Source organism: Collinsella aerofaciens (assembly GCF_040926265.1).
Taxonomy (GTDB): Bacteria; Actinomycetota; Coriobacteriia; order Coriobacteriales; family Coriobacteriaceae; genus Collinsella; species Collinsella aerofaciens_BB.
Map to the genome: position 1 here is coordinate 1 of NZ_JBCOIL010000020.1, position 50,939 is coordinate 50,939.

Sequence of the window (50,939 nt, forward strand, 5' to 3'; positions counted from 1 at the left end):
GCCTCTCGGCGGCCTTGCGAAAAACAAATCCAAGTTAGACCATTTCAAATGGTTCGATGTCTGCCCGGATGCGACACAGCTTGTGTGTCCATCCTCGCAGTATCCGGTTCTCAAGGTGCACGCCTGCGCTGCTCATCCGGTTGCACCGGGCCGCGCGGCAAGGAGATATATTGCCAGACCGGAGGGCCCCCGCGGGCGGGAATCGCGCACTCCATATTTTGTTCACAAATGAATAGGTCCCTCAGTCGCATCACTGAGGTTAAAACTGAAGCATTGGCTTCTGATATTGGCGATGACCAGCTGTTTTATGTGTATTGAGACATCGGTCATCTCTGGAGCGCTACTTTACTCCAAAGGCATCAGTTATTTGTTTCCCATCGGTAAAAGGCGGGTTTTGTTCGCCAAGCGTTCTTATATATAGCTAGATACGGGTTCGAACCCGTGCACCGGCAACAAAAAAGCGACCAACCGGAGTTGGTCGCTTTCTATTCCATGGTGGGCCGTCAGGGGTTCAGCCTGCTTCGCAGGCGGCCGCTGCGGCGCTTTCGCGCCTTGCGCGCTGCGCTGGCAAACGCTCACGCGTTTACTCAGCTCCGCGCTCCGACGGGTTCGAACCCATGAAAGGACGACAAAAAAGACGGCCAACCGAAGTTGACCGTCTCAACAATCTTTGGGTGGGCCGTCAGGGGTTCGAACCCTGGACCTTGGGATTAAAAGTCCCCTGCTCTGCCAGCTGAGCTAACGGCCCGCGGGTGGCATTGTACCACGGTCTGGGACTATTCCCAACTCCATTGGCCGTTCTGGAAAATCACAACTTCACGTCCATCAGGCGTAATGCCCGTAATATCGATGTCGTCCGTGCCGATCATAAAATCAACGTGCGTGCTCGAGACGTTAACACCATGCTCCAGGAGCTCCTCCTTGGACATGTCATACCCACCCTCGATACATTCGGGGAAACCGACACCTAGCGCGAGATGGCAGCTAGCGTTCTCGTCATAGAGCGTATCGTAGAACAGAACACCACTTTCGCGGATCGGCGTGTTCTTGGAAATGAGCGCGACCTCTCCCAGGTGAGCAGCGCCCTCGTCAGTATCGATGATACTTGCGAGCGTTGCCTTGCCCACGCGGGCGTCGTAGCCCACCACGCGGCCGCCCTCGAACTTAATCCAAAAATCGTCGACTTTATTGCCGTGGTGGATGAGCGGCATGGCCGAGTACACGATACCGTCGGCGCGCATGCGATCGGGCGAAGTGAAGACTTCCTCGGTGGGAATGTTGGGGAAGAAGGGGTGCCCATCGGGCGTCTTGCCCTTGCCGCCGGCCCACTCGTGACCCTTCGTCATGCCAATCGTCAGATCGGTTCCATTTGCCGCGGTGTAATGCAGGCGGTCGAAACGATTGTCGTTCAGGAAACGCAGGTTCTTTTCGAATGCGGCGTCATGGAGTTCCCAGTCGCTCTCTGGGTCCTGGCCATCGGCGCGAGCGGTGTGCAGAATCGCATTCCACAGCTTATAGATTGCAACCTCATCGGCGTCTCCCGGGAACACCTCGCGCGCCCAAGCCACGACCGGAGCGCCGGCGATGCACCACGGATTGATGTTGTAATCCAGTCCACGGCGGAAAACTTTGCACTGCGTGTTCTTTGCCTTAGAAGCTGCAGCGGGCTTAGCGGGATCGATGCCCTTAAGGGCGGCGGGGTCCGCACCCTCGATAAAGATAAAGCAGGCACCGTCCTGGGCCAGGGAATCCAGCTGCAGGCGCTTCCACTCGGGCGTCTGCTCAAAATAGCTTTTCTCGACATGCTCGTACGTGAGCCTCGTCACGGCATCATCGGCCCAGATGACCGTCACGTGGCCGGCGCCGGCAGCATAGGCCTCCGCGACCACCACGCGCGCAAACGGCGCGCACTCAACCGGAGACTGAACGACGACTTCCTGGCCGGGCTTAACGTTTACGCCCTTGCGGACAACCAGGCGCGCATAGTTTTTAATCTTGGGCTCCAGGGACTTCATACCCTCCAGGGCCTCTTCGACCGTCAGGGCAGCTCGAATCATGTGCCACTCCATCTATCTATAGAACAGTAAAAAGGCGCGCCGCAAAAACGACGCGCCTTATATCTTAGCGATAAGTATGTATGCAAACGCTACTTCTTCTTGGAGTCCTTCTTGTCCTCCTCGGCAGCCGCGCGCTCAATAAGAGCGTTGAGCTTGTTCTCGGACATGCCCTCGGCCTGCGCGCGGTACATGTTGCGCAAGGGACGAATACGAGCGAAGTCATAGATAAAGTCGCCCAAAATGATGACGTAGGACAAAACAATGCCGACCATCTGGACAGGGCTGGACACCATGCCAGCGGGAGCGAAGTACAGCGAGGCCCAAATTGCCACGACGAGCACCATGCCAATGGCGAGCACAATCCACCAGATGCGACGGCGCTTGGTGTAGTCCTCGTCCTGCTTGAGGAGGATATTCGACACCGTATAGATGCGGTCCTCCTTGGCGCGCTGCTTAGCCTTGCGGGCGCGCTTCTCCTCTTTAGAGAGGCCCTCGAGGCTCTCGCCCTTCTCGAGCTCTTTGCGGCGTGCCTTAGACGAAGCCGGCACGACGCGAACGGAGCTCGCTGCTTGGCGGGCGGGCTTAGCAGATGCGGCAGACTTGCGCGCAACCCCGGTAACTTCGTGGGATTGCGTGCGCTTGTTCGTGGCGCTACGGGTACTCACTTATGCGTTCTCCTTCATGCTTGTGAACTGGGAGCCCGTGATGATCTGGAAGGCCTCGCGATAGCGCTCGGACGTGCCATCGATGACCTCGGCGGGCAGGTGCGGGGTCTCCCCCGTCATATCCCAGTTGGCCTTGAGCCAATTGCGGACGAATTGCTTGTCGTAGCTAGGCTGGATCTTGCCCTCCTCGTAGCTGGCAGCAGGCCAGAAACGGCTGGAGTCGGGCGTGAGGCACTCGTCGATCAGCGTGACCTTGCCATCAATAACACCAAACTCGAACTTGGTGTCGGCAATGATGATGCCACGGGTCGCGGCGTACTCGGCAGCGGCCTTGTAGATCTTGAGGGAAAGGTCACGAATCTGCGTGGCGATGTCCTCGCCCACGATCTCGCAGCAACGCTCGAACGAGATGTTCTCGTCGTGGTCACCGATCTCGGCCTTCGTGGACGGCGTGAACAACGGCTCGGGAAGCTTGGAAGCCTCGGTCAGGCCCTCAGGCAGCTGGATGCCGCAGACGGTGCCGTTCTCGTCGTAGGTCTTCTTGCCCGAACCGGTCAGATAGCCGCGGACGATGCACTCGATAGGAATCGTCTGGGCCTTCTTAACCAGCATGGCGCGGCCAGCGAGGTAGTCACGATACTCAGCAAACTCCTCGGGGAAATCCGCCGGGTCGATGGAAACGAGATGGTTGGGGACGATGTCGGCAAACTTATCGAACCAGAATGCCGAGATGCGATTGAGCACCTCTCCCTTAAACGGAATCTCGTCGGGAAGAATGAAGTCGAACGCAGAAATGCGGTCGGTGGCGACCATCAGCAGGTTTTCACCGGCATCGTAAATATCACGAACCTTGCCACGGGAATCCGGACGACGCTCCATCGTTGTCACGTGAGTCACTCCTTACCTAAATACGACAGAAATGCGGGTTCTTTCCCGCATGTTTTCGCAAACTCGGAGCGGCAGGGACGCGGCCCCTCCTTCACCGAATAGCGAAAAGCTAGTGCTCCATTGTAGTAGATGCCGCGTCCGCCGTGTGCTCGCGGGGCAGATGAATTGTAAAAGTCGTACCCTTTCCAAGCTCCGACTCCACGGATATGTAGCCATGGTGACGCTCGACGATCTGCTTGGTCACGGCGAGGCCGACGCCCAGGCCGCCAGCTTCGCGGGCGCGGCTGGCATCGGCGCGCCAAAACCGCCCGAAAATGCGCGACAGATCGTCCTTGGCAATACCGATACCGGTATCAGAAACGGCAATGCTGACGTGCCTGCGGTCACTGAGCACCGACACCACGACCCAACCGCCCTCGGGGGTGTAGCGCATGGCGTTGCTCATGAGGTTGATAACACATTGCGTGATCATGTCGGGATCGGCCTCGACGACATCGTCGTGCCCTTGGGTTTCATCTGCAAAGCGAAGACGAAGGTCACGGTCGGCAAACAGACGCTCCTGGCCGTTCACAATCGATCGCACGAACGGAACCATGTCCACCGGTTCTAGATTGAGCGGAACCGTGCTGTTTTCCATACGCGATAGGTCGAGCATCTGCTGCACCAGACGAGCCAGGCGACGCGTCTCGGAAGCAACGGTCTCCAAATGCTCATCGTCGGTGGGATACACACCGTCTTGCATGGCCTCGACCGTTGCCAGCATGGCCATGAGCGGCGTGCGCAGCTCGTGGGCAACATCAGAGGTCAGGCGCTTTTCGTGCTTCATATCCTTTTCGAGTGAGGTGGCCATCTCGTCGAAGGTCTCTCCCAGCTGATCGATCTCGTCATCGCCGCGCAGCCCCGTGCGAGCCGACAGGTCGCCGTCACGGATTTGCTTTGCGGTACTGGTGATGCGATGAATCGGTTTGGTGAGCATGCGCGACACGAGCGATCCGATAACGACCGAAATGCAGATTGCAACAACCGCGGCGAGGGCCATGGCGTTAAAGGTCTTCTCCCTAAACGCAGAGTCCGCCTTGGTGAGCAGAGCGTCGGAGCCGATGGCCCACAGCTTTACCTGTCCGACATGCTCGCCGGAAGACGTTACAATCTCGACGTTAGCAACGCTATCGGAGTCGGTTGGAGCAGACGAGACCGGGCTATGCGATGCCCTCTTGCCGCTCGTGTCGTCGGTCGTAGCCTGGTTTTCGCGTACATCGGCGGTGGCGCTTGCCGAGGGCCAGGAATCGTCATAAACGATCACACCCTTTTTATTGACGACCTGCATGCCCAGATCGTCGGAAACCAAACTCGACGTTGCGACCGTGCGCAGTTCTCCCGCGGTCCAAGAGCCGTTTTCCTCATATGAGGTCGCCAACTTCTCGGCAGCGGAATTTGCGATTTCGACGATATTGGAGCGTGTGTAATCCGAAAAGACCGTGCCCCACACAACAGAGACAACGCCCACCAGCACCAATACCGTCATGAGCGATGTCAGAGCAAAAGCAAGTGCCATGCGCGAGGGATAGCTCATCGTTGGCCGTGAATCGGAACGAGGCGTGTTCCAACTAGCCTTGGAACCCGCCTCGCTCTCCTGCTTGTGCTTTTGTCCGATTTCAAAGCGCGCAGGTGTCATATGTGATTTCCCTATTTCTCGTCCGACTTATCGGTCTTGGCCGGAGCCTCGAAGCGATAGCCGACACCATGGACGGTGTAGAGCCACTTGGGCTTCTTGGGATCATCGCCCAGCTTGGCGCGAAGATTCTTCACGTGGCTATCGATGGTGCGCTCATAGCCCTCAAAGTCATACCCGAGCACTTTCTCGACCAGCTCCATGCGGTTATACACACGGCCGGGATGGCGGGCAAGCGTGGTGAGCAGCTTGAACTCGGAAGCCGTCAGATCGACTTCCTTGCCCTCGACCAAGATCTTGTGGCCCGAGATATCGATGACCAGATCGCCGAAGTCGAGTACCTCGACGGCGGGCTCGTCGGCCTGATGGGCACGGCGGAACAGAGCGCGAACGCGGGCGACGAGCTCGCGCGGCGAGAACGGCTTAATCAGATAGTCGTCGGCGCCGAGCTCAAGACCGATAATACGGTCCTCGATCTCGCCCTTAGCCGTCAGCATGATGATGGGGACATCCGAGGTATCGCGAATGGTGCGGCAAACGCGCTCGCCGGGGATCTTGGGGAGCATAAGGTCGAGCACGACCAGGTCGAACTGATGCTTCTCGAACTCCTCGATCGCGGACTGGCCATCGCCGACGCCCACAACCCAGTAGCCTTCGCGCTCGAGATAGGCAGCGACGGCGTCACGGATTGCCTTCTCATCCTCGACCAGCAGAATCTTTTTTGCATCTGAAGCCATAACACGGCCCCCCTGTCTCAATTAGCTAAGAACAAGCCCATTTTAACGCACCTGAGCCCGCCAGATGCCGCTATGACGCGGCAGCTCGGCGGGCGGTACTCACAATTACAACGCGTTTATTCCCCTGTTGGCGCCTTTTTAACCCCTCTAAGCTTAAAGAGAGAATAGGCGTGCAGTGACCGTCTCTGGTATACCCTGGCTGTTGCGCACCGTGGCGTACGTAAGGAATGAGTCCGATTTTCCCGCCGTAGCTGGATAATCGCCATACTCCAAAGCGCGGTCGGGCGACAGCAGCGAGCCATAGGTCTTGGCAGAGGTGTCGATCAGGAAATGCGACGCCTGTACCTTAACAAGGTATTTATTCTTCTTGCCAGCCGCACATGCGAGCGGCTCGCGTGACAGGAAGAGGTACGGCCCTCCCTCATTACCGATATACGTGCCCATATTGCCCAGGCTGCCCACGCCACTATAGGCCGCCTCGATAGAAAACACGAAGGTATCGCCCATATATACGGCCTCGAAAGGCGAAACTGACGAAGGGAGGACCAACTGGGCACGCTTGGTGTTGTTGCCGTCGGTCAGATCGATTGCCGTTATGCCGTAGTAGACGCCCTCGTCGTTGCGGACACGCGGCGAGATGGTCAAAATGCCGTCGCTCGCGCGCGGGGCCGATGCAAAGCGGCCCGTCGATTTCCAAATTACCTCGGCCTTGGATTCATCAAGCGAGCGACGATAGCAAAACGAATCACTACTCGTTTTATTGCCGCCTGCCGAAGGCATTTTATACCAGATGACCGATGACCCGAACGCCGTAAACAGGGGCGGATCATAGTCCTTGCCACCTCGATCGAGCTCAACCACGTCGCCAGAGAGCGAAGCGCCCGACAGATTTTGAGCGTAGAGCTTCCACGATGAATTGGCAAAGTTCATCTCAACCCACGCGAATACGCCGTCGCCGGCACGGACATCGTAGAATGCATATCCCGTGCCCTCGATAGGATCCTCGATTAATGTGGTAAGCGAGCCATCACCCAGGTTGAGCACACCGAGTGTGTTGGCGTGCAGCGCCGATGCGGGCGCCATCATCGCCGCGGCGTAATCGCCGTCGCAGTAGTACAGCAGCGTACCCAGAGGCAGCGTCCACGACGCCGCCGGCTCAAGATCGATGTCGACTGCCTCGTACTCATCCGTAATCGAGATGATCTTGGAATCGTCCTTGATAACCTGCGGCTCGCCAGCGGCATCATCACTCGTGCCCGTTTTTTTCGAGCAACCGGCCAGTACGGCAGCAGCACCGGTAGCGGCGCCACCCAGCACAAAACCTCGACGCGTTATTCCATTCTTAAAGCGATCAGCGATGCTCATTAGGCGATCTCTGCGCGAGCGGCCTCGATAGCGCGCGTAAGCTGATCGGCGCAAGAGGTCTTTTTCATACCGCAGGTATTACCGGCGAGAACCTCGATTACGCGATCGGCGGGAGCGCCCTCGACCAGCCTGGAGATGGCCTTGAGGTTGCCATCGCAGCCGCCAGTAAACTCGACGCCCAGCACCTTGCTGCCATCGTCAGAGAGATTGAGGTGAATATTGCGAGAGCATACACCCTGAGGCTTGTAGTCAAAACTAATCATTGAGATCCCCTCTCAGAAAGAAATTTCAGACGTCTATTATCCCCGCCTGGACCGACTTATTATCGCAAGCACCGATTCAACATCCTACGATGCTTGGACTGGCGGGGGCAAGATTAGCAGTCCGCACCCTGTACGTGGACCATGCGCTTCTCCCGATACATATTGTGGTCGGCGACGCGATATACATCGGCCAGCGTATTTCCAGCCGTCTCGACGGTCGCCACGCCAATCGATGCGCTGACCGTCAGGGTCTCATCGCTTACCGCGGCAAGACCGAGACGAAGATCCTGTTCCAGCCCGAGCGCAGACTCGTTGTCAGTATGGGGGCAAACCAGCAAAAACTCGTCGCCGCCAACGCGCATCGGCAGGTAATCCGCACCAGCCACCCGCCGCAGCACGGACGCCGTCCGTCGCAGCAGTTCATCCCCCATCTCGTGACCATAAATGTCGTTGGTCCGCTTGAGATAATTACAGTCCACCATAATCACGCTCACTGGCAAGTCCTCGTTTACCAGGCTATCTCCACGCGATTCCAGATAGTTGCGGTTGCGAAGCCCCGTCAGTTTATCTTGGTATGACAGCTCCTCGGCATGCTTGACCATCGATATGTTGTGCGTCGCCACGACGACCGAATCCAGGCGGCCTTGCTCATCGCGATGCTGGGGGACAACCTGTAGCGAGTACCAAGTGCCTCGACAATCTCGCACCTCGGCAGCCAAGTACGGTACGCCCTCCATGCGTTCACGAAGCGTACTTATATCTACGAGCCCCACGACCGCTTCGCGGCTTTCGGGGCTCACGATATCCCGGCAGACCGTGTCCATAAAGTCATATGCCTCGCTATGCTCGGCAAACATCTTCGCTATCGCCGGCGACATATTGATTCCCTCGATCTCGAGGGTGTCAAGATGCAAAAGGAAGGTCGAATCGTAGATGGCGCTTATGGCATTGATAATGCCGAGCTGTTTATCCTTTTCGACCAAATTGCGGTGGTCAGCGATATTTCGAGCCAACAGTACCACGACCCAAAACGCAAGGCACACCAAGACGCCGACGGCGACAAATGAAATCCTGTCAGACATGACCTCAGATTTGGGATATAGCGCAAACAGGCGGTAGTCCTTATATGCCGCACGCACGGCATATAAGGTGGTCCCCCGATATTCGATACGTGTTACGCCCTCGTCTTTCCAGTCAATTCCGCTATCGGCGAGAAGCCGGGCAAGGGTTATATCGACGGTCGAATCGTTTGAAGAAACGATTTGCGCATCGCGCATCACAAGCACTGTTGGACTCTGATGGAACGTGTTGTTCACAAGGACGTCGGCGATTGTGTATGAATAGTCATCGGCGGGCTCAGCCGCAAGGGATCGATACCCCAACGCTACCCCATCACCGTATGGAACGGCACTCACGGCAAAGTCGACACCGCGGCGCTCGACAGCGGTCGAGTAGGAAACTTTGGACCCTCGATACATCGATGCGATCGACGAACAGGCCAGCTCCTCTCGCCACAGCATGAGTGGATCGCGGCCGTCGATATCGTAATGGGCGACCATATGACCATCGGCGTCCATGACCAACATTCCCGAAAGGCTCTCGGTATGGACATATTCCTCGACCAGATCGTCGTTGACTTCAAATCGATCAGGCGGCAAGAACGTCGCAAACGACTCGAGCGCCGCATCCAAATTGTGCGTCGCCTCAGTTTTTCTTCCCTGTTCATATCGGTCATATTTTTCGCAGGCATTTTTTAAAAACACCATGGTTTCCTGGCCGAACCCAAGCGTTTTATCAAGGCAGCGATGCGTGCCGACTATATAGAGCAGACTCAGTAGGGCAACGCTGGCCACGATGCCGATGGCCACTGCGGCTAAACTCTTTCGGCGAAAGCGGCGCTCGTCATTTGTCATGATTCCGCTCCTTGCCCGCCTGTCGTCGCTCCTGCCTTGTAATTGTCCACAATGTGCTCTATCGTGCCGTCTCGATCCATGTCGAACAGCGCGGTATCGAGGTTTTTGACGTACTCCCCCTCATAGCTATCATCAAACGCGACGCCCAGGTCAACCGTCATAACGTTGTCGGCGAACACACGATAAACGCCAGGATACTGGGCAACGAGTCGATCAAGCGACTGAACGTCCGCCATCCAACAGTCGACATACCCTTTGGCGAGGGCGGCTTTGCAGAGTTCGGCAGAACCATACGATTTGATTTGCACGTCCGGCGAGATTTCCAGATCCCCTGCGAGCAATCGGCGTTCGCTCACCGAGCCCGCAATCACCGCAATGGTCTTGCTTCCATCGAGATGCGCCAAGGACGTGATGCCACTCGTTTTCTTGGCGGCGACCGAAACCGTCAGGGTCAAATACGGCTCAGTCCAATAATACTTATCCTCGCGATAACAGGGAGAATAGTCGCACCACAGGCAATCGATATCGCCATTTTTGAGTAGGCGATCGCGGTCATTCCAAGATATGTCGATAAATTGCGGCTTGATCCCCGCACGCTTGCAGGCCTCGCGGGCGATGTCGATATCGATACCGGCGTAATCGCCCGTGGTATCGACATACACATAGGGGTCGTTATCCGTAACGCCGATTTTGAGCACCGGGAGGTCTTTGTCGGCTTCATTCGGGGAGGAAGAACTGCTTCGAACGGTATACGTCAGGACGCCCGCACAGACGGCAACAAGGAGTATGAGCGTAAACGAGACGATGGCGGCTCGCTTGATGCGTCCGGGCACGCGCCCCCCTTCATCGAAACAGCAGTCGGATTTCATTTTATACCCGGGGCTGATGCGGCAATAAAAAAGCGCCTCACCCAAGATGGGCAAGGCGCCAATGGTCGAAATGCAACCGCAAGCGGTCGAATTAGGTTAACCCTACTCGAAGCTCAGCTGCTCCAGGCGGTCGAAGACCGTATCGATGCGGGTGACGAGCGGGGTACCCTAACGCTCGAAACGTTTACGCATAAGAGCGAAAGCGATCAGCGCAACGCCGGCAACGGCCATAATAAAGGCGACAGCAAGGGCCTGGTCGCCCGTATTGGCAAGCGCGCCCTTAGTAGCCTTAACAGACTTTTTGGTCACCTTAGTCGTCGTCTGCTGACTAGGCTGGGACGGCGTCACGGGCTGCGTAGGCTGAACCGGCTCACCATTGGCCTCCTCGCCCGTCACCACGTACGTCGAGAAGTGGCTCGTGCGGAAGCAGAGGTAGTCGCCCTCGGTCCACGTATCCATAGCCTGAGTGGAACCATCCTCGGCAACGTAGAGCACCTTGAGGTTGGTGAGCGCCTTCATGGCGGCAGTCATCTTGACACGGACGATGAAGGACATGCCTTCGTAGTCCTCGATAACCTCGCCGTCCTTGAGAAGCTTGATATCGAGCTTATCGGCAACCTTGGTAGCCCCCTGCTCAAGGCCGGAAATCGTAGCATTGGCGGCATCGGTAAGATCCGTCGGTTCCTCGACCACAAGAGAGATGCTGTTGTTCTGGGCAATGCCGGCAGCGACATTGTTCTCGGCGCTTACGCTAACGTCCGTTCCGTTGCTACCCGCAACGCCTGCAATGGTCTTTGCCGCTACGGTAACGGCGCAGGTCGCGGTTTTGTCGCCACAGGTGGCGGTAATCGTGGCGGTACCGGCCTTAAGCGGCGTCACGACGCCGTCTTTGACCGTGGCGATCGACGAGTCGCTGGAGGTCCAGCTCACCGTCGTATCGTCTGCATCGGCAGGACTCACCGTTGCGGAGAGCTTTGTGGAGGCATCACCGACGGTAAAGGACAGGCTCGTCTTGTTGAGTTCAGCCTTTTGGGCGGGATTGGTCACGGTCACCGAAACGGTCTGGGAGAGCGACCCTGCAGTGATGACAAATGAACCAGAACCGGTCTTGAGGGCGGTAACGGTGTAGGAGCCATCACCGTTGTCGACAACCTTAAACGCCTTCGAAGCGCCCGTGTCATCCAGAGCAAGATTGGTCTCGTCGACCTCACCCGCAAGGGTTCCAGCAAGAGAAACCTTCACGGTGCCCTCTTCGCCCTTCTTGAGGCCGAGGACGCTCTGGTCGACCGTAAGGTTCGTTGCGGGATTAGAGACGGTCACCGCGCAATCCTGAGAATAGGTGCCGTCTTCAGTCGAAACGGTGATGGTTGCGGCGCCCTTGGAGACAGCCGCCACCTTTCCGGTTTGATCGACTGTAGCGACACTTTCGTTGCTGGACTTCCAGACAATCGTCTGGTTAGCCTCCGCGGGAACGACCGCCGCCTTAAGCTGCTCGGTTGCAGCGCCCACAAGCACGACCTTCTGCTTATCGAGCGTGATGCCCGTAGCAGGCTGAATAACCGTCACCTTGCACGTGGCGCTATGCTCTCCGTCCTCAGTGGTGACGGTAATCGTAGCAACACCTGCCTTGACCGGGGTCACGACGCCGTCTGCAACCGTGGCGACCGTAGGATCGCTCGACGACCAGGACAAGTTCTTGTTCGTTGCATTATCGGGCTCAACCGCTGCGGTCAACGTCGAGGGCTCACCGCCCACAGCAAGCTTAAGGTTTGAAGCGCTGAGCTTGACGCCCGACACCTTTACAACCGGAGTGGTTACCGTAATCGCATCCGTGGTTGCAGAGACCCCATCAACCGTTGCCGTGATCGTGGCATCACCGTCACCGACAGCGGTAACAAGACCGTTAGCGTCGACGGTAAGGACGCTCTCGTTGGAAGAGGACCAAACAACTTGGCTGGCCTTGTCATCAGGGGAGACCTTTGCCTTCAGCTGCTGAGTCGTGCCTTTATCCATGGAGGTTGAGTAGCTGTCCGCAATGGAAACCGCAGTCTTTACAGGCTCCTCGCCAGGCTTGACAACATGAACGGTCATCGTGTCGCAGAGACGACCACCCAAGTACATTGAAACCGTTGCATCGCCGTAACTATGAGGCACTAAATACCCCAAGTAACTGCCACCACTAAACATCGGTCCTTTTACCTCGAGGACATCCGGATTATCTGAAGTGAAAGAATACTTTGCGCCGGCATAGGAGTCCATCAATTCCTCAGCGCTTTTACTCAGCACGCCCTTTGGATATTCAAACCCCCTGTCACATTCCAGCCAAAGCCAATCTTTGGATATACTATCTGAACTGACCTCACAGGGAAATGTATAATCACTCGACACAAACTTAGCCTTCGAAAGGCTAACTTCCGCAGGGTCGACAACCTCTATCTCAAAGGGATGGTCATTGCCAAGGCCATCACGAGCATGAGCCTTAACGGTGCCAGGCTTTATTGCCTTAAACGAGTTTTCACCATCGATAAGCTCAACGACATCGTTGCTTTCCAGAGAATAGGTTACAGCGCCAAAGTCCGCACCCCAATGTGCGCGCTGGCATGCCTTCAGTACTTCATTTGGAGAAACGTTGAGAATGGCAGTCAGATAATAGCTGTCCCCAACCAGCATCTTTTGCTTTTTGTTCCCACGCTCATTGAATCCGGGCTCCTGATTCTCGGTTACAACATCACATAGCTTCTTCGTCTCAACTTCACCGTTGCAATAGTCGACAAGAACCTTGGCCTCTTTAGCATCTTTCGACAACGCCTCGAGTTGCAAAGAAGCGCTTAGCTCGGAAGTTCCATATGATGAATAATTCGAATTCACCCTTGCCTGGACTTTGGAATCCTTTGAGGGGTCTTCCTTAATAACAAAACATGTGGCCGCACGGCTCTCGTCCACGGGACGAACGTCAACTCTCCCCTCTAGTAATGCATAATGCGTGTTCCCGCATTTTTGCGGACAATCATCCGTGTAACCCAGCGTTGCGGTGTTTGTTGTCGCACCAGATTGGTCGTAAGAAACGAAACTGACCTTAATTGGATTGACTTTAGCCACACTTTTAATCTTAAGAGAACCGTTTAAACTCTCGTCGGTCTTGCTCTTCAGGGTTATAGTCGTTGTGCCAACTTTGGTGGGGCTAATTGTCAATACCCAACTATGTGACTCATAACTTACCTTAGCGATATCCTCGTCAGACGATGTGATATCGATATCGCTAGGGTCAATGTGCGCCCATTCGTGATTTTTATTAAAAAAGGAAAGCCTTCCTTTCACCGTCTGTCCAACAGCGACATCAAATTCTGACCACACATCGCCTGTAGACGAATCGTATGGGAGAAACGATGCACCCATGGAACCGTCCTGCGACTCCAGCATGACAGCATCCGCATGCGGAGCGGCCACCGTCAGCCCAAACGTTGCCGCCGTTAAAGCAACACAGATGCCTGTGGCTATCCTCCAAAACCCTTTTCTCATTCCCCTAAGTCCAATCTCTCGTGAAAAAACGCAGCATTCTCCCACACCTTAAAATTGGCTTAAGGATACCCCCCCCCCGACAGTTACCGGCAAGGTAATGTTTGTCAGATGTCTCAAATTATCGGCAAGCAGCACAGTTGACGCGCATATATCGCTGACGTCCAGCTTTCTAGGTGCGCTCATGCACAAGCCCCGCTGGCAGAGCGAGCTGCGAGCGGGGCTTGTGTTGGAAAGTCGCACTCGAACGAGGGCCGCGGAGAATTGATCGATTTGACTACCTCCCCGATCGGTCAATTAGAACTCGAGCTGCTCCAGGCGGTCGAAGACCGTGTCGATGCGGGTGAGGAAGTCCCACGGATCAAAGATCTCGTCGAGTTTTTCCTGGCTGACGGTGCAGCGCGGATCGGCCTCGAGACGCTCCTTAAAGGTGAGGCCAGAGACACAATCCTGCACCTCGTGCCAGGTGGCCATGGCATTTTCCTGCACGATAGCGTAGGCGTCCTCGCGGGTGATGCCCGTGTCGACGAGGGCAAGCAGCACCTTAGAGGAGAAGATGAGGCCGCGGGTCTTGTTGAGGTTGGCCATCATGCGGGCCGGATACAGCTGCAGGCCGTCGATAACGCGAATGAGGCACTGGAACATGTGGTCGAGCGCGATGAAGCTATCGGCCTGGGCGACACGCTCGGCGGAAGAGTGCGAAATGTCGCGCTCGTGCCACAGGGCAACGTTGTCAAAGGCGACCTGAGCGTTGGACTTCACGACGCGCGACAGGCCGCAGACCTTCTCCATGGTGATGGGGTTGCGCTTGTGCGGCATGGCGGAGCTGCCCTTTTGACCCTTGCGGAACGGCTCCTCGGCCTCGAGCGTATCGGTCTTCTGCAGGTTGCGGACCTCGGTCGCGATGCGCTCGCAGGTGGCCGCTGTAGTGGCAAGCACGCCGGCAAGGTAGGCGTGGTGATCGCGGCTGATGACCTGCGTGGACAGGGGATCGTGGACCAGGCCCAGGTGCTCGCAGACGTACTCCTCGACGAACGGCTCGATGGAGCTGTACGTGCCGACAGCGCCCGAGATAGCACCGAAGGCAACATTCTTGCGGGCGTCCTCAAGACGATCCAGATCGCGCTTGAGCTCCCAGGCCCAAGAGCCAAACTTCATGCCGAAGGTCATCGGCTCGGCATGGATGCCATGAGTACGGCCGGCGCAGAGCGTGTTGCGCTCCTCAAAGGCGCGACGCTTGCAGATCTCGCCGAGTTTTTTGACGTCCTCGATGATCAGGTCGCAGGCCTGGGTGAGCTGGTAGCACAGGGCCGTGTCGCCCAGATCGGAGCTGGTCATGCCATAGTGAACCCAGCGGCTGGGCTTGGGGTCGCCCTCGGGAACATCGGCATCGATGTACTCCTTCATGTTGGTCAGGAAGGCAATGACGTCGTGGCGCGTGACTTCCTCGATCTCATCGACCTTCGCCTTCTCAAAGTTGGCATGGTCGCGGATCCACTGGGCCTCGTCTTTGGAAATACCGATCTTGCCGAGCTCCGCCTGGGCCTCGCAGGCCAAGACCTCGATCTCCTGCCAAATGGCGTACTTGTTCTCGAGGGAGAAAATGTGTCCCATCTCCGGGCGGGTATAGCGATCGATCATAGCGGCTCCTTTTTGGTTATTGGCACGTTGGTCGTAACCCATCCATTGTACCGTGCGCAGGTGCAAGTATGGGCAGCAGGCATTAACCTAACATTTTGGAATTGGAGCGAGCAACGGGACATCCGCGTATTTGCTTCGCAAATCCGCACCGGCTGCGGTCGATCCCCTCGGATTCACGGTGACGATGGGGAAGACTTTGTTGAATTGACCGTCCCGAGGTCTTCTGTGCTCCATGGAGCGGACAACGGGACGTCCGCGTATTTGCTTCGCAAATCCGCACCGGCTTCAGGCGCCTGTCGGCGCCTTCGCCTGCTCGCTACAAACGCTTCGCGTTTGCTTAACGCTCGCACCCTGGCGGGTTCGAGTCCCGGCGCTTGGTAGTAAAAAGCACGGCAACGTAACGCTGCCGTGCTTGTGCTTTTTACTGGAGCGGGCAACGGGACTCGAACCCGCGAGTGTCAGCTTGGGAAGCTGATGCCTTACCACTTGGCGATGCCCGCATATGTGGGGGATAGTATAACGCGGTTGTCTTGTTCGATACAAGGGTGGCGATGCTTGTTTTAGCTATGGAGATTCGTTTGAAAATCGCGTCAATTGTGGAGATGAGGACCTTTGACCTCCTGTTCTCCTTATCTTCTACCTGCGCTTTTGCTTGATTGTTGTATTTGAGCTCAATTTGTCAGGAATTGGGCAAGCTTTTGGTCAGGCTCCGGTACTTACCCGCATGAACCTCGGGGGTAGCCTCATCCTACGCGTCGCAGCCTCCCCGTGCGGCGCATGAGGGATAAGGAGCAGCCATGTCCAACGCACCCACGCACTCTGTCCACAGCGCAATCGCAACGGGTCCGCTGCTCCTGCTCCTCTTCCTGCTTTTCGGCTGCCTGGCACCGGGAGCCGCATTTGCCGTCGATGGCTACGACCAGCTCGGCTTCCGCACTATTAGCGATGATTGTGGGCCCTTCTTCATCGGCAAGTATGAAGCTCAAGACACCTCGATTGCCTACTGCATGAACCAGGAGCGCCCCGGCCCCACCAAACCGGGCGGCCCATGGCTCAACTTTGATCAAGGCTGGGTGTGGCTCGACGACGAGTTCGCGGCAATCGTTTGTCACGGATATCCCACCACCACGTCGTTTGGCGGTTACCATCTTTCACCCGATCGCGCCCGCGCCGCCACCCAGCTTGCCGTATGGATGCTCAACGGCACTACCCATGTCGACGGCACCTACTCCTACACGACCGCTCAGGGTAAAACCAAGAGCGGACACTTTACCGCCGACAATGAAGTCGTGGCGGCTGCGCGGTGGCTCCACGACAGCGCAAAATCAGGAAGCATCGAAGCCGCTCCGCACCGCGCGCGACGCTATCTAGGGGCCGTATCGGGCGGCAGCAAACGTCAAGACATGCTCTATGTACTGCCGGCGGTCTCTGTTTCCTTCCAAAAGCAGTCTGCTAACACCGTTATTACCAGCGGAAACAATACCTATCAGTTTACCGGGGCAACATTCGATATTTTTGAGAGCGCCAGCGGCGCGCGTGTCGGCACCATCAAGATGGACAGCAACGGTCGAGCGCAAGCAACACTTCTGCCCAACACGGCATACTACCTAGTTGAAACGAAGGCGCCGGCCGGCTATGTCCCCCGCCACGATCGTATTGCCTTTACCACGGGGAATGACGGCGGGCGGGTCGCCATTGATGAACAGCCCGGCACCATCAATCTGCGTATCGTAAAACTCGATGCCGCGACGAATGCCGGCCCCCAGGTGGGATCTTCACTCGCAGGAGCAGAGTTCACGTGTGTGTCGCAATCAACCCCTGGATGGGCACAAATCCTCACGACCGACGAAAGCGGTCGGGCCACCCTCGCCGATGTCCCCTTAGGAACCTTTACCATCTACGAATCAAAAACCCCCGAGGGCTACCTGCCATCCAACGACAGCTGGACCTATACCGTTGGAGCCGACCAGCTCGGCGATTCAGGCGTGGTCGAGATCGAATCTCGCGTTTCCGATATCCCCATTGCGTTTAACCTTGAGATTTCCAAATTCAAGGATTACGGCAATAGCGACCAATCCGGCCTGGAGCAGCCGGCGGAAGGTGTTGTCTTTGAGGTTGTCAGCAACAGCTCTCAGCAGGTTGTTGGCACACTGACCACAAACGTCTATGGCTTTGCCTCCACCAAAGATCAGCCCGAAGCATGGTTCGGCGCAGGCAAGCGACCCGCCGGTGTCCACGGAGCCGTCCCATACGACCGTGCCGGCTACACGGTTCGCGAGGTTCCGGAAACCGTCCCCGAGGGTTTTAAACGTGCAGGGGAATGGACCGTCGGGGCCAATCAGATTTCCAACGGCGCCGAGCTTCAATATATCGTGGACAACCATGCTCTGTCGACGCATCTCCAGATTGTAAAACGCGATGCCCAAACAGGCGCTTCTGTTCCACTAGCCGGATTCACCTTCCAACTACTCGACAGCAATCACGAATCTGTCTCACAAACTTGCTGGTATCCAACACATAACGTAATGGACACCTTTACGACTGACGCGACCGGGACCGTCACACTGCCCGAATCGCTCGTGCCGGGCACCTATTATGTACGCGAAACCTCGGCCAAAGAGCCCTATCTTGTCGGCGAGGAGATCGAGGTAAACATACCCGCCGACATGAACCTAACGCCCGTTGCAATCGCCTCGTATTATGACCACGCCGCGACCGGAAACATCAGGATCGTTAAAACCGATGCCATAGACGGCAGCAGCCTCGCGGGCGCCGTCTTTGAGATCCGTGCCTCGAGTGATATCGTGCGCCCCGACGGTAGCATTGCCGCGCTCGACGGTGAGACTGTCGCTACCATCACGACGGATGAAACTGGAGAAGCACGCGCGGACAACCTCCCGCTGGGACTTGGCACCGCACGCTACGAGGTTGTCGAGACTCAAGCGCCGGCAGGCTTCTTGCGCGATCGGACAACCCATATTGTCGACCTTACTTATGCCGACCAGAAAACACCCGTTGTAGAAGCACGGCTTAACGTATCCGACGATTACACCAAGGTTGATATCTCCAAGGTCGATGCAAGCGGTGAGCAGGAAGTGGAAGGCGCACAACTCACCTTATATGGTCCCGATAAAACCGAAATAGACTCCTGGACCTCATCCGACAAGCCACACCGCGTCGAACATCTTGCACCCGGCACCTACTCGTTGCGCGAAATGATGTCTCCGCGGACCTATGACCTTGCCGAGGAAATAACGTTTGAAATAAAGGATACGGGAGAAGTCCAATCCGTCGCGATGAAGGATGCGCCCATCGAGATCAAGGGACAGGTCGACAAGCGTCAGGAACTTGTCCAACCTATCGAAAAGGGCCTGTTGGCTAACGGCGATGGTAAAAATCGCGCCGCGACGCAAACTAATACGGATGGACTTTTCTCCTATACCATCGACGCTCGAAACGATTCCGCTACTTGGGTTGATGAGTTTACGATTACCGATGATCTTGAGTGCGCCAAAGACGGCACGGCGAGATTCATCTCAATCGAAACCCCCGTCGCCATCGGCGACCTCAACGGTCTGTGCAACGTGTGGTATCGCACGACGCCGTTGGACTCGACAGACGTCGATGAGCCGGCGAACGCGACACTTGACGATGGACACGAAAATCCTTGGCTTGAGTCCGACGAAGTAAAAGAGAGCCTTGGTGAGGACTGCCGCCTCGTCGATTACGACGGCTGGCGCCTCTGGAAGGCGGATGTCTCGACCACGGAATCCACCACACTCGAGGCGGAAGAGCTCGACCTTGCATCCAATACCGTCGTAACAGGCATTCGAATTGAATACGGTGCGGTAGCCGCCGACTTTACGACTCGAAGCGATGCGGATTCTTGGACCCGCGATGATCTCAAAGATGAGCACGACGACCTTGACGATGCCAAAGCAATCCTTGGCACAGACGCTCGGGGCGCAGTCGTACACATGCAGGCAACGTCGGCTTATACGCCCCAAACCGCACTCACCAACAGCGCGCGCGTCGATCTTTGCCGCAACGGTGGCGGCGATAAACTTGAGTCACATGACGAGGACAGCGTCATTCAACGCTGTACCCTACCGCAGGACCTACCGGCAACAGGATCAGTTCCCATCGCCGCTTGCATCACCGCGCTCCTGACCTCGGGTGCCGCAGCCCTATGGTTCGCTCGCCTTAGGTCGATCCCAAAGAAGCGCTAGCGCGATGAAAAAGCGGGCGAGCCAGTCCCCTGGCTCGCCCGCTTTCAATCATTTAAATCGCCGCATCTACTCTGCAGACGAAGATCCACCATCAACGATTGCCTGCTCGGACTCAGGAATCCCATCGGCACCCGTACTCTGTTCTTGCTCCACCTCTTCGCTGATTGCGGAGGCGGGGGTCGAGCCCTTTGCACCCACGATGTAGGCAGCCCCAAATCCTAACGCAATGGCAATCAAGGTCAAAATCACGTAGACAGGCCAATGGCGCTTAATATACGAAAACACGTTGACTCCTTAGAGCTCCGTCTACGAACGGCGGATAACCTCGGTAACGACCTCGGATACCGTGGCAATGTTCGTCGGGTTGACATTGTGGGGCAGGTCGTCCTCGGTACGAGCGCAAGCCAGACGCGTGCCGTCCACGCCGGCGATGGTAAGGGCTCGGCGGCTCGCCTCGAGCGCAGCATAGGCATCGGTCTTGGCATAGGGCATCTCGAGCGCGCCACAATCGACATGGAACGACTTGCAGACCTTGCTGACCAGGTTCATGATGCGGCGATCGCCCTTGAGCAGTTGTTGTTCGCCCTCGACCGTCACCACCGAAAGCCTACCGGCGCCGACGGATTCAAGATTGATAAAGAATACGCCGCGGAGCTTATCGCGATGCGAAGCCAAGAAGGCCTTCATGCCAGCGCCATCACAATCCGAGGCGCCCGTTGCCACAAACCAGATATCGTGACCGAGCAGCTCATCATCGCCCATAGAGGCGACAGCCAAGAGCATATCTTCGGAAGAAGCGCCATCGGAAGACGTAGCGCCACCCTTCCAGCCATCGTTATCGTCCTCGAAGTTATCCCACGAACCGATACCGCGACCGGACTTCTTGGCATCGTAATCGTCTTCGACGCCCAGCCAGTCACTCATGCTGTCCTGCTCGTTTTTCTTTTTACGGCCGAACAGACCACCCAGGCCGCGCTTACGAGACTTAGGTGCCGCCGGGGCGGGAGCCGAAATGGTCTCGATCGGCTGTGCGCCCGACGCAACGGGCATAGGAGGCGCAACGGGTGCCGATGTGGGTTCGGGGCCCTGGGCAGTAGCAAAGGGATCATTGACCTGTGCGGAGGGGTCGGGAAGGTCGAACAGCGACGTGCGAGACGCAACGTTTGCCTGCTTCATAGACGGCAGCGACGGATCGGGGACCGAAGCCAGCGGAGACGAGGAAGGTGCAGACGTCGATGTCGACGCCGGATCGGGAACATTCATCTGCGGGCGCGGCGATGCCTGGGAGGAAATCTGGGCCATAAGGGAATCGACCGTTTCGTCCTGGGTGGGAGCGACATTGGCAACCGTGGCACCGGAACCACTCGGGGTCGGCATGGTGAAAATCTGCGTGGAATAAGGCCTCGACTCATCCGTCTCGGGAGTCTCGGAAACCGCAGGCACTTCCTCCTGCTCGACCTCGGTCGAATCATCTTGCTCGGCTGCCGCGTATTGCTCTTCGTCAGAGTTGGCCTCGACGGGCTCGTCCTCGGCGGCATCTTGGATTTCGGCAGCATCAACAGGCTCGTCATCGTCTGCCGCGTCGCCCTGCTCATCGGAAACAGGAAGGGGCTCGGCAATCGCGGTGCCCTGTTTTTCAAACGTTATCGTGGAATCGAACTGTGCGGCATCAAACGACATGGTGCTATCGACGTGCTGCTGAGCCTCGAAAGACGTCGTCGCTTCAACAACATCCGCGGACGCCGGTTGCTGGGACTCAAAGGACGTTGTAGCTTCGGCGGCTTCGACGGGCGCGGACTGCATAGCCTCGTTCTGCTCGAACTCTTGCGCCGCGAGCTCACGTGCCGCCTCGGTTGCCTGCTGCTGAGCGATAGCCTCCTGCTCGGCAGCCTCGCGTGCGGCAGCGCGCTTCTCCTCGAAATCGTCGACAAATTTCTTGCCCTTTGCAAACGCACCCTTAAAGAAGTTGGAAGCGCTGGCGCCAATCGACGAGAACGCGGATGCAATGTCGGCATGCGGCGTTGCCGCGGGAATCTCGGCCGAGAAATCAGTATCGCTCTCGTAAGACACGCGCCTCGGTTGTTCAACGTAATCGTCGTCAGACTCGTCCGCAACGTCTTGCGCCGGTGCGGCGGGAGCCAAAATGTCCAGTCCTGCCGCGGGATCGAACGCGGACACCGCCTCGGGATCGGCAACGGCAGCGGTAACCGCGGCAGACTCATCATCCGCAGCGACAACGGGCGCAGGCGCAGCCACGACGGGGGCAGGCTCGGGCTCAAACGTTGGCTCCTCGCCCTCCTCGTAATCGAGCGTGCAGGACTCGGGAAGCATTCCGAGCGCACGGATGGCATCCGAACCAAAGCGGATGTTGCCGGCGGCGTTGCGATAGAGCTTGGGCTCGGGCTCGGCAGACTCCTCCGCCGGCTCGGCAGCGGGAACCTCGTCATTGAACTCTTCGGCTTGGGCAGCCTGATTCTGATCCTCAGGCACGATAGCGCCGATCAGCGTCTCGTCGGCAGACGCACCCTCAAAGCCCTCGATTTGCTCGTCGAAAGCCTCACCCTGTTCGGGCTCGGTCTGAGCGTCGGGAGCAATCGGCTGACCGAATTCGTCCTCGGCGTAGGTAGGCTCTTCATACTCGATGGTGTTGCCGTAGTCGTTTTGCTGCTGGGCCGCGGCATATTCCGCCGCTGCGCGCGCCATTTCCTCGGCACGACGCTTCTGCTCCCCAAAATAGGTATCGAACGGAACATCGTCGGGAAACTCGTTTTCGCCCTGGAAGGGAGCAACGTTGTCCATAACGCCGAGCATAGCGGCGACAGAAGACTTGTTGCACACCGCGCCAGACGTATAGGGAAGAATGTGGCGGTTAGAGATGATGTTTACCGCGTTGGCGAGTGCAACGAGGGAAGCGAGGATCGCGACAATCAACAGCAGAACCTTGAGCGCGCCGGGGAGCGGCAGAATACGCAGGATGGCAACGGCAGCGGGGGCAACCGTGGCAACGGGCAACAGCTTGGCGATGAGTGCACGATACGAAGCATAAGGCTCGCGGGCGAGCAGCTCAGCACGGGGAGAGTCGTAGTGTGCGACAACGACCACCGGGCGGTTACGCGGGGACGCGAGCGGGCCCGAGGCCTTGTGGTAGGCGATGACATTTTGGCTCACGCCCGTCTTGCCCAGGCGCGAAACCACGGGGTGGCCCGTGCGCTCGAGCACGTAAAGAACGGCGCCGACAATGGCCAGCAAGGTGCCGACCAAGCCGATACCGCCGCCGATGCCCATCAGCAGGGCGCCGGCAAACGCAAGAATACCGGTAACGGCAAATGCCAACCTACTGGGCGCCGGGGCATTGAACTCCTGAACCTCGGGGTCAAAGCCGTGGTTGCGGAAGATCTGAGCGATATCTTCGGCAGCCAAGCGCTCTTCTTCGCTGCATGCCGGCGTAATGCCGGTGTTCTGCAGCAGGTGGTTAATATAGTTCTGGGTGTTCGCCATGTGCGCTCCACATCCATAATCCGACAAATAGGCCCAATGCATGCACATTAGAACCGTATATAGTCGAAAGTATACCCCGAGCGAGCGCAAACGACCGAATTCGGGCCATCTTAACGCCCCGAGCGGACAAGGATATAGCCTAATCTCCATATCGGACTAAAATCATGGCAGCAAACCACCTTCTCATGCGAGGACTCTATGACGGCAAGCGACACGACCGAGACAATTAAAAAGGGAAATTCGGAGCCCAGTTTCGATAAAACGGCTCAGCGCATCCTCAATCTTTTCTTTGTGCTCAATAGCTCCCCCGAACCGCTGACGACCGAGCAGATCGTCTTGGATTCTGACCTGGGATATGGCTCGGGCAATATCGACTCGGATAAGCGCAAGTTTCGACGCGATCGTGACAAGCTGCTCGAACGCGGCATCTTAATCAAGGAGGTTCGCCCCACCGGCGCGCAGGAGACCGAGGAAAGCTCGTGGACAATCGACCGCGAGCACACGTTTGCGGCAGGCGGCCTCATTACCGCAGACGACGCCGATATCCTGCTCAACGCCATCGACCAGACACTAGCGGCCGGCTCATCCACTTTTGCCGCACCGCTTGCCGATATTCGCTCCAAGATTGCCTATCTCACCGGCAGGACGACGGTAGACGAGGCGCCGATCAGCCGCTCTCCCACCGTCGATGCGGTTTGGAGCGCCTTTGCCGAGCGATGCGCGCTGCGATTTTTATATCAGAACGGACGCGGCGAGCAGAGAGAACGTACCGTCTGCGTCTACGGCATGTTCGAGCGCGAGGGCGTGGCTTACTTCTGCGGCCTCGACAACGTCACCGACGACATCAGGACATTCCGCTGCGACCGTATCGTTCGCGCTTGGCGTCCTTCGAAGGCCTACGTCATCCCCGCGGACTTCAACCTCAGCGACTACCTGTTCTTTGAATTCGATTTTGCCGACCGACCGCCCGTTGCAGCCACGTTCTCATTCGCCCCTCAGACGCAGATCGATATGATCAACGGTCTCACGCGTGGGCGAGGTGAGCTCGTACACACCGATGTGGGATGGACCTGGACCGTTGACGTGCGCGATCTTGAAGCCGGCGCCTCATTTTGCATGGCCCACGCCATGGACGGCATGAGGCCCGTGGCCCCCAAATCGCTCAAACAGGCGTGGAACCACCTCATTGAAAGGACGGTGCACGAGTATGCCCGTGCGTAAACTCACCAGCGAGCAGAGACTCTCGCGCGCCATCGACATCATGGAGGCCCTCTACGCCGCCGGCGAGAGCGGCATGACACGGACCGAGATTTGCAGTCGCTTTGACATCACGGGGGTATCGCTCGACGAGATTCTCGAGATCGTCTCGACGCTCGCGGACCGAGAATCGGGCGCGCGCATCATCTGCGAATGCCGCGGCGAGCGTGTGGTCCTCACCGGTGACGCCGGGCGTGTGCTACCGCTGCGCTTGAGTGCCGCCGAGGGCGCTGTGCTCAACCATGAACTTGAATCGTTGGGGATCGAGCCGCATACGGCAGCTCGGATTCGACATGCCCTTCTACCCGAAGAGCTCGGCTATAACCAGCGCGTCTTTGACACCGTCAACCACGGGTCGCACTGGCAGCAGCTGAGCTGCGCCATTCAGGACGGTGTTCGCTGCCGCATCTCGTATCGCTCGATGGACGATGCACAGCCACGTGAGCGTCTGGTCGACCCCTTGCGCATTACGGCAAACGGCGACCAAACATACCTGATTGCCTGGGACATCGCGGTCGATGAGCAGCGCACCTATCGCATGGATAAAATCGAGGGACTCGCCTTGACGGAAGACTCCGTCGTGCCTCATGCACCGGACGTCACATCCCTCCACGATTCCCTTGCTCGGACGCAGCGTAGCGCAAAGCTCTTGATGCCATTCGATATGGCGGAGCATCTGGACTGGGCCGGCATCACCCTAATCGAGCGCAGCGGGGCAGACATGGCAACGGTAACCGTGCATTATGGCTCCAAGCGTTGGCTACTGAGCCAGGTAATCGCAGCGGGCGGAGCCATCCGCATCTTGGATGACCCCGCCCTGTCAAAGCGTCTGTGCGATATGGCAAAGACCCTCGTCTGTCCGCTTTAGCGCCGCCGCTCGTGGCGTGCACGCCACAGTTGCAGATAGTGCCCGATCTGCGCCGATTCGATGCGCTGGTAGGAGCTCGTAGGCAGCGACGTTAAGAACTTCTTTCCGTAGCCCTTCGTCACCAGGCGCGGGTCGGCCAGAATCAGCACGCCGCAATCGGTCGACGAGCGGATAAGGCGGCCGGCCGCCTGCTTGACCTCGAGCACCGCCTCGGGCAGCGAATAGCGCGCCCAAGCGCGGTCTTCGCGCAGGTTGCGCTCGCACGAGAGCGGGTCCGTGGGACTCGAGAACGGCAGCTTGGGAATGATGACGCAGCGCAGCGTCTCGCCGCTGGCGTCGAATCCCTCCCAAAAGGCCTTAAGAGCAAAAAGCGACGAGGTCGGCTCGTTGATAAACCGGTCGCGCAGGCGACGAGGAGATGAGTTGCGCTGCTGGCAGTTGAGCTCCAGACCCGCACGGGCCATCTTGGGCTCAACGCGGGCGTACAGGTCTTCCATGTCGCGCCGATTGGTGAACAGCGTGAGCACCGATCCGCCCATGGCAAGATGGGCGTCGACCAGCACGCGCTCGAGCGCCGTAAGATAGCTCTCACGATCGCGCGGATCGGGGATATCGCCCGCAACGACTACGGCCATGTTCGAATCGAAGTCGTAGCTCGAATCCAAGTGCAGCGATGAGGATGTCGAAGCACCGATGCGATCGAGGCCGACCGCGTGGTTAAAGTGTTCAAAGCTTTTGGACACCGTCATGGTCGCCGAGGCAAAGATAGCCGTGTGAACCTCGGGCAGCCACTCGGTTGCCAAGGCCTCACCAATGTCGATGCGCTCTGCGGTCATCGACTCTCCGCCGGCACGCAACCTGCGATTGACCTGCAGCGAATACACGTAGTGTTCATCGGCGCCATCAATGATGAGTTTGAGGTTCTCGGCCAGCTCGTGCAGGCGGCGCGAGATATCACCCAGGTCAACAACAACCTCGGGCTTGTCGGCGGCGACGGCTTGCACCAGCGCGTCGACGCTCTTGTCAGCTTGTTCCAATGCGTCGATGGCAGTGTAGGCCGACGGTAAGAAATCATGCCAGTCGTCAGATTCGCGCAGCTCGGGGCCAATCCATAGATTGGCATTGTCATAACCCCCACGCGCACGGCGGCCGAGCTCGCGAACGCCATCGAACACGTCGGCGATTGCCATGCTCGCGCGCGCAACCGTCGACGTCGCCTTGGCAGTAAGGCCCAGATAGAGCGTAGAGCCCTCGGAGGTTGCCAAATCACGGGAAACCTGGCTTAGCGCGCCGGTGCTCGAGCCACCCAGGCGCTCAAACAGAACGTGTGATTCGTCCGCCGACACCACGCGCGCCCACTGGCGGCGCGCCTCGCGCTCGATGGAATGGGCCTCGTCGATTACCCAATGACGAATCGGAGGTAAAATCCTGCCCTCGGCCGCGACATTGCGGAACAGCAGGGAATGGTTGGTGACCACCACATCGGCATGCGCCGCACGACGGCGAGCGCCGTGGACCAAACATTTATCAGGGAAAAACGGGCAGAGGCGACGAGCACACTCGCGCGAGGCCGTCGTAAAGTCGGGACGGTTGACGCTGCGCCACCGAATGCCGAGCGAGTCGAGGTCGCCATCGGCTGATTGGCAGACGTACGCCATAATGACCGCGACCGCCGTGAGCGTGTCCGCCGGATCGCGCTTGGTGGTAATCTCGACCTGGCCGCGGCTCATGCGCTCAAGCTTGCGCAGGCACGGATAGTGGTCATACCCCTTGAGAGCGCAAAATGACAGACCACCGTCCGGTTGCTCGGCAAGTTTTGGCAGCTCATGGTACATGAGCTGGTCGGCGAGATTGTTCGATTTGGTCGCAATACCAACCGTGATGTTGTTACGGCGTGCTGCCTCGGCAAAAGGCACCAGATAGGCCATCGATTTGCCGACGCCTGTGCCCGCCTCAATTACACGATGAGTGCCCGTGACCAGCGCATCGCGGACCTCGAGCGCCATCGCGATCTGCTCATCACGCGGCTCGTAGGTGGGGTACATGCGATTGACCAGGCCGCCTGGCGCATAGTCTGCCTCAATCTCCTCACGACTCGGCATCTTGAGGACCGGCAGTTCGTCGGCGTCCACCCGATCGTCGGCGCGATCGGCCTTGAGGACATCAGCACGAGCGGCGCTGAGAGAGAAGATAGAACCAGGGTTCTGCCCTGCCAAGAATGAGAAGATAGGACGATAGGACCAAGGCACATCCGGATGCATGTCGGCTAGGCGCGCCATGAGGCCCTGGGGCAAGTCGGTGAGCGCCACGAGCAACACGCGCCATACGCCACACAGGGCGTCGACGTCGGCATTGGCACGGTGTGATACCGAGTCACAGCCAAACAGATCGGCCATAAAAGACAGCTTGTGCGAGGCCAGGCGCGGAAGCGCGATGCGCGACAGCGCCAGCGAATCGATCCAGATATCGCTCACGTTGACGCCGCCTTTGACCGACTCGATAAACGAGCGATCGAACGTGGCGTTATGTGCGATCACCGGGCAACCACCGACAAAATCGGCGAGAGCGGCGACGGCCTCAGCGGCCGACGGGGCATCTGCCACATCGGCATTTGTAATGCTCGTGAGCTCGGTAATCTCGGCGGGAATTAGCTGCTTGGGATGCACGAAGGTATCGAAGCGGTCGACGATCTCGCGGCCCGAAAGACGGGCCGCCGAGATCTCGATCAGCTCGTTGTCCTGCACCGAAAGACCTGTGGTCTCGGTATCGAGGACAATCACATCTTCCTCGATAAGGCCGAAGGACTGCGTTTTGGCGCGTTCGGCAAGCGTGGCATAGGAGTCGATGACAAACTGCGGCGTTCCTGACGAAACCGCGTCCTCGATTAGCATGCAATGCCCGCTCGACGAAGACCCATACGGATCAGGCTGTCACAGACCTGCGGGAACGTCATGTCGTCGGTGTGGCGGATCTCATCCGGATACAGCGACGTATCGGTCATGCCGGGAATGGTATTGGTCTCGAGGATAACGGGGCCGTCCTCGCTCACGATAAAATCGCTGCGCGAGATACCCAGGCAACCGAGGGCCTTGTGAGCGGCGCAGGCAAGCTCCTGAGCGCGAGCATAATTCTCGGGTGAAATCTGCGCCGGAATGCGATGGATGTCCGTAGGGTCGACATACTTCACGTCCAGATCGTAGAACTCGCAGTCCTCGGGCTTACGAATCTCGACAATCGGCAGAGCGCGCACGTCATCTTCGCCGTATACGCCGACGGTGATCTCGGTACCCTCGATGCACTTCTCGACCAGCACTTTGTCGCCGTACTCAAACGCCTTGGCGATTGCCGCGGGCAGCTCGGAGGGCTCATGGACCAGGGAAATGCCATAGCTGGAACCGTTGACGGCCGGCTTCACAAAGCAGCGCTCGCCACAGACCTCGACGATATGATCGATATCGACTTCATCGCCCACCTCGAGCGCGAGGCCGGGGGCAATGGGGATGCCCGCCTTGGCGTACAAGAGCTTAGAGACCTCCTTGTCGGCACCGCAGGCGCTGGCAAGCACGCCCGAGGCCGTGTAGGGGATACCCAGGGTCTCCATGGCGCCCTGCATGGCGCCATCCTCGCCGCCGGCACCGTGCATGGCGATAAACGCCACGTCAAAGCCGCCGGTCGCCATGGTTACCATAAAATCATCGGCAGCCGTGTCGAGCAGCTCCATCGAAGTGTAGCCGGCCTCCTTCAAGGCAACCACGACGTTCTTTCCCGAATTGAGCGAGATCTCGCGCTCAGCGGAATGACCGCCCGCCAAGACCGCTACGTGCATGTTCTCTAGGCTTTTACCCGGCATGGGCAGACTCCTCCTCTATAATTTCTGCAGCTGATACCATATTGTAGCGATACCCTCTACGTTTCCCCAAAATCGAAAGGCTTCCATGAATCCCAGGACTAAATCTCAGGACATTCGCGACTTGAGCCAAAACGATATTCGCGAGCTCGTGGCCGAGCTTGGCCAGCCCGCCTTCCGCGCGAAGCAGCTCATCGAATGGGTCTTTGAGAAGAACGTTTGTTCGTTTGACGATATGACAAACCTTCCTAAGGCTTTCCGCGAGCAGCTTAAAGAGGCTTTTGCCTTTGACACGCCAACTGAACTCACCAAGCAGGTTTCCAAAGATGGCTCTCGCAAGTATCTGCTCGAGTACCACGACGGCGTTTCCGTCGAGTCTGTCGGCATGCCCCGTCGCAACAAGCTTTCCGTCTGCGTTTCCACCCAGGCAGGCTGTGGCATGGGCTGCGCCTTTTGCGCTACCGGTCTCAACGGCCTCAAGCGCTCTCTGACCGCTCAAGAGATCGTCGACCAGGTACTTCATGTATCCAACGACTTTGGCGAGCGTGCCACGAGCGTTGTCTTCATGGGCCAGGGCGAGCCGTTTGCCAACTACGACGAGGTTCTCAAGGCGTTGCGAATCCTCAACGACCCCGATGGCATCGGTATCGGCGCTCGTCACCTCACCGTCTCTACCAGCGGCGTTATTCCCGGTATTCGCAAATTTGCCGACATCCCCGAGCAGTTCACGCTTGCCGTTTCTCTGCATTCCGCCATCCAGTCGACGCGCAATAAGCTCATGCCCGGCGTTAAGAAGTACACGCTGCTTCGCCTTCACGAAGCGCTTCAGCTCTACACCGAGAAGACCGGCCGCCGCCCGACCTATGAGTATGCCATGATCGAAGGCGTCAACGATACGAATCGCGAAATGCAGGCGCTCTGCGACTTCTGCGAGGGAACGCTGTGCCACGTTAACCTCATTCAGCTTAACGACATCGAGGGTAGCCCGCTCAAGCCGTCGCCGATTCATAAGGTTGAGGATCTTCAGCGTCGTCTTGAGTCCCGTGGCATCGAGACCACGATTCGTAACTCCCGTGGTAACGATATTGACGCCGCTTGCGGACAGCTGAAGCAGCGCTTCAAAGTTCAGAAGAACGCATAGGGGAGTCGCATCGCAAAACGTTTCATGTGAAACATCGAACGACCCCGGTTACAGAATATGCAACCGGGGTCGTTTCATTTATTGACCTTAATTTTGAATCAGCTGCTACCTGTCCCATTTTTACGGCCAAAATAAGGGGTCCTTGTCTCATGAATCAGACAAGGACCCCTCAAAATATGCTGAGTAATTGTTAGGTACCTAATAGCCTACATTTTCCCATTGGTTGCTGACCCAACCTTGATTAATCTTGGGATTCTTCGTTACCTGAGCAGTATGCATGGCAACATCTTCTGTCATAACATCCATTTTCTTTTTGGAAGTATCGACGATATCTTGCGCGCTACGAAGCAAACGACCTCGAAGTTCATCGTCTGTAGCGATCCTATAGCCAGCAAAGGCACCAGCCGCGACAGTCGTCACCAATGCAATCGCTGTTGAAATCTTATTCCTCATCTTGGCCTCCTTGATCAAACTGAATCATTTCGCCAAGAATACGAGAGAGCTCTTCCTCGTCTTTAAACTCAATCTCAATCTTATTCTTTCCACGCGAGCTCTTCACACGCACGTTGGTATTAAAAACCTGACGAAGCACGCGGGCAGCCTTTTTAAAAGACTGAGGCGTTGCAGGCCTCGGCGTCTTAGGTGTCTCTCCGGCAGAAAACAACGGAGCAAGATTTTCTGTCGCTCTTACGGAAAGGCCCTCTGTAACAACTTTCTCTGCAAGTCGAATACGCGCGTCCTCATAGGGAACTGCAAGAATCGCACGTGCATGACCAGCAGTAAGTTTGCCCTCAAAAATCATCTGCTGAACTACTTCGGGGAGATCGAGAAGACGCAGCGAGTTTGTAATTGCAGAGCGTGACTTGCTTACTGCCTTCGACAATGCCTCCTGGGTCATCCCGCTGGCATCGATGAGTTGGCGATAGCCCTTAGCCTCTTCGACGGGATTCAGATCAGAACGCTGAAGGTTTTCGATAAGAGCAAGAGCCAGCATCTCTTCATCATTTACCTCTTTAATGATGACTGGCAATTCTTCAAGGCCAGCAAGCTTTGACGCCTGGTAACGACGCTCACCAGCGATGATCTCATAGCCGTTTCCATGTTTGCGAACCAAAAGCGGCTGCAAAACGCCATGTTCTTGGATTGACTCGCTCAACTCGCGAAGTTCAGTTTCGTTAAAGTGAATTCGCGGCTGATTAGGGTTGGGAACGATATCCTCAATAGGTAGTTTTGTTTCAGATGCGGCATTTGAAGCCGATGCAGCCGAACCGCCGGTCTCATACTCGGCCTCTGAGACCAAAGCATTGAGTCCACGTCCCAATCCGCCACGTTTCTTTACACTAGGCACGCTTGATCACCTCTTTTGCAAGGTTCATATATGCTTTTGCACCCTTATTTTGAGGTGCATAGGTAATTACCGGTTCTCCAAAAGACGGAGCTTCGGAGATTTTAACCGTACGGGGGATTAGCGTCTTAAACGCCTTATCACCAAAGTACGATTGAACCTCCTCAACAACCTGATTCGATAGAGAAGTACGCGAGTCATACATGGTCATAAGCACACCATAGGTGTCTAAGCCCTTGTTCAGCCGTGATTTGACCATCTTCATTGACTCAAGCAGCTTCGTAACGCCCTCGAGTGCGTAATATTCGCACTGGATCGGAATCAAAACGCTGTCTGCTGCGGTCAAAGCGTTGATAGTAAGCAGGCCGAGCGAAGGAGGACAGTCAATGAAAATAAAGTCAAACTCGTCCTGAATCGGCTCAAGCAAATCTTTGAGGCGGGTTTCACGAGCAATTGCGCTTACGAGCTCAATTTCCGCGCCTGCAAGTTGAATTGTAGCCGGAATAACGAATACCTTTTTACAATTTGTATCAAGTACAAGCGATTCTGCCGGCACATCATTCAACAATGCATCATAGATGCAGTGATCAAGGTCTTCTTTTTCAATTCCGAATCCACTGGTGCTGTTTCCCTGCGGATCAAAATCGACAATCAGTGTCTTACGACCCTGCTCACCCAGTGCTGCTGCAAGGTTTACAGCCGTCGTTGACTTACCGACGCCGCCTTTTTGATTGATGATTGCAATGATACGCGTGTCTTTTGCGCTCTTAGAACGCTTAACGTCGCGAAATCCCACGGTCCCTCCTGGTGTGTATTAAAGCTGTCAAACGGAGGATGTTTCACGTGAAACATTCCGAATCGATATCAACCGCCATGTTTCACGTGAAACACTGCAAGTTGTTAGTATCCATTATGTTTCACGTGAAACATCTAGGCAAGCGGATTCTTCTTTGCCACGCCATTTGCACGAGGCAATGAGACAGATGCTGGATGACTCTTCTTAAGAACAATGAACTCCCTGTGACCCAAGCCTTCAGGCAAATCAATTGCGTCATTCAGAAGCAAAGTGAAGCCGCAAATCTTAGCTGCTGACATGCCGGAAGCAAGCTCCTCATCCGAAGGATTGCCCTTGGTTATAACAAATAGCCCTCCATCCTTGAGGTACGGAGCCGCATACTCAACAAGAATCGGTAGAGGGGCCAGTGCGCGGGCGGTTACAACAGAGAACTGCTTCTTATGGCTTCGAGCATATTCTTCAAGACGATCATGAACCGCATGAGCGTGTTTCAATCCAAGAGCATGGACAAAGGAATTAACCGCATCAACCTTCTTGCCAACAGAGTCAATATAAGTAGCTTTACGATGCGTGGTTATGGTTAATGGAATACCAGGGAAGCCCGCACCTGTTCCCATATCGAGCAAAGCTCCCTCAGGAGCCTTGTTGATATAGGGGAGCAAAACAAGTGAGTCGAGGATATGAAGTACTGCAGCATCTTCTACGTTAAGAATACGGGTGAGATTGGTTGTCTTATTTGTTTCTAGAACCAAATCCAAATGCTGAATACATTTCCTCAGCTCAACATCAGTTACGCTCAAGGAATACTCTTTGCAATAGAAAGCTAGACGACTCAACATCTCGTCAGCCTGCTGATCAGTAAGTACTAACAACGAAAGCTCCTTTCTGACAAAAATCAGTGTATCGAGAAATTTTGACAAAAAAAGGGGACGTGGAAACCACGTCCCCTTAGCATAAACTCGAGTAGATTATCGAGCAACAATCACCACATGGCGATCAGGGTCAGAACCCTCAGAATGAGTATCGACGGCATCATTGCCACGAAGTGCAATGTGAACCAGTCGACGCTCGTAGGCATTCATGGGCGGAAGCGAAACACTCTTATGAGTGCGAATGGCACGCTCGGCAGCAGACTGAGCCATGGAGGCAACCTTGTCCTGACGGCGGCTCTTGTATCCCTCGACGTCCACTACAACCGGATACCTAAAGCCAAGTTTGCGGCTCACCAGCAAAGAGAACATAACCTGAAGGGCATCAAGGGTGCGACCATGACGGCCAATGAGAACAGCAAGGTCGGGAGCCGTTACATCCAAAATCAGCTCACCCTCGTCGCCCTCATACTCATCGATAGGAGAGTTGGCGGCATCGAAGTGCGAAAGGATGGAACGCAGGATGGAAATCGCAACATCGGCAATGGTGTCGAGCTCCTCATCGGTCAGCTCTTCACCAGCCTTGTAGCGCTGTGCAATCTCGGGATAATCGCCCGCGACCTGCGGGGCAACCTCCTCAAGCATATCCTCGATGATCTCTTCAGACATAACGTACTCCAAAAGTTAGGTACCTAAATAAGATTGATATCCCACTACTTCTTCTTGTGCGGGCGCGGCTTCTTCTCTCGACGAGTGACCTCAACCTGCAGCGGAGCGTTCTTAAGACGCTCCTCCTCATCGGCCTTCGCTTTGTCGATGACCTTCTGCGTCACAAAAATCTGCTGGATAACCTGCCAAGCAGACGAGACGTCGTAGTACAGCAGAACACCAACGGGAAGGCTCCAGCCCATCCAAAGCATCATGACCGTCATGACAACGGCCATCATACGCATGCTCTGAGCCTGCTGGCCGGTCTGGTTGCGCGACATATAGAGCTGCGGAATCAGGGTCAGGACGGCGAACAGGATCAGGCAAACCAGCGCAGGCAGTGCAACCATAAAGCCATCGGCAAAGGAAGCGCTCGGCGTGGTGGTCAGGTCGGGCAGGATGTTGAAGAACGAGAACGTGCCGTCGTTAAAGTACTGCGGCAGGTTGCGCAGCAATGTAAACAGGGCGAACAGGATAGGCATCTGAATCAGCAGCGGCAGACAGCCAGCCATGGGGTTGAACTTGTTCTCGCTGTAGAACTTCTGCATCTCCTCGGCCTGACGCTGGGGATCGTCGGCATAGCGCTCCTGGATCTCGAGCATCTTGGGCTGCAGCACCTGCATGCGAGCCGTCGACTTGGTCGACTTGAGCATGAGCGGCGTCAGCAGCAGACGGATGATGACCACCAGGATGATGATGGACAGGCCCCAGTCGACCGCAAAGGTCTGGATGAGCTTGAGCAGCTCGAAAAGGATGTTAACGATCCAATCCCACATGTAAGTTTTCCTCCGATAGCGAGTGCCCGCTAGGGCACAGGGTCATAACCGCCGACGTGCAGGGGATTGCAGCGAGCGATGCGCCTCACGGCAAGCCAGCAGCCTCTCAAAACACCGTGCTTCTCAATCGCCTGGATGGCGTATTGCGAGCACGTTGGGTAATAAATGCAGGCGTCAGGCAATAAGGGCGAAATAACCTGTTGATATATGCGAATAGGAGCGATGGCAACACGTCGCAAAACGTGATTGCTCATCGCTCCTCCCCGGCAACGCCGGCGCGCTTCATAAGCGAACGCAACGCCTTGTCCATCTCCTGCGGCGAGGAAACCCTCGTCTTGGGAGTTGCAAACAAGATGATGTCATAACCCGCAACGGGAAATCCGCAGCTGCGGGCGGCCTCGCGCATCACACGCTTAGATCGGTTGCGCACGACGGCACAACCGAGTCGCTTAGCACCAACGAAGGCGACCCTTCCGGAGTCGCCTTCGCCAACCGATTCACATATGGTCATTCGAATCAGAGGGTGATTGAAACGACGCCCCTGACTGAACACATGCTCGAAATCTTGCCGAGACTTAATAGTCTTCATGCGAGATGTGTGTATCGCTGCTAGACAGTGAGACGCTTGCGGCCCTTGGCGCGACGACGGGCGAGCACGGCACGACCACCCTTAGTGGCCATACGGGCACGGAAGCCATGGGTCTTGGCACGCTTACGCTTATTAGGCTGATACGTACGCTTCATCTTAAGTTCCTCCTGCTGCATTTCGAGTGTCCGCGGGGACGCGGACGCAGATATAGACACGTGAGCTTGAAGATTGTAGGGAAATCAATGTTCAAATGTCAAGAAATCAAAGGTAAAAGGTTGCGCAGTTCACACGGTTCCCCCATAAGCACAACCGAAATTTGCTCCTCATGGCAACCTTTCACGATATTTCATCGAGTTTTCAACAGGTCATGTTGGCAATGTTGAGAACTTTTCGCCCGTTTTCCAAAGTTTTCAACAAGTTTTGAAAAGTTGTCGAAAGATGAGAAACGTTGCACGGTGAGCTACTATTTGTTCGAAACCTTTTGAAAGATTGTGAGCGGCATGTCTGACGACTTTTACACCATGGTCGATTCCGGAGACCCGGCACCCGACAACGAGCACATCACCGGCGTGCGCGAAGAGCGTGCGGAAGGCGAGCAGACGACCACGCAGGCGCCAAAAGCCATGTACGCCGCGCGCATCGCCGTCTATGACGACATGCTGTCGACACCGCGGGTGATCGTCATTGATCCGCAAGATGTCCGCACGTATTTGGAAGAGACGGCCAACACCGTCTACCAGTGCATGAAAGAACAAGGTGGCCATATCTCGCTCATGGTCATCCGCGAGATTGTCGAAAACTTTATCCACGCACACTTTGCCGAGCCCATCATCTCGATTCTGGACGGCGGAGACACCATCCGCTTTGCTGACCAAGGACCCGGCATCGACGACAAGGAACGTGCTTTCGACTTTGGCGTTACCAGCGCAAACAGCAAGATGAAGCGCTATATCCGTGGAACCGGAGCAGGGTTTCCCATGGTGCAGGAGTATTTGGAAAACGCCGGCGGTGCCGTATCCATCGAGGACAACATGGGCAACGGCACCGTGGTTACGGTAAGCCTGAACCCTAAACGCGTGCAGGAAATCGAGCGTGCCGGCGGACGCGGCGCTGCCGTGCGGCCCGAGACGAAGCAGCCCACATATCCCCTGCCGGGAGCTTTTGCGCAGCAGCCCGTGGCAACGCAGCAGATGCAGCCCCCCGTGGGACAGATGCAGCAGCCCGGAATGCTTCCCACACAAGAACCCCAGGCGGCATCTATGTCGATGCCGCCAAGCATGCCAGAGGCCATGCCGCTGGCTGATCAGGATGCAGCAGCAATGCAGCAGGCGACGGGGACGCCGGGTGGCCAGCAAATGGGCTATCAGCCGTACCAACAGGGATATCCATATCAGCAGATGCCGCCACTGGGGTATGGCCAGCAGTTCCCGCAGCAGTACCAGCAGGGATATCAGCAGCCGTACCAGCAGATGCCGCAGCAGCAGTACAACCCCTGGGCCCAGCAGATGCCTCCGCAGCCTTACCAACAGTGGCCTCAAAGTTTTCAACAGCAAATGCCACCGATGCAGAGTTCTCAACAACCAGCAGCTCAAATGATGTATCCTAATGCAGCAAATCAGCATGCGCAGCCACAACCGGACGTGTTCGTAAGCGATCGCGGCAACGCCGCGCTGGGCTATCTGGCGCAAAATCAAGCGTGCGGCGCAACCGATCTGGCGAGGGCGTTTGGAAACTCGGCCCCCACTTGGTCACGCACGCTCAATGACTTGGCGCAGGCCGGCTTGGTCATCAAGCATGGCCAGAAATACCATCTGACCGAACTCGGCGCCGCTCGCGTGCGAGCTCAGAGCTAAAGAACGGGAGAGACAGTGGACGAGGAAGCAGGCATCATCCTGGGGGATGCCATCGCCTTTTGTCAGCGCGACGGCCAAGATGCACGCCTCATCAACATGCTGGGGCAATCGCGCGCCATAAGCCTGACCGAAGATACGCTCACGATCGAGGCCCCCTCGCGCTTTGCCATCGCGCAGCTCAAAAAGCATCAGCCGACTATTGAGGCCTATCTGGAAGAAATCGCCTTTGCACCGATTGCGCTCGACATCGTGGCACCGCAAGGCGCCGCGATGGAATCCGCTGCCGCGACGGCGCCCGCCACGGCTCCCGCTGCTTCCCCGGCGGTGCCGGCCTCCGCAGGCGACGTGCCGGCAATCGAGCACCAGCACAGCGATGTTTCCCGTGAAACCATGGCACCGTTGCCGACCGCGGCGGCGACGTCAACGAATGCACCCGTCACACACATGCCCATCGCTCACGACGCGGCGGCGGGCGCGGATTCGGGCATTGCAATCAAGAACACGCTCTCGGCCGACGATTTTCGTCGCATGATGAACCAGATGAAGGGCGGAGCGCCGACCAAATCCACGCAAGCTGCGACCCCCGCCTCATCCATGCCAGCACCGACCGTGCCGGCCGAGCAGAATACGGATGGAGCCCCACTCGCCGCGAACTCAAAATTCACCTTTGAGAACTTTGTCTACGGCCCCGAGAACAGCCATGCCTATCGCTCGGCACTCAAGTTTGCCGCCCTCGCGGACGAGCGCGGCACGTGCACATCACTGTTCATCTACGGCAAATCGGGCCTGGGCAAGACGCACCTGCTGCTTGCCATCAAAAACGAGCTCGCCGAGAAGTCGCCCGAGATCAAGGTCAAGTATGCCAACTCCCAGGCGTATCTGGACGACCTGATGACCGAGTTCGACCGTCAAAAGAAGAGCAACGCTCCCATCATGCAGGCGTACCACGGCGTGGACGTGCTCATCATCGATGACATCCAAAACATCATCGGCAAGCGCGCGAGCGTGGACTACTTTTTCCAGCTCATGGACGAGTTCATCCGCAACAACAAGAAGGTCGTCATCGCGGCAGACCGTGCCCCCAAGGACCTGAGCATGGACGAGCGTCTGACCAGCCGCTTCAACGCCGGCATGCTCTGCCTGGTCGCAGAGCCCAGCTACGAGATGAAATACAAGATCTTGCAGCGCTATTACGAGAACACCATCGTCGCCGCTCCCGAGGTAGGCGACGACTCGCTGTTGGCGGCCTATGGGGGCGACGGCGGACACCTGACCGACGAGCACTTTAAACACATGGCCGAGGTCTCGGGCACCAACATCCGCGAACTCGAGAGCTTTTGCGAGCGCTGCGCCGGCGAGGCGGGCGACCGTGAGCGCGAGGGCGGGGAGCTCACCTTTGACGATATCGACGCCATCGCCAGCCAGTACTTCGACACATCGGCCAAAAAGATCAACGTCCAGACGGTTCAGTCCGTCATCGAAGAGCAGTACGGCGTGACGCACGAGGAGCTCATCGGCCCGCGTCGCAACGCCAATATCGCCAAAGCACGCCATATCGCTATCTACCTGGCCATCGAGATGTGCGAGATGACGACCACGGCGGTGGGCGCCGAATTTGGCAACCGCAACCACTCGACCGTCAGCACGAGTTACAAAAAGGTCCAGAAGATGATCCAGGAAGATCGCACCGTCACCGAAGACCTCAAGTCGCTGCGCGATAAAATTACACTGCGCTCGTAGGGAAATAGAGACACCTGTTGAAAACTTGTCGAAACCACGGGCATAAGGTGTCTAAAACCCAACCCGCGATGATGAAAAGTTTTGCGCAGGTTTTGAACGTGGAAAACCACCCCTGTTGCACACAGGTTGCTGTCGATTCTCTTTCTGGGTCTGACCTGCGTCTTTGTGAGTAATCAACAGTTTCGTCAGCGCTATTACTATTATTAAGATATTTATATCTATAGAAAGGTATTAAAAGATGAAGTTTACCGTCAGCCAGAGCTCGCTTACACAAGCCATCGGCGTCGTTATGAAGGGTGTCGCTTCGGCATCCACCCTTCCCATCCTGTCGGGCGTGCTCGTTAAGGCCCAAGACGGCATCTTGGAATTCCAGACCTCTAACTACACCATCTCGATCCGCCATCGTATCGCGGCGCATGTCGAAGAAGAGGGCGAGATGGTTATCCCTTGTAAGATGCTCTCCAATATCACCAAGACCCTCCCCGATGCCCCGGTCACCTTTGAGCTGTCCGAGCGCCAGGTGCTGATTGGTTGTGAGAAGAGCTCTTTCCGCCTGAACACGCTCGATGCCAATGACTTCCCCGAGTTTCCGGCCTATGCCATCGAGAGCGCCGTGGAACTGCCGACCGATATCTTGTCCGAAATGGTCGGCCGCGTGTGGCGCGTCACCTCGACTGACAAGGCCCGCCCCATCCTGGGTGGCGTGCACATGAAGGTCGAGAACAACACCGTGCGCCTGGTGGCGACCGATTCCTTCCGCTTGGCCGTGTGCGATACGCAGGTCGAGACCTCGACCCTCGAGGGCTCCTTTGAACTCAACGTTCCGGCCGACGCCTTTAACGACGCGCTGAACATCATGGCCAGCCAGGCGACCATCATGATCGGGGCTACCGACACCCAGGTCGTCTTTGAGGCCGGCAACACCACCTACGTGTCGCGCCGCATCGAGGGCGTGTACCCCAACTACAAGCAGCTCATCCCCGATTCGTGCGTGACGAGCGTCAAGATCGACGTCGCCGCCTTTAACGCCGCGCTCAAGCGCGTGGCCGTTATCGCGAGCGCCAACCCCGCCGTCAAGTTCGAGATCGATGTCGAGAACGGGCAGATGGGCCTGTCTTCCATTTCCAATGACCAGGACCTTGCGCAGGAGACGATCGATGTCGAGGCCGAGGGCGAGTCGGGCACCATCGCCTTCAACTACCACTATATCTTCGGCTGCCTCAATGCCCTGTCCAAGGAGAAGGAGATCACGCTGGAGCTCAAGAGCTACTCGCAGGCGGGCATCTTCAAGTCCTACGACAAGATCAACTACCTGTACCTGGTCATGCCGGTCCGCATCTAGCAGCCGCCCTATGACCATATTCGCCCGCGATCTTTCCGTCGTACACTACCGCAGCTTCGATAGCTATCGCCTTGCCCTAGACGAGGGCGTGACGATACTTGCGGGACCCAACGCGGCGGGAAAGACCAATCTCATAGAGGCGCTGCAGCTGCTGACGAGCGGCGCCTCGTTTAGGCATCCGACCGCAGCCGAGCTCGTCCATGATGGCGTGGGCTCGTGCAGGGTCGAGCTGAGGCTCGAGGGCGACGGCCGCGTGCTTGATATGGGATTGAGCGCGGGGGACGGTAAGCGCTCGTTTAGCCGCAACGGCAAGAGATGCTCCGCCGCCGGTGTGCGCGGGGTTCTGCCGAGCGTGCTGTTTTGTCCCGACCATCTGGACATGGTTAAGCGAGGCGCCAGTGTGCGCCGCGCCGCCCTCGATGACTTTGGCATGCAACTGAGCGCACGCTATGCCGATCTTGCGAATACCTATGGGCGTTGCGTGACCCAGCGTAATGCCTTGCTCAAGGAGACCTGGTGCTGCCGCGAGATGCTCGGCGCGTGGAACGATTCGATTGCCCGCGCGGGCTCGGCCCTGCTCGTGCACCGGTTGGCCCTACTCGACCGGCTGGCGGGCCATGTGCGCGCTGCCTACGGGCAAGTGGCGTCCGGTGAGGCCGCCAACGTGTCCTATGCGTCCACGCTGGGGGATTTGCCCCAGGTCGAGGATCGCGAAGAGCTGAAGGGCTGGGCGTACGAGCGCATGCTGGCTGCCCTCGATGAGCACGCCGACGAGGAAATTCGCCGCGGCGTGACGCTGGTGGGACCGCATCGCGACGAGATTGAGTTTACCGTGGCGGGTCGCTCCGCCCGTTCGTTTGCCAGCCAAGGACAGCAGCGAACGTTGGTGCTGTCCTGGAAGGTGGCGGAGGTAGCCGTGGCTCGCGATGTCCTGGGCACCGCCCCACTGCTGCTTTTGGACGACGTGATGAGCGAACTCGACGGCGAGCGCCGCGGTGCTTTTCTGCGGCTGATCGGCGATGATATCCAGACGGTCATAACCACGACCAACCTTGGGTACTTTACCGATGACCTGCTTGATCGAGCCAAGGTGGTGAGCATGGGTGAGACGTGCTAATTACGAGCGCGAGAGCGAAACGGTCGCCTTCAGTGGCTTTTTGAACGCAGAGCGTCAACGCATCCTGGCGGCCGCGACACCTGAGCGCCGTGCGCAGATGGAGGCTGCCGAGGAGTCGCGCGCGGTCTATCGCGCGTGGAACGCGGTGTGCTCGGGCACGCGCGAGGGGCGGCATGTGACGGGCCTGCGCTACCTGCCCGAGTCCAATGAGCTGCTGATATATCTCGACTCGCCCTCGTGGACGCAGGAAATGACGCTGTTGCGCGAGATCATCCGCGCGCGCATGGAGCGCGCCGGTGCGCATGTGGATGGCCTGGTGTTCAAAACCACCGCGCCCGGTCACACGCCGCCCGCCGCCAAGGAGCGCCTGCGCCCGGCGACGACCGAGCACCCGCCGGCCCCGCACGCCGACCTAAGTGAGGCCGAGCGCACCGAGATTGAGCGCCAAGTGGCGCCCATCGAAGACCAAAAACTGCGCGAGGCCCTCGAGAATGCCATGAGAGCCAGTGCCGAGTGGGCCAAGGGCGTGCAAAGCAAAAAAGAGCCTTAAATCGCATCTGGTGGCCTTGTAGAGCCAAATACCCTCATTCCCGAGGGTATTTTTTTACGATAAACTAGTAAGGCTGTACACATTTTCTTGACTGAAGGAGGACGTGTGGCAAACGAAAACGATTACGATGGCGGCGAGATTAAGATTCTCGAAGGTCTCGAGGCCGTTCGTAAGCGCCCGGGCATGTATATCGGCTCGACGAGCGCCAGCGGTCTGCATCACCTGGTGTGGGAGATCGTTGACAACTCCGTCGACGAGGCCATGGCCGGTTTCTGCACCGAGATCCAGGTGACGGTCCACGCCGACAACTCCATCACGGTCGTCGACAACGGGCGCGGCATCCCCGTCGACGAGCACCCTGTTAAAAAGATTCCGACGCTCGAGGTCGTCATGACGATCTTGCACGCCGGCGGTAAGTTCGATAACTCGGCCTATAAGGTCTCGGGCGGCCTGCACGGCGTGGGCATCTCCGTCGTCAACGCACTGTCCAAGCGCGTGGTCGTTCAGGTTCGTCGCGATGGCAACACCTACGAGATGGAGTTCTCGCGCGGCAAGACCGTCAAGAAGATGGAGGTCGTGGGCACCTCGGATTCGACGGGCACCACCGTCACCTTCTGGCCCGACGACGAGATCTTCGAGACCTGCATCTACGATTTCGATACGCTGCACAACCGTCTGCAGGAGACGGCGTTCCTCAATAAGAACCTCAAGATCGTGCTGACCGACGAACGCGAGGCGACTCCCCACGTGGAGGAGTTTTGCTACGAGGGCGGCATCATCGACTTCGTCAAGTTCCTCAATGAGGGCAAGGACGTCCCCGAGGCCTTTAAGGAGCCTATCTACATCGAGGGCAAATCGGACCCGGACGCACCTGTGGCCAAGATGGGCGAGGTTGAGGTTTCCCTGCAGTGGAATAGCGGCTACGGCGAGAACGTCATGTCGTTTGCCAACGACATCTACACCCCCGAGGGCGGCATGCACCTTGAGGGCTTCCGCACCGCGCTCACCCGCGTGATCAACGATTACGCGCGCAAGCAGAACCTGCTCAAGGAAAAAGACGCCAACCTGACCGGCGACGATGTGCGCGAGGGCCTTTCGGCCGTTATCTCGGTCAAGCTGCCCGATCCGCAGTTTGAGGGCCAGACCAAGGCCAAGCTCGGCAGCTCCTATATGCGCGCGCTGACGCTCAAGATCGTGACCGACGGCCTTGCCGATTACCTCGAGGAGCATCCTAAGCCCGCCCGCGAGATTGTCAAGAAGGCCCAGCAAGCCTGCAAGGCCCGCAACGCCGCTCGCAAGGCGCGCGAAGCGACCCGTCGCAAGAGCCTGCTCGAGACGGCGTCCCTGCCCGGTAAGCTCGCTGACTGCTCGGTGCGCGATGCCGAGCTGACCGAGCTCTTCATCGTAGAGGGCGACTCGGCAGGCGGTTCGGCCAAGGACGGCCGTCGCCGAGACATCCAGGCGATTCTGCCCCTGCGCGGCAAGATTTTGAACGTCGAGCGCGTTGGTGACCATCGCGCGTTCTCGAGTGACACCATCCAGTCGCTGATTACCGCGATCGGCTGCGGCGTCACGACGAGTGCCGGCGACGGCGGCGATTTCGATATCACCAAGGCGCGCTACCACAAGATCATCATCATGACCGATGCAGACGTCGACGGTGCGCATATCCGCATCCTGCTGCTGACGTTCTTCTACAAGTACATGCGTCCGCTGATCGATGCCGGCTACGTCTATGTTGCCTGCCCGCCCATCTTTGGCATTAAGGTGCGCAACAAGATCCACTACGTGTATCCCAACGGCCGCCAGCCCGAAGACGAGATCCTGCGTGACACCATCCAGAGCCTGGGCCTGAACCCTGACGATAACGACGAGGACGGCAAGGCCAAGGACGGCAAGATCACCAAAAAGCGCAAGGGCTATACCGTCCAGCGCTACAAGGGCCTGGGCGAGATGGACCCCAAACAGCTTGCCTCGACGACGATGGACCCAAAGACCCGCATTCTGCAGCGTGTGTCGATCGAGGACGCCGTGGTGGCGGACCGCGCCGTGCGCGAGCTGATGGGTTCCGAGGTCGGCTATCGCCGCGAGTACATCGAGAAGCATGCGCATGACGCGCGTTTCCTTGACGCTTAAGAGGAGGTAACGTGGCAGACGATATCAACAATAACGAGGGTATGGGCGAGGCCGGCGATGCCGGTATGCCCGACGATCTGAAGCGCCTGCTTGCCCGTGCTGAGCAGGGCGAGGACGGCGACCCGGACGCCTATAACCCCGATGCCGATGATGATGAGGAAGAAGACGACGCTGAGCTCGAGGAGAGCTTTGGCGAAGTCGACCGTGGCGCCTCGGCCGGCGAGGATATCAACGGCGGCCAGCTCCAGATTTCGGAGTTCGGCCGTGAGATGAAGCAGTCGTTCATCGAGTATTCGATGTCGGTCATCACGGCCCGCGCCCTGCCGGACGTGCGCGACGGCTTAAAGCCGGTGCACCGCCGCATCCTGTACGCGATGAACGAGAGCGGCATCTATCCCAACCGCCCACACAAGAAGTCGGCCTGGACGGTCGGCGAAGTTATCGGTAAGTACCACCCGCATGGCGATTCCGCGGTCTACGAGGCCATGGTTCGCCTGGCGCAGTGGTTCTCCATGCGCACGCCGCTCATCGACGGTCACGGCAACTTCGGTAACATCGACGGCGACGGCGCGGCGGCCATGCGTTACACCGAGAGCCGCCTGGCCAAGCCCGCCATGGAACTGTTGCGTGACTTGCAGAAGGATACCGTCGACTGGCAGCCCAACTACGACGAATCGCTCGCCGAGCCCGTGGCGCTGCCTGCGCGCTTCCCCAACCTGCTGGTCAACGGCAGTCAGGGCATCGCCGTCGGCATGGCCACCAACATCGCCCCGCATAACCTCACCGAGGCGATCGAGGCCACCTGCTACCTGATCGACAACCCCGACGCCACCGTCGACGAGCTCATGCAGATCATGCCCGGTCCGGACTTCCCCACCGGTGCCATCATCATGGGTAGCGCCGGCATTAAGCAGAGCTACGAGACCGGCCGCGGTTCCATTACCGTGCGTGCCAAGGCACACGTGGAGTCCACCAAGACCGGCCGCAGCCGCCTAGTTTTTACCGAGATTCCCTACATGGTCAACAAGGGCACCCTGCAGGAGAAGATCGCCCAGCTCGTCAACGACAAGCGCATCGAGGGCATCTCGGATATGCGCGATGAGTCCAACCAGAAGGGCATCCGTCTGGTCATCGAGCTCAAGAAGGGCGTCATTCCGCAGGTCGTGCTCAACAACCTGTATAAGTACACCTCGCTGCAGACGACCTTCGGCGCCAACAATCTAGCGCTCGTCAACGGCGTTCCCAAATGCCTGAGCCTGCGCGAGATGCTGCAGCACTACATCGACCACCAGGTCGACGTCGTTACCCGCCGCACCCGCTTCGACCTTAAGAAGGCCCAGGCGCGTGCCCATATCCTCGAGGGCTACCTGATGGCCCTTGACCATATCGACGAGGTCATTAGCATCATCCGCTCCTCGCAGACCGACTCCGAGGCCAGCAGCCGCCTGATCGAGCGCTTTGGCTTTACGCCCGAGCAGACCACGGCCATCCTCGAGATGAAGCTGCGCCGCCTGACCGGCCTGGAGCGCGACAAGATCCAAGAAGAGTTGGACGGCCTGCGCCGCGCCATCGCTTACTACGAGGACCTGCTGGCGCATGAGGAGAAGATCCTGGGCGTCATCAAGGAAGAGATGCGTGAGATCTCCAAGAAGTTTGGCGACAAACGCCGCACCGAGATCAGCCAGGTTGAGAAGGACCTGGATGTCGAGGACCTCATTGCTGACGAGGACATGGTCGTGACCATCACCCACACCGGCTACGTTAAGCGCATCCCGGTGGCTGCCTACCGCGCCCAGAAGCGCGGCGGCAAGGGCGTATCGGGCGTCAACCTCAAAGAGGACGACGTTATCGACGAGATGTTCATCGCGTCCACGCACGAGTACGTGCTGTTCTTCTCGAGCAAGGGCAAGGTCTATCGCCTGAAGGTGCACGAGCTGCCGGTGGGTACGCGCCAGGCGCGCGGTACCGCGATCGTCAACCTGCTGCCCTTCGAGGAAGGCGAGAAGATCGCGAGCGTCATCAGCTGCCGCGAGTTCCCGGCCGACGAGTACCTGATGTTTGCCACCAAGAGCGGCATGGTCAAGAAGACCGTGATGAGCGCATATGACCGCAGCCGTCGCGACGGCCTGATCGCTATCAACCTGCGCGACGACGACGCACTGCTGAACGTGCGCCGCGTGCGCGAGGGCGACAAGATCATCCTGGCTACCACTGCGGGCAAGGCGATCATGTTCTCCGAGGAGCAGGTGCGCGCCACCGGCCGCGATACCAGCGGCGTTCGCGGTATCGGTATGAAGGACGGCGTGAGCGTTCTGGGCATGGAAGTCACTAACGGCAACGGCGATCTGTTCGTCATCACCGAGCGCGGCTACGGCAAGCGCACGCCGGTCGCGGACTACCCAGAGCAGAATCGCGGCGGCCAGGGCGTCTACACCATCCAAATGACCGAGCGTAAGGGTAACCTCGCGGCCATGAAGACGGTGGGCCCGCAGCACGAGCTGTTCATCGTGACGGAGGGTGCGACGGTCATTCGCGTCAAGACCGACGAAATCAGCCAGACTGGCCGCGCCACCCAGGGCGTCAAGATGATGACCGTCGACGACAACGACCGCATCTGCGCCGTGGCCCGCATGACAGCCGCCAAAGAGAGGCCCGAAGGCGAAGCCATAGAAAACGGCTCCGCCCCCGAAGAAACCCCTGTCGATCTAGGCGACGGCAACGACATGCCGGAAGATCTCCTTGACGAGTAAGAGGCCCTAACTGTTAGAAAATATCAGACCCCATATATCGGCGGTCGGCGCACTGCGCGCCGACCGCTTTTTTGAAAACCTTTGAACCCCGCGTCGGCCCCGGCTGCCCGGCGGCATGCGAAGTCGATCGCGAGTTCCGCACGAGCCGGAGAGCACTTAATGTGCTCTCCGTGCGAGCAGGACTGTCCGAGCAGGCGACTTCGCATGCCGCCGGGCAGCCGGGGCCGACACCCCTCAAAGATTTTCAAAAAAGTTGTTGACGCGCGCGTAACGACTCGTCTAATATATCCCTTGCGCGATGGACCTGTAGCTCAGTTGGTTAGAGCGTCCGGCTGATAACCGGGAGGTCACAAGTTCGAATCTTGTCAGGTCCACCATCAAAACTGTGAAGAGCCCTGGGGCGTTGCCTCGGGGCTTTTTTCTTGTCTGCGATAAATCTCATTTTGGTTTTGTGTGCTGTGCGAAAGATTGGGTAGTATAGCTATTCAATGCGGCGACCTTGCCGCGTGTTAACCGCTACGTACCGGAGGTGTTCCATGGTTCGTGTCGACATAGAGACCATCGTCATGGCCGCCGGTCCCGTGCCATCGCTTATCGTGCTTCGCGAGCGCTGCAGCAAATCGGACTCGCCCGCGCCACTGCGTTCCCTTTCCATTCAAACTGGTTCGTTTGAAGCTGCTGCCATCAGCCGCGGCATCGATAGCGGTCGCGCCGAGCGCCCGATTACCCATGACCTGTTGCTCGATACTGTTGGCGCCCTGGGCGCTAAGCTCGAGCGCATCGAGATCGTTCGCGCCGAGCCGCCGGTGTTCTACGCGACGATCGTCATACTGGCCGATGGTGACGAGCGCAAGATCGATGCCCGTCCCAGCGATGCCATTGCCCTTGCCGTGCGCAGCAATGCCCCCATGTTTGTGGAGGACGACATCATGAATCGCCTGGGCACCGTTTCTGCCCATGCCGAGGAAGTCGACGACGAGCAAGAGTTCGAGAAGTTCGACGAGTTCGTCCATACGCTCTCCCCTGATGATTTCTAAATGTCTGGTACGCGAGCGGAGAGGTCGCTGATGGGTGCCCGCGTATCGGCTGAGGCGGCTGCGATCGCCCGTGAGGCCCAGATGCGCTCTGAGGCGTCCGAGGCGGCACGCATTGCCTATGTGACGCAGGCCCGCACGCTTCGCGAACGCCGCGGCTCGTTTATCAAGATGGTTGTCGTCTCCGCCCTTGTCGCGGCAATCTGTTCGCGCCTTCGTGGTACAGTTGGTGCGCTTGGGTTTTCGATCTCTACGGGCCTTGTGATCTGGGGCGTGGTCGATGCGGTCATGCTGACCAGTCAGATCAAGGTACTCGACAAGCGCGCGATGGATATGATGCGCGCCCGCGACGCTGCCGCTAAGATCGCTGCTGAGGCACAAGAACTGTAACGACGCCAGACTCGATGGGAAGGTCTAAAGATGGCACAGGATATGCAGGACGCCGGTAACGTCTCCGCCGAGCTCGACGCCATGGTGTGCGATCTGATCGGCGCGTTCTTGGACGACCTTGCCGCCGGTGAAAACCCTGGCGTGGTCGTGGCAATTGAGGACGCCGCTTCCAACCGTTATCTGGCGGCGCTCGACGAGGACGGCGAAGAGGCGTGCCTCGAGGCGGCCACCAACTTTATCTCCGAGCACAAGATGGGTCTTAAGGACGAGGGCCTGGGCCGTATCGCTCGCTATGCCATCGGCTACACCGGCTGCGTCGAGATTGACGGCGGCTATCACGATGCTCTGCTCGTGAGCTTCTTCGAAACCACGCTCGAGAGCGGTTTTTCGGCATATGTGCTGTATGAGGGCATGGGCGCCGGCGATGGTTTTATGTGGAGCGACCCTGAACCTGCAGGTGAGGAAACCCCTCTCATCTAAAATCGCTAAAATAAACGAGTTTTCGGTAAAAGGCTCAATATTCCCGCTGAGCGTTGTATCGCTGGGCGGGCCGCGTACGCGTGCCGTTTGTATATGGATAGAAGATAGGGGAACTACATGCGCGTAGACAATCTGAGGAACATCGCCATCATCGCCCACGTCGACCACGGCAAGACGACGATGGTCGACAAACTCCTGCGTGCCACGGACGCCTTCCGTGCCAACCAGCAGGTCGAGGACCGCGTCCTGGATTCCAACGACCAGGAGCGCGAGCGCGGCATCACGATTCTCGCCAAGAACATCTCTATCGAGTATAAGGACGTCAAGATCAACGTCATCGACACCCCGGGCCACGCCGACTTTGGCGGCGAGGTCGAGCGCGTGCTGCGTATGGCCGACGGCGCCCTGCTGCTGGTCGACGCCTTTGAGGGCCCCATGCCCCAGACCCGCTTCGTGCTGCGTCACGCTATCGACACCGGCCTCAAGATCATGATCGTCATCAACAAGATCGACCGTCCGGGCGCCAACCCCGAGAAGGCCTACAACGACTGCCTGGACCTCATGGCCGACCTGGGCGCCACCGACGACCAGCTTGAGTTCGCCATGGAGCACGTGGTCTACGCCAGCGCCATGAATGGCTTTGCCCGCCTTGACCCCAACGACGGCAATATGGACATGTACCCGCTGCTCGATATGATCATCGACGACATGCCCGCGCCCGAGGTTGACGAGAACGCCCCGCTGGCCATGCAGTGCGTGACCATCGACCACTCCAACTTCGTCGGCCGTATCGGCATCGGCCGCGTGTACTCCGGCACCATTCACCAGGGCGACCAGATTTTGGTTGTGAAGAACGACGGCTCCAGCGCCACCGCTACCGTCAAGCAGCTCTTTACCTTCGACTATCTGGGCCGCACCGAGTGCCAGGAAGTCGGCGCCGGCGACATCGCTGCTGTCGTGGGTATTGACCGCACCGATATCGGCGATGTCTACACCGACCCCGAGAACCCCGTTGAACTCGAGCCCATCGAGATCGACCCGCCGACCCTGTCCATCGTCTTTGAGGCTTCGACCTCCCCGCTCGTCGGCCGTGATGGCGACATCGTGGGCGCCCGTCAGCTCAAGGAGCGCCTGTTCAACGAGGCCGAGAACAACGTGACTATGAAGATCGAGGAGCTCGAGGACAAGAGCGGCGTCGAGGTCTCGGGCCGCGGCATCCTGCACCTGTCCGTCCTGATGGAGTCCATGCGCCGCGAGGGCTTTGAGTTCCAGGTCGGTCGTCCCCGCGTTCTGTTTAAGAAGGACGAGAACGGCAACAAGATGGAGCCCGTCGAGCAGGCCGTCGTCGAGTGTCCGGACGAGTACTCGGGCAAGGTCGTTGAGGTCTTCGGCACCTCCGGCGGCATCATGACGAGCATGGATACCTCGGGCATCGTGACGCACCTCGAGTTTAAGATTCCGACCCGCGGCATCATGGGTCTTAAGAACCGCATCATGAACGTCACCCACGGCGAGGGCGTGTTCTACCACACCTTCCTAGAGTATGGTCCTTACGCTGGTGAGATCGGTAACCGTCAGAACGGCGCCATGATCTCCATGACCACCGAGAAGGCCGTTGCCTATGCTCTGGGTACGCTGCAGGAGCGCGGCCAGCTTTTTGTTGAGCCGGGCACCGAGTGCTACGAGGGCATGATCGTGGGCGAGCGCAGCAAGGCTGGCGACATGGTCGTCAACATCGCCCGTACCAAGAACCTGGGCAACCAGCGTTCCTCGACCTCCGATATCTCCGTTCAGCTGGTGCCGCCCCGCACCTTCTCGCTGGAGGAGGCGCTGGAGTACATCGCCGACGACGAGCTGGTTGAGATTACCCCCAAGAACATCCGCCTGCGCAAGCGCCTGCTCAACGCCACCGACCGCAAGAAGGCCGCCGTCCGCGCCGGCCAGGTCAACAAATAAGCGCTGGACTTTATAGCGTCTAACAAGAAAGGGCGTCGACCGTAATGGTCGGCGCCCTTTTTGTGCATAGGGACTGAGCTGG

At 57.9% G+C, this 50,939-nt stretch carries 39 protein-coding genes and 3 tRNA genes; 16 read left to right on the forward strand and 26 right to left on the reverse strand.

The annotated features are described in order from the left end of the window. Positions 1–675: 675 nt before the first annotated feature. From AB5767_RS06870 to AB5767_RS06930, 13 genes are all read right to left on the reverse strand, one after another. Positions 676–748, reverse strand: a tRNA-Lys gene (locus tag AB5767_RS06870). Positions 749–776: 28 nt separating this feature from the next. Beyond that, a complete protein-coding gene (locus AB5767_RS06875) occupies positions 777–2,057 on the reverse strand; it encodes an aminopeptidase (protein WP_238022919.1) in 1,281 nt (426 codons plus the stop codon). A gap of 89 nt (positions 2,058–2,146) precedes the next feature. Continuing rightward, positions 2,147–2,722, reverse strand: coding sequence for an ABC-2 transporter permease (locus AB5767_RS06880; RefSeq protein WP_368131993.1), 576 nt, complete (start codon positions 2,720–2,722; stop codon positions 2,147–2,149). Continuing rightward, positions 2,723–3,601, reverse strand: coding sequence for a phosphoribosylaminoimidazolesuccinocarboxamide synthase (locus AB5767_RS06885; protein WP_035136481.1), 879 nt, complete (start codon positions 3,599–3,601; stop codon positions 2,723–2,725). It abuts the gene before it with no gap. 118 nt (positions 3,602–3,719) lie between these two features. Continuing rightward, a complete protein-coding gene (locus AB5767_RS06890; protein ID WP_368131994.1) occupies positions 3,720–5,285 on the reverse strand; it encodes a sensor histidine kinase in 1,566 nt (521 codons plus the stop codon). An 11-nt stretch (positions 5,286–5,296) separates the two neighbouring features. Beyond that, positions 5,297–6,019 carry a response regulator gene (locus AB5767_RS06895; RefSeq protein WP_006236208.1) on the reverse strand — a complete coding sequence of 241 codons (723 nt, stop codon included), beginning with the start codon at positions 6,017–6,019 and terminating at the stop codon, positions 5,297–5,299. 153 nt (positions 6,020–6,172) lie between these two features. Further along, entirely contained in the window at positions 6,173–7,384 is a 1,212-nt protein-coding gene (locus AB5767_RS06900; protein WP_368131995.1) for a hypothetical protein, read from the reverse strand. Next, complete coding sequence (locus tag AB5767_RS06905; protein WP_055287275.1) at positions 7,384–7,647, reverse strand: TIGR03905 family TSCPD domain-containing protein; 264 nt, start codon at positions 7,645–7,647, stop codon at positions 7,384–7,386. Before AB5767_RS06905 ends, AB5767_RS06900 begins: the two co-directional genes overlap by 1 nt. Before the next feature lie 113 nt (positions 7,648–7,760). After that, positions 7,761–9,560 carry a GGDEF domain-containing protein gene (locus tag AB5767_RS06910; RefSeq protein ID WP_368131996.1) on the reverse strand — a complete coding sequence of 600 codons (1,800 nt, stop codon included), beginning with the start codon at positions 9,558–9,560 and terminating at the stop codon, positions 7,761–7,763. Further along, positions 9,557–10,474, reverse strand: coding sequence for a substrate-binding periplasmic protein (locus tag AB5767_RS06915; protein WP_368132862.1), 918 nt, complete (start codon positions 10,472–10,474; stop codon positions 9,557–9,559). Before AB5767_RS06915 ends, AB5767_RS06910 begins: the two co-directional genes overlap by 4 nt. 123 nt (positions 10,475–10,597) lie before the next feature. Next, positions 10,598–12,583: an Ig-like domain-containing protein gene (locus AB5767_RS06920; protein WP_217749862.1), complete on the reverse strand. Its 1,986-nt coding sequence runs from the start codon at positions 12,581–12,583 to the stop codon at positions 10,598–10,600. Positions 12,584–14,242: 1,659 nt separating this feature from the next. Next, complete coding sequence (gene purB, locus AB5767_RS06925; protein WP_217749863.1) at positions 14,243–15,586, reverse strand: adenylosuccinate lyase; 1,344 nt, start codon at positions 15,584–15,586, stop codon at positions 14,243–14,245. A 425-nt stretch (positions 15,587–16,011) separates the two neighbouring features. Next, a tRNA-Gly gene (locus AB5767_RS06930) sits at positions 16,012–16,086 on the reverse strand. A gap of 297 nt (positions 16,087–16,383) precedes the next feature. On the opposite strand from AB5767_RS06930, the gene AB5767_RS06935 reads away from it, so the two are divergent. Continuing rightward, complete coding sequence (locus AB5767_RS06935) at positions 16,384–19,815, forward strand: SpaA isopeptide-forming pilin-related protein (protein ID WP_368131997.1); 3,432 nt, start codon at positions 16,384–16,386, stop codon at positions 19,813–19,815. Positions 19,816–19,881: 66 nt separating this feature from the next. Here AB5767_RS06935 and AB5767_RS06940 read toward each other — a convergent pair whose 3' ends face one another. Both AB5767_RS06940 and AB5767_RS06945 read right to left on the reverse strand, forming a co-directional pair. Then, positions 19,882–20,100, reverse strand: a complete 219-nt coding sequence (locus tag AB5767_RS06940) for a hypothetical protein (protein WP_022094153.1) — start codon at positions 20,098–20,100, stop codon at positions 19,882–19,884. 21 nt (positions 20,101–20,121) lie between these two features. After that, positions 20,122–23,313, reverse strand: a complete 3,192-nt coding sequence (locus tag AB5767_RS06945; protein WP_368131998.1) for a M28 family peptidase — start codon at positions 23,311–23,313, stop codon at positions 20,122–20,124. 198 nt (positions 23,314–23,511) lie between these two features. Here AB5767_RS06945 and AB5767_RS06950 point away from each other — a divergent pair, with 198 nt between their 5' ends. Together AB5767_RS06950 and AB5767_RS06955 are read left to right on the forward strand one after the other, a co-directional pair. Then, entirely contained in the window at positions 23,512–24,534 is a 1,023-nt protein-coding gene (locus tag AB5767_RS06950; protein WP_161155902.1) for a WYL domain-containing protein, read from the forward strand. Next, on the forward strand, positions 24,521–25,438 hold the full coding sequence (locus AB5767_RS06955; RefSeq protein ID WP_368131999.1) for a helix-turn-helix transcriptional regulator: 918 nt from the start codon (positions 24,521–24,523) through the stop codon (positions 25,436–25,438). Before AB5767_RS06950 ends, AB5767_RS06955 begins: the two co-directional genes overlap by 14 nt. On the opposite strand, the gene AB5767_RS06960 is transcribed toward AB5767_RS06955, so the two are convergent. Both AB5767_RS06960 and AB5767_RS06965 read right to left on the reverse strand, forming a co-directional pair. Continuing rightward, positions 25,435–28,329 carry a helicase C-terminal domain-containing protein gene (locus AB5767_RS06960; protein ID WP_368132000.1) on the reverse strand — a complete coding sequence of 965 codons (2,895 nt, stop codon included), beginning with the start codon at positions 28,327–28,329 and terminating at the stop codon, positions 25,435–25,437. The genes AB5767_RS06955 and AB5767_RS06960 overlap by 4 nt on opposite strands. Further along, positions 28,323–29,288 (reverse strand): D-alanine--D-alanine ligase family protein, encoded by a 966-nt coding sequence (locus AB5767_RS06965; RefSeq protein WP_368132001.1) that lies wholly within the window; start codon positions 29,286–29,288, stop codon positions 28,323–28,325. The genes AB5767_RS06960 and AB5767_RS06965 overlap by 7 nt, the downstream gene beginning before the upstream one ends. Positions 29,289–29,373: 85 nt before the next feature. Here AB5767_RS06965 and rlmN point away from each other — a divergent pair, with 85 nt between their 5' ends. Then, the gene (rlmN, locus tag AB5767_RS06970; RefSeq protein ID WP_368132002.1) at positions 29,374–30,426 is read left to right on the forward strand and encodes a dual-specificity RNA methyltransferase RlmN; all 1,053 of its coding nucleotides are present in this window, start codon (positions 29,374–29,376) and stop codon (positions 30,424–30,426) included. A gap of 198 nt (positions 30,427–30,624) precedes the next feature. Here rlmN and AB5767_RS06975 read toward each other — a convergent pair whose 3' ends face one another. The 9 genes from AB5767_RS06975 to rpmH all read right to left on the reverse strand — a co-directional run bounded on the left by AB5767_RS06975 (position 30,625) and on the right by rpmH (position 35,664). Next, the gene (locus AB5767_RS06975; RefSeq protein WP_368132003.1) at positions 30,625–30,879 is read right to left on the reverse strand and encodes a hypothetical protein; all 255 of its coding nucleotides are present in this window, start codon (positions 30,877–30,879) and stop codon (positions 30,625–30,627) included. Continuing rightward, positions 30,869–31,774, reverse strand: coding sequence for a ParB/RepB/Spo0J family partition protein (locus tag AB5767_RS06980; protein ID WP_172676351.1), 906 nt, complete (start codon positions 31,772–31,774; stop codon positions 30,869–30,871). The genes AB5767_RS06975 and AB5767_RS06980 overlap by 11 nt, the downstream gene beginning before the upstream one ends. Then, the gene (locus tag AB5767_RS06985) at positions 31,767–32,567 is read right to left on the reverse strand and encodes a ParA family protein (protein ID WP_022093800.1); all 801 of its coding nucleotides are present in this window, start codon (positions 32,565–32,567) and stop codon (positions 31,767–31,769) included. The genes AB5767_RS06980 and AB5767_RS06985 overlap by 8 nt, the downstream gene beginning before the upstream one ends. Positions 32,568–32,701: 134 nt before the next feature. After that, the gene (rsmG, locus tag AB5767_RS06990) at positions 32,702–33,439 is read right to left on the reverse strand and encodes a 16S rRNA (guanine(527)-N(7))-methyltransferase RsmG (protein ID WP_233504909.1); all 738 of its coding nucleotides are present in this window, start codon (positions 33,437–33,439) and stop codon (positions 32,702–32,704) included. A 96-nt stretch (positions 33,440–33,535) separates the two neighbouring features. Then, complete coding sequence (locus tag AB5767_RS06995) at positions 33,536–34,105, reverse strand: Jag family protein (protein ID WP_022093802.1); 570 nt, start codon at positions 34,103–34,105, stop codon at positions 33,536–33,538. A 44-nt stretch (positions 34,106–34,149) separates the two neighbouring features. Then, on the reverse strand, positions 34,150–34,920 hold the full coding sequence (locus AB5767_RS07000) for a YidC/Oxa1 family membrane protein insertase (protein ID WP_006236192.1): 771 nt from the start codon (positions 34,918–34,920) through the stop codon (positions 34,150–34,152). A gap of 29 nt (positions 34,921–34,949) precedes the next feature. Beyond that, entirely contained in the window at positions 34,950–35,174 is a 225-nt protein-coding gene (gene yidD / locus AB5767_RS07005; RefSeq protein WP_082222962.1) for a membrane protein insertion efficiency factor YidD, read from the reverse strand. Beyond that, entirely contained in the window at positions 35,171–35,509 is a 339-nt protein-coding gene (rnpA, locus tag AB5767_RS07010; protein WP_006236191.1) for a ribonuclease P protein component, read from the reverse strand. Before rnpA ends, yidD begins: the two co-directional genes overlap by 4 nt. A gap of 20 nt (positions 35,510–35,529) precedes the next feature. After that, positions 35,530–35,664, reverse strand: a complete 135-nt coding sequence (gene rpmH / locus AB5767_RS07015; RefSeq protein WP_019127408.1) for a 50S ribosomal protein L34 — start codon at positions 35,662–35,664, stop codon at positions 35,530–35,532. A 345-nt stretch (positions 35,665–36,009) separates the two neighbouring features. On the opposite strand from rpmH, the gene AB5767_RS07020 reads away from it, so the two are divergent. The 12 genes from AB5767_RS07020 to typA all read left to right on the forward strand — a co-directional run bounded on the left by AB5767_RS07020 (position 36,010) and on the right by typA (position 50,857). Further along, positions 36,010–37,362 (forward strand): ATP-binding protein, encoded by a 1,353-nt coding sequence (locus tag AB5767_RS07020; RefSeq protein ID WP_368132004.1) that lies wholly within the window; start codon positions 36,010–36,012, stop codon positions 37,360–37,362. 15 nt (positions 37,363–37,377) lie between these two features. Next, entirely contained in the window at positions 37,378–39,102 is a 1,725-nt protein-coding gene (locus tag AB5767_RS07025; RefSeq protein ID WP_368132005.1) for a DnaA ATPase domain-containing protein, read from the forward strand. Positions 39,103–39,340: 238 nt separating this feature from the next. Continuing rightward, complete coding sequence (gene dnaN, locus AB5767_RS07030) at positions 39,341–40,444, forward strand: DNA polymerase III subunit beta (RefSeq protein ID WP_022094338.1); 1,104 nt, start codon at positions 39,341–39,343, stop codon at positions 40,442–40,444. Positions 40,445–40,454: 10 nt separating this feature from the next. Next, positions 40,455–41,561, forward strand: coding sequence for a DNA replication/repair protein RecF (gene recF / locus AB5767_RS07035; RefSeq protein WP_368132006.1), 1,107 nt, complete (start codon positions 40,455–40,457; stop codon positions 41,559–41,561). Next, positions 41,548–42,111, forward strand: coding sequence for a DciA family protein (locus AB5767_RS07040; RefSeq protein ID WP_368132007.1), 564 nt, complete (start codon positions 41,548–41,550; stop codon positions 42,109–42,111). Before recF ends, AB5767_RS07040 begins: the two co-directional genes overlap by 14 nt. A 105-nt stretch (positions 42,112–42,216) precedes the next feature. Then, positions 42,217–44,247, forward strand: coding sequence for a DNA topoisomerase (ATP-hydrolyzing) subunit B (gene gyrB / locus AB5767_RS07045; protein WP_117769723.1), 2,031 nt, complete (start codon positions 42,217–42,219; stop codon positions 44,245–44,247). A gap of 41 nt (positions 44,248–44,288) precedes the next feature. Beyond that, entirely contained in the window at positions 44,289–46,997 is a 2,709-nt protein-coding gene (gene gyrA, locus AB5767_RS07050; RefSeq protein ID WP_368132863.1) for a DNA gyrase subunit A, read from the forward strand. A 300-nt stretch (positions 46,998–47,297) separates the two neighbouring features. Next, a tRNA-Ile gene (locus AB5767_RS07055) sits at positions 47,298–47,374 on the forward strand. A gap of 159 nt (positions 47,375–47,533) precedes the next feature. Next, positions 47,534–48,034 carry a bifunctional nuclease family protein gene (locus AB5767_RS07060; RefSeq protein WP_368132477.1) on the forward strand — a complete coding sequence of 167 codons (501 nt, stop codon included), beginning with the start codon at positions 47,534–47,536 and terminating at the stop codon, positions 48,032–48,034. A 30-nt stretch (positions 48,035–48,064) separates the two neighbouring features. Further along, positions 48,065–48,421, forward strand: coding sequence for a hypothetical protein (locus tag AB5767_RS07065; protein WP_368132476.1), 357 nt, complete (start codon positions 48,065–48,067; stop codon positions 48,419–48,421). Between the two features lie 30 nt (positions 48,422–48,451). Further along, complete coding sequence (locus AB5767_RS07070; protein WP_089572580.1) at positions 48,452–48,901, forward strand: hypothetical protein; 450 nt, start codon at positions 48,452–48,454, stop codon at positions 48,899–48,901. Between the two features lie 117 nt (positions 48,902–49,018). Continuing rightward, entirely contained in the window at positions 49,019–50,857 is a 1,839-nt protein-coding gene (typA, locus tag AB5767_RS07075) for a translational GTPase TypA (protein WP_006235837.1), read from the forward strand. Positions 50,858–50,939: the final 82 nt, after the last annotated feature.

Excerpts from the sequence above, each read along its gene's own strand:
- AB5767_RS06955 (WP_368131999.1), top strand. The coding sequence starts at position 24,521 with ATGCCCGTGCGTAAACTCACCAGCGAGCAGAGACTCTCGCGCGCCATC.
- AB5767_RS06950 (WP_161155902.1), top strand. The coding sequence starts at position 23,512 with ATGACGGCAAGCGACACGACCGAGACAATTAAAAAGGGAAATTCGGAG.
- AB5767_RS06995 (WP_022093802.1), bottom strand. The coding sequence starts at position 34,105 with ATGTCTGAAGAGATCATCGAGGATATGCTTGAGGAGGTTGCCCCGCAG.
- AB5767_RS06910 (WP_368131996.1), bottom strand. The coding sequence starts at position 9,560 with ATGACAAATGACGAGCGCCGCTTTCGCCGAAAGAGTTTAGCCGCAGTG.
- AB5767_RS06890 (WP_368131994.1), bottom strand. The coding sequence starts at position 5,285 with ATGACACCTGCGCGCTTTGAAATCGGACAAAAGCACAAGCAGGAGAGC.
- gyrA (WP_368132863.1), top strand. The coding sequence starts at position 44,289 with ATGGGCGAGGCCGGCGATGCCGGTATGCCCGACGATCTGAAGCGCCTG.
- AB5767_RS06875 (WP_238022919.1), bottom strand. The coding sequence starts at position 2,057 with ATGATTCGAGCTGCCCTGACGGTCGAAGAGGCCCTGGAGGGTATGAAG.
- AB5767_RS06945 (WP_368131998.1), bottom strand. The coding sequence starts at position 23,313 with ATGGCGAACACCCAGAACTATATTAACCACCTGCTGCAGAACACCGGC.
- purB (WP_217749863.1), bottom strand. The coding sequence starts at position 15,586 with ATGATCGATCGCTATACCCGCCCGGAGATGGGACACATTTTCTCCCTC.
- dnaN (WP_022094338.1), top strand. The coding sequence starts at position 39,341 with ATGAAGTTTACCGTCAGCCAGAGCTCGCTTACACAAGCCATCGGCGTC.
- AB5767_RS06905 (WP_055287275.1), bottom strand. The coding sequence starts at position 7,647 with ATGATTAGTTTTGACTACAAGCCTCAGGGTGTATGCTCTCGCAATATT.
- rlmN (WP_368132002.1), top strand. The coding sequence starts at position 29,374 with ATGAATCCCAGGACTAAATCTCAGGACATTCGCGACTTGAGCCAAAAC.
- typA (WP_006235837.1), top strand. The coding sequence starts at position 49,019 with ATGCGCGTAGACAATCTGAGGAACATCGCCATCATCGCCCACGTCGAC.
- AB5767_RS07065 (WP_368132476.1), top strand. The coding sequence starts at position 48,065 with ATGGGTGCCCGCGTATCGGCTGAGGCGGCTGCGATCGCCCGTGAGGCC.
- rnpA (WP_006236191.1), bottom strand. The coding sequence starts at position 35,509 with ATGAAGACTATTAAGTCTCGGCAAGATTTCGAGCATGTGTTCAGTCAG.
- AB5767_RS06935 (WP_368131997.1), top strand. The coding sequence starts at position 16,384 with ATGTCCAACGCACCCACGCACTCTGTCCACAGCGCAATCGCAACGGGT.
- AB5767_RS07060 (WP_368132477.1), top strand. The coding sequence starts at position 47,534 with ATGGTTCGTGTCGACATAGAGACCATCGTCATGGCCGCCGGTCCCGTG.
- AB5767_RS07070 (WP_089572580.1), top strand. The coding sequence starts at position 48,452 with ATGGCACAGGATATGCAGGACGCCGGTAACGTCTCCGCCGAGCTCGAC.
- AB5767_RS07000 (WP_006236192.1), bottom strand. The coding sequence starts at position 34,920 with ATGTGGGATTGGATCGTTAACATCCTTTTCGAGCTGCTCAAGCTCATC.
- AB5767_RS07020 (WP_368132004.1), top strand. The coding sequence starts at position 36,010 with ATGTCTGACGACTTTTACACCATGGTCGATTCCGGAGACCCGGCACCC.
- AB5767_RS06885 (WP_035136481.1), bottom strand. The coding sequence starts at position 3,601 with ATGGAGCGTCGTCCGGATTCCCGTGGCAAGGTTCGTGATATTTACGAT.
- AB5767_RS06895 (WP_006236208.1), bottom strand. The coding sequence starts at position 6,019 with ATGGCTTCAGATGCAAAAAAGATTCTGCTGGTCGAGGATGAGAAGGCA.
- AB5767_RS06975 (WP_368132003.1), bottom strand. The coding sequence starts at position 30,879 with ATGAGGAATAAGATTTCAACAGCGATTGCATTGGTGACGACTGTCGCG.
- AB5767_RS06965 (WP_368132001.1), bottom strand. The coding sequence starts at position 29,288 with ATGCCGGGTAAAAGCCTAGAGAACATGCACGTAGCGGTCTTGGCGGGC.
- yidD (WP_082222962.1), bottom strand. The coding sequence starts at position 35,174 with ATGAGCAATCACGTTTTGCGACGTGTTGCCATCGCTCCTATTCGCATA.
- AB5767_RS06960 (WP_368132000.1), bottom strand. The coding sequence starts at position 28,329 with ATGCTAATCGAGGACGCGGTTTCGTCAGGAACGCCGCAGTTTGTCATC.
- rpmH (WP_019127408.1), bottom strand. The coding sequence starts at position 35,664 with ATGAAGCGTACGTATCAGCCTAATAAGCGTAAGCGTGCCAAGACCCAT.
- AB5767_RS06900 (WP_368131995.1), bottom strand. The coding sequence starts at position 7,384 with ATGAGCATCGCTGATCGCTTTAAGAATGGAATAACGCGTCGAGGTTTT.
- recF (WP_368132006.1), top strand. The coding sequence starts at position 40,455 with ATGACCATATTCGCCCGCGATCTTTCCGTCGTACACTACCGCAGCTTC.